The following is a 55,169-nucleotide window of genomic DNA, read 5'->3' as shown; positions in this document are numbered from 1 at the left end:
GACCTGACCGACCTCGCACAGTCGATCCGCGAACATGGCGTGGTGCAGCCGGTGGTGGCGCGGCCGTCGAAAACCCAAGCGGGCCGCTACGAGATCATCGCCGGCGAGCGTCGTTGGCGCGCGGCGCAACGCGCCGGGCTGACCGAAATCCCGATCATCGTACGCGACGTCAACGACCGCACGGCGCTCGAGTTGGCGATCATCGAAAACGTCCAGCGCACCGACCTCAACCCGGTCGAGGAAGCGTTGGGCTACCAGCAGCTGATCGACGACCACGGCTATACCCAGGCCGATCTCGGCCAGGTGATCGGCAAGAGCCGCAGCCATGTCGCCAACACGTTGAGACTGCTCAAGCTGCCCGACGTCATCCGCGACATGCTGGTCGACGGCGCGCTCTCGGCCGGCCACGCCCGTACCCTGGTGACGGCCGACGACCCGGCCGGGCTCGCCAAGCGGATCATCGATGAAGGGCTTTCGGTGCGCCAGGCCGAGGCGCTGGCGCAAATGCCGGTCGGCGCGCCGGCGGCAAAGCGCCAGCCCGCGCCCCCGCCGCAAAAGGATGCCGACACGCTGGCGCTGGAAAAATTGATGACCAATACGATCGGCATGATCGTCACGATCGAGCACAACCAGCGCGGCGGCGTGATCAGCGTCGCTTACCGGACGCTGGAGCAGCTTGACGAGCTTTGCCGAAGGCTGAAGCGGGAGTAGTGGGTTGCTAAGACATCGAGGCCTTTAGCCGGCAAACAAAGTGTGGCTGCCGCCGCGCCGGTGATTGGCTAAATCGTCGAAGTAGTTAATCTCCCCCCTTGAGGGGGAGATGGCCGGCAGGCCAGAGGGGGTCGTCTCACATCAAGCGCCCACGTCGTCTGTCGTCGCGGAAGGCGCTGGCGCTTTACGCTCGCCGACCCCTCTGTCGCCTTCGGCGACGTCTCCCCCTCGAAGAGGGAGATCAGGCTCGCTGCGCCAGCCTTGCGCTCTCCACGGCAATGCCGAGCAGGGCCTGGCGTGCCAGCGCGATCGACAGATCCGGCCGCCGGCGTGTCTGCAGGACCGCCGTCTGCAGGCGGTTGAGTGCGCGGCCGAGCGCTTCGCTGCTCCAGCGTTCGAGGGCTTTCTCCACCAGCTTGCGCCGGGAGAAAAAAACCGGCGGGCGCGCCGCGGCAACGACCGAAGCGGCATTGCGGCCGCCGGCATCCATCTGGCCGCGCATGGCCTGGATCGTCTGCAGCTGCCGCATCGCCGATGAAAGCACCAGAAAGGGCTGGCCGCCGGACTGGCAATGGCGGGTAAAGGCGGTGTCGAAGTCGGCGATCCTGCCTTCGAGCAGAGCGTCGACCGCCGCATCGAAGGAGAGGCCTGAGACGTCGCCAGACGTCGCCTTGACGTCGTCAAGGCCGATTTCGGCCTGGCCATGCGCATAAAGCACAAGCTTTTCGATCTCGCCGCGCGAGGCCAGCCGGTCCCCGCCGAGATTGCGGCGCAGCGCCTGCCGGGCCTCCAGCGTCATCGACATGCCGGCCTTGCGCAGTTCGTCGTCGATGACCGTATCGATATCCCTGGCTTCATCGGCATAGCAAGGCAATGCCATGGCATTATCCGCCGCCTCCACCACGGCGCGCAGGCCGACGCCCTTCTTCAGGTCGCCGGCCTCGATAAGGATGATGGCGTCCCGTGCGGGCTCCGACGTCAGCGCCTTGACGTCGTCGGCAAGCGCCTTCTGGGCGCCGGCATTGCGCACCCATAGCAGGCGCCGCTCCGAAAACATCGGCACGGTGCGGGCCTCGTCGAGCAGGCGGCCCTCGTCGCGGTCGACTTCCGATCCGTCCAGCCTGACCACTGAGAACGGATCGTCAAGCGGCAGGCCGGTCTTGCCGGCAAAGGCCTTTGCCCGCTCGGCAACCAGCCCGCGATCGGGACCGTAAAGCAGCACGATCGAGACGCGCGGATCCGGCTTCGCGAGCCATGCATCGACTTCGTATGCTTTCTTCTGTGCCATGGGCGCTGATTAGCACGAGGCGGGCGCAGGGTGAACGGAGGGTTGGCGGGATTGTATCGCGACGCCTATGGGACAGCGCCCCCCTCTATCCTGCCGGACAGAGGGGGGCGCGAAGGAACTCGACAGAGGGATCTTGCCAGCAGGAATCCCTTCTCATGCGCCAGATCAGGCCGGACCATTCGCCAAATTGCGCATGGCGGAGGAAGATCGACAAGAAATTTCGCGGACATATCTTCATCTTGACGAGTGCTGGCCGGCGCGGTCGTTGGCCCGAAGCCGCGCCCGACGAATTGGCACTGGTCCGGCGGTGTGCAACTATCCTGGCCGGGCAACAGTGGAGGACCGAGATCATGGCCGATGCCGGAATGTTGCGCTTCCATGTTCCGGAACCGGAAGTGCGGCCGGGCGGGACGCCGGATTTCTCCAATGTGAGCATTCCAAAAGCTGGCTCGGTGCCGCGCCCGAAGATCGACGTCGACCCGCGCGACATCCGCGATCTGGCCTTCTCGATCATCCGCGTGCTCAACCGCGCTGGCGAGGCGGTCGGGCCGTGGGCAGGGCTGCTTTCGGACGACGAGTTGCTGGAGGGGCTGCGCCATATGATGACGCTGCGCAGCTTCGATGCGCGCATGCAGATGGCGCAGCGCCAGGGCAAGACCTCTTTCTACATGCAGCATCTCGGCGAAGAGGCAGTGAGCTGCGCCTTCCGCAAGGCGCTGTCGCGGGGCGATATGAATTTTCCGACCTATCGGCAGGCCGGCCTGCTCATCGCCGACGGCTACCCGATGGTCACGATGATGAACCAGATCTATTCGAACGAGGCCGATCCGCTGAAAGGGCGGCAATTGCCGATCATGTATTCGTCGAAGGAGCACGGCTTCTTCTCGATCTCCGGCAATCTGGCGACGCAGTACATCCAGGCGGTCGGCTGGGCGATGGCCTCGGCAATCAGCAACGATTCAAAGATCGCCGCCGCCTGGATCGGCGACGGCTCGACCGCCGAGTCCGACTTCCATTCGGCGCTGGTGTTCGCCTCGACCTACAAGGCGCCGGTCGTGCTTAACGTCGTCAACAACCAGTGGGCGATTTCGACCTTCCAGGGCATCGCCCGCGGTGGCTCCGGTACTTTTGCCGCCCGTGGCCTCGGCTTCGGCATCCCGTCGCTGCGCGTCGACGGCAACGACTATCTCGCCGTCCATGCGGTGGCCAAATGGGCGGCGGAACGGGCGCGCAGCAATCTCGGGCCGACGCTGGTCGAATACGTCACCTACCGCGTCGGCGCGCATTCGAGCTCCGACGACCCGTCGGCCTACAGGCCGAAGGCCGAGTCCGACGCCTGGCCGCTCGGCGACCCGATCGTCAGGCTGAAGAACCACCTCATCCAGCGCGGCGTCTGGTCTGACGAACGCCACGCCCAGGCCGAGGCGGAAATCCTCGATACGGTGATTTCAGCGCAGCGGGAGGCCGAGCGCCACGGCACGCTGCATGCCGGCGGCAAGCCTTCGGCGCGCGATATGTTCGAGGGCGTCTATGCCGAGATGCCGCCGCATCTCAGGCGCCAGCGCCAACAGGCCGGGGTCTGACCATGCCGCGGCGGACCATGATCGAGGCGATCCGCGACGCCATGGACGTGTCGATGGCGCGCGACGAACGCGTCATCGTGTTCGGCGAGGATGTCGGCTTCTTCGGCGGCGTCTTCCGCTGCACGCAAGGCCTGCAGGCGAAATACGGCAAGAGCCGCTGCTTCGATGCGCCGATCAGCGAATCCGGGATTGTCGGCGCGGCCATCGGCATGGCGGCCTACGGGCTGAAGCCTTGTGTCGAGGTGCAGTTTGCCGACTATGTTTATCCGGCCTATGACCAGATCGTCTCGGAAGCGGCGCGGCTGCGCTACCGGTCGAACGGCGATTTCACCTGCCCGATCGTCGTGAGAATGCCGACCGGCGGCGGCATTTTCGGCGGCCAGACCCACAGCCAGAGCCCGGAGGCGCTGTTCACGCATGTCTCCGGCCTGAAAGTCGTGGTGCCGTCGAACCCGCACGACGCCAAGGGCCTGCTGATCGCAGCGATCGAGGATCCCGACCCGGTGATCTTCCTGGAGCCGAAGCGGCTGTATAACGGCCCCTTCGACGGTCATCACGAGCGGCCGGTGACGCCATGGTCGAAGCATCAGCTCGGCGAAGTCGCCGATGGCCACTACACGGTGCCGCTCGGCAAGGCGGTGATCCGGCGGCCTGGTGCGGCAGTTACCGTGCTTGCCTACGGCACGATGGTCTATGTCGCCCAAGCAGCAGCCGAGGAGACCGGCATCGATGCCGAGATCATCGATCTGAGGACACTGCTGCCGCTGGATCTCGAGACGATCGTCGCCTCGGTCAACAAGACCGGGCGCTGCGTGGTCGTGCATGAGGCGACGCTGACATCCGGCTTCGGCGCCGAACTTTCGGCGCTGGTTCAGGAGAACTGCTTCTACCATCTGGAAGCGCCGGTGGCGCGGGTCACCGGCTGGGACACGCCCTATCCGCATGCGCAGGAGTGGGACTATTTTCCCGGTCCCGCCCGGCTAGGCCGCGCGCTCGTCGAAACGATGGAAGCCTGAGGGGGAAGACGATGGGCGAATATGTCATCAAGCTGCCCGATGTCGGCGAAGGCGTCGCCGAGGCCGAGCTGGTCGAATGGCAGGTCAAGGTCGGCGATCTCGTGCGCGAGGACGCCGTGCTTGCCGCGGTCATGACCGACAAGGCGACGGTCGAAATTCCTTCGCCCGTCGATGGCGAGATCCTCTGGCTGGGTGCGGAGATCGGCGACACTGTGGCGATCGGCTCGCCGATTGTCAGGTTGAAAGTGGCGGGCGAGGGGAACGTCAGGGTTGGCGCGACGCTTGCAGACGTTACGGCGGAGGGTGCCCCTGACGATGCGCGGGCTCGCCCGTCCTCGGGCTTGGAGCCGTCATTACCCAATTTGGCGCCGTCATCCTCGGGCTTGTCCCGAGGATCTGCCGTCCCACACGGATATGACGCAATCAGTTCCGAGAGGTCGGTAGATTCTCGGGACAAGCCCGAGGATGACGGCGCCAGGTCCAAGGTCAACAGCGTGCCGCGTCCCGAGGGAGAAAAGCCACTGGCCTCGCCGGCCGTCCGCCTCAGGGCGAAAGAGGCCGGCATCGACCTTCGGCAGGTTTCGGGAACCGGCCCGGCCGGTCGCATCCGGCATGAGGACATCGACGCCTTCCTGGCGCGGGGGCCACAGCTGGCGAAGGCCCCTGGCCTCGCCCGCAACGAGACGGTCGAGGACATCAAGATAGTCGGGCTCAGGCGAAAGATCGCCGAGAAGATGACGCTGGCCAAGTCGCGCATCCCGCACATCACCTATGTCGAGGAGATCGACGTCACCGCACTCGAGGATTTGCGCGCCGCGCTTAACAAGGAGAAGCGGCCGGGCGCGGACAGGCCGAAGCTGACGCTGCTGCCGTTCCTGATGCGGGCGATGGTCAAGGCCATTGCCGACCAGCCGAACCTCAATGCGCTGTTCGACGACGAAGCCGGCATCGTCCACCAGCATGGCGGCGTCCATATCGGCATCGCGGCGCAGACGCCTGCGGGGCTGATGGTGCCGGTGGTCAAGTACGCCGAGGCGCGCGACATCTGGGACTGCGCCGCCGAGGTCAATAGGCTCGCCGAGGCGGCCAGGTCGGGCACGGCGACACGCGACGAGCTTTCGGGCTCGACCATCACCATCACTTCGCTCGGCGCCATGGGTGGCGTGGCGACGACGCCGGTGATCAATCATCCGGAAGTGGCGATCGTCGGCGTCAACAAGATGATGGTGCGGCCGGTATGGGACGGCAGCCAGTTCATCCCGCGCAAGATGATGAACCTGTCCTCCAGCTTCGACCACCGCGTCGTCGACGGCTGGGACGCTGCGGTGTTCATCCAGCGCATCAAGACGCTGCTAGAGACGCCGGCGTTGATTTTTGTGGATTAGGGGATGCGATTGATCGCGAAGTACGAGGAGAATCGTCGGAAAGTGCCGGCGTTGGAATGCGGGGTCCCTCTTCTCCCCTTGTGGGAGAAGGTGGATCGGCGCGATAGCGCCGAGACGGATGAGGGGTGTTCCAGGGAATGCCAACGTCTCGCTCCGCTGGAACACCCCTCATCCGTCGCCTTCGGCGACACCTTCTCCCACAAGGGGAGAAGGGGGAGCCGTGCCGGGGCCATCCCAGAAAGGATGCAGCTGACATGAAGGAAATCTCCTGCAAGCTGCTGGTCATCGGCGCCGGTCCGGGCGGCTATGTCTGCGCTATCCGTGCCGGGCAGCTCGGCATCGATACGGTTATCGTCGAGTTCGGCAGACCGGGCGGCACCTGTCTCAATGTCGGCTGCATTCCGTCCAAGGCGCTGATTCACGCGGCCGAGGAGTTCGAGAAGCTCTCGCACATGGCGGGTGGAAAAAGCCCGCTCGGCATTGCGATCGCCGCACCATCGCTTGATCTCGCCGCCACCATGGCCTGGAAAGACGGGATCGTTAGCCGGCTGAACAACGGTGTTGCCGGTCTGCTGAAGAAAGCTGGCGTGAAGACGGTGCATGGCTGGGCGACATTTCGCGACGGCAAGACCGTTGCCGTCGACACCGAGATCGGCATGCAGGTGATCCGCGCCGAAACGGTGGTGATTGCGACCGGCTCGGCGCCGGTCGAGTTGCTATCGCTGCCGTTCGGCGGACCGGTCATTTCGTCGACCGAGGCGCTGGCGCTGAGCGAAGTTCCGGAGAGGCTGGCGGTGGTCGGCGGCGGCTATATCGGGCTGGAACTCGGTATCGCCTTTGCCAAGCTGGGGGCCAAGGTGACCGTGGTCGAGGCGTTGCCGCGCGTGCTGGCGCAATATGATGCGGAACTGACCAGGCCGGTGGTGAAGCGGCTGGCCGAGCTCGGCATCGAGGTGCTCGTGAACGCCAAGGCCAAGGGGCTGTCCACTAAGCGCGACGCACTGCTGGTCGAGGCGAATGGCGGCAAGAACGGCAAGATCGCTGCCGACAAGGTCCTGGTCACGGTCGGTCGGAAGCCGGTGACCGAAGGCTGGGGGTTGGAGCAGATCGACCTCGACATGGCCGGACCCTTCATCCGCATCGACGACCAGTGCCGCAGCTCGATGCGCGGTATCTTTGCCATTGGCGATGTCACCGGCGAGCCGATGCTGGCGCACCGGGCGATGGCGCAAGGCGAAATGGTCGCCGAGATCGTCGCCGGCCACAAGCGCAGCTGGGACAGACGAGCAATCCCGGCTGTCTGCTTCACCGACCCGGAGCTGGTCGCCGCGGGCCTGTCGCCGGAAGAGGCCAAGACGCGTGGCGAGATCAAGGTCGGACTGTTTCCCTTCACCGCCAATGGCCGGGCAATGACGAAGTTGGGCGAGGACGGATTCGTTCGGGTCGTTGCCCGCGCCGACAACCATCTGGTGCTCGGCATCCAGGCCGTCGGCCAGGGCGTGTCGGAGCTGTCCACTGCGTTTGGGCTGGCGCTGGAGATGGGTGCGACGCTGGAGGATATCGCCGGAACGATCTATCCCCATCCAACACAGGGCGAGGGTTTTCAGGAAGCGGCGCTGAAGGCGCTTGGGCGGGCGGTGCATGTTTGAGGGCTCACACTCTCCCCCCTTGAGGGGGAGATGGCCGGCAGGCCAGAGGGGGTCGGTTCGACTGGATGCGACCTCCCTTGCGACAGATGGAGGTTGGCGCTCTTCGCGAGGCGACCCCCCTCTGTCGCCTTCGGCGACGTCTCCCCCTCGGGGGGAGATTACGCAGCTCACCCCGCAAGCCGGCTAACCATCTCGTGCTGCGCGTAGGCGCGGCCGAAGCGGTTGGCCAGAAAAGCGTCAAGCGCGATGTCCTCCTGCTTGATGAAACCTCTTGCCGGCAAGGTGCCGTCGGCGAGCATGTCGAGCACCGCGCAGATCGCCGATGCGGTGGTGATCTGGATGGCGCTGCGCACCATTTCGCCGTCGCGCCTGGCGTAGATCTTGTTGGCGTAGGTCTCCTGCAGCAGACGGCCGTTCTTGCGGCCGCTGACGGTGACGAAGACGACAACCACGTCCTGCAGCGTCGCCGGCAGGGCGCTTTCGAAAATGTCCTTCAGCACGTCGCGGCGGTGCCGCAGGCCGAGGTCGTTGAGCAGCGCCTTCATGATCGCGGCGTGGCCGGGATAGCGGATGGTGCGATAGTTCAGCGTCCGCACTCTGCCCTTCAGCGTTTCGGCCAGCGTGCCCAGTCCACCCGAGGTGTTGAACGCCTCGTAGGTGACGCCGTCGAGCGAGAATTCTTCACGCTCCTCCAGCGGCGGCACTTCGATCAGCTCGCCTTCGACGATCGCCTCGCAAGGCTGGCAATATTCGTTGATGACGCCGTCGGTGCTCCAGGTCAGATTGTAGTTCAGCGCATTCGACGGGTACTGCGGCAGCGCGCCGACCCGCATGCGCACGCTTTCCAGCGTGTCGAAGCGGCTGGCGAGATCGTTGGCAACGATCGAGATGAAGCCCGGCGCCAGACCGCATTGCGGAATGAAGGCGCTGCTGCCGGAACGAGCCAGTTCCTTGACCCGCCTGGTGCTGACGACGTCCTCGGTCAGATCGAGATAGTGCACGCCGGCGCTGGCCGCCGCCTCGGCGATGCGCGTGGTCAGATGGAAAGGCGCGGCGCTGAGCACCGCGAATTTGCCGGCCAAGGCCGCTTCGAGGGTGCCGGCGGCCTCGATGTCGAGTTCCAGCGTCTCGACCGTTTCAGGCAGTTCGGCCGCGCCGAGCTGCGCCGCCGATCGGTCGACGAGCGTGACGTGGTAGTCGCCCGTGGAAGCCAGCATCTCGGCAATGGTCGAGCCGATCTTGCCGGCGCCGACGACGATGATTTCCTTCATGACCGGTCCCTCGCACCAATGCTAAATTCACGGTTAGAATCGCAGCTTGCCTGTCGAAAGGAAGCGTGAGATTGTACGAAACGCAGCCTCTCTTTGGGCAATGTGCCGGTAAGGTTCGTCGAAATGCTCAGCGATGCCGACCAGGCTCTGCTTTCCCTGCTGCGCACCAATGCACGCGCCTCGACCGCCGAACTGGCGCGGCGGCTGGGCGTCTCACGAACCACGGTGCAGAGCCGGATCGAGCGGCTGGAACAGCGCGGCATCATCGCCGGCTACGGGGTCAGGCTGTCGCCGGATTACGAGCAGGGGCTGGTCAGGGCGCATGTCCTGCTCACCGTCACGCCCAAGCTGGCCGACAAAGTGGTGCGCAGCCTGCAGGCGCTGCCACCGGTTCGCACGCTGCACTCGGTCAGCGGCAATTTCGACATGATCGTCATCGTCGAGGCGCCGTCGATCAGGGATCTCGACACGCTTCTCGACCAGATCGGCGCCATGGACGGAGTCGAGCGCACGTCGTCGTCGATCATCCTGTCGACGCGGATCGACCGCTGAGCCAGGCTGGTGTCGCGGGTCCAGACGCTGGCGGGACAGCGCCCAGGACAGCGCCCCCCTCTGCCCTGCCGGGCATCTCCCCCTCCAGGGGGAGATTGGATGTCACCGCGGCTTTCGCAATCTCCAAGGTGGCTGAATGGATGCTATCGGAGAAGCTGCCGATCTCCCCACTAGAGGGGGAGATGCCAAGTGATCGCAAAGAGGGCAGGACAGAGGGGGGCGCGAAGGATCAGCAAGGGCGATGATCGTTCTGGCGTTACCGCAGCAAAGCGATATAGGCTTTCAAAATGTGGATCGATGGCGTGCAGCCGCCTCCTATCGCGCGTTCACCCAAAGAACCTAGACAGGAGGCCTCCTTGCCCAAGCAGTGTTTTGGAAAATCCCATGTGCCGTTGTCGCCAGCGGTCAGGGCCGGCGATTTCGTCTATGTCTCAGGCCAGGTGCCGGTCGGCACAGACGGGCTGGTGGTCAAGGGCGGCATCGCCGAACAGACCGAGCAGGTGCTGTCGAACGTCAAGGCGGCACTGGCGCTGGCCGGCTGTACCCTCGACGACGTAGTCAAGACGACGGTCTGGCTCGAAGACGCCCGCGATTTCGGCATTTTCAACACCGTCTATGCCAGGCATTTCCCGAAAGACCCGCCGGCGCGCACGACAGTGGAGTCGCGGCTGATGATCGACATCAAGATCGAGGTCGAGGCCGTTGCCTACAGGCCGGCCTGACGGGAAAGTGGAGACAGGCGCGATGCAATTCGATCTCCTGATAAAAGGCGGCCGCCTCATCGATCCGGCGTCCGGCCTCGACGCGCAGCGCGATCTGGCGATTGCCGACGGCCGTATCGCCGCGATCGACACCGAAATCCCCTTCGAACGTGCCGCCCGCGTCATCGATGCCACGGGCTCGATCGTCGCGCCGGGCCTGATCGACCTGCACAGCCATGTCTATTGGGGCGGCACGTCGCTCGGCGTCGATGCCGACCGGCTCGCCGCAAAGAGCGGCACCACCACCTTCATCGATGCCGGAAGTGCCGGCGCCGGCAATTTCCTCGGCTTTCGCCGCCACGTCATCGAGTGCTCGAAAGTCCGCATCCTGGCCTATGTCAACATTTCCTTTGCCGGCATATTCGGCTTCTCGCAGACCGTGGCGGTCGGCGAGTGTAGCGACCTCCGGCTCTGCGAACCGCGCGAGACGGTAGCGGCGGCTCGCGAGCACGCGGACGTGGTTGTCGGCGTCAAGGTCCGCTCGGGTCGCCATGCCGGCGGCACCAGCGGCATCGCGCCGGTCGATCTCGCGCTCGAAGCCGCCGACAAAGCCGGCCTGCCGCTGATGGCGCACATAGACGAGCCGCCGCCGGGCCGCTCGGAAGTGCTGCCGCGGCTGCGCAAGGGCGACATCCTCACCCACTGCTTCCGGCCGTTTCCCAACGCGCCGGTCTTCGCTTCGGGCGCGGTGCGGCCGGATATGCGGCTGGCGCGCGAGCGCGGCGTCATCTTCGATATCGGCCACGGCATGGGCTCGTTCGATTTCGAGGTGGCCAAGGCGATGCTGAGCGAGGGGCTGGCGCCGGACGTGATCAGCAGCGACGTGCATCTCTACTGCGTCGACGGGCCGGCCTTCGACATTCTGGTGTGCATGTCGAAGCTGCTGGTCCTCGGCATGCCGCTGGTCGAGGTGCTGCGCGCCGCGACACAGCGGCCGGCCGAAGCGATCGCCAGGCCCGATTTGGGCAGGCTTGCGGTTGGTGCGGTCGGCGACATCGCGGTGCTGCGGCTGCGTCCGGGCCGCTTCACCTTTGTCGACTCGGTCGGTGCCTCGCTGGTCGCCGAGCAAAGGCTGGTCTCGGACGGCATCGTGGTCGGCGGCACGTGGTGGCCGAACGAGGCGCTGGACGATCTCGGCGAAACCGAGCGCTTCGAAGCGCATGCGCACGACACGCATGTCGAGGTTGCCGCCCGGCATTTCGGGCGTGGGTGATCTCCCTCCTTGAGGGGAAATGGCCGGCAGGCCTGAGGGGTAGGTCCGACGGGGCTCGGCCTGCTGCTGCTTGTAGTGGAGGCTGGCGCTCGGCGCGCGGCGATCCCCTCTGTCGCCTTTGGCGACATCTCCCGCTCAAGGGGGGAGATCACAGCTTCACCGCGGCGTCCCATAAACCGGCGTCGCAACGCCTTCCATCCTCGCCTTGATCTGCAGCGCCACGAACTTCGAATAAAAGCGCGACAGTGCCAGATTGCCACCGTGGAACCACAGCGCTTCCTGCGCGGTCGGCTTCCACATGTTGCGCAATTCGCCTTGCCATGGACCTGGGTCGCCCTTCACGCCCGAGCCAATCCCCCAGCACGGCCCGACCTTGTCGGCGACTTCACGGGAGACGATCGCCGCCACCGTTTCGTTCATCGAGAGATAGCCGGTGCAGGCGATGATTGCGTCGGCCGCCAGTTCCGTGCCGTCGTCGAAGAGGATGCCTGTCGGCGTCAGCGACTTGATCCCGACGCCGCTGCGGATGCCGATCTCGCCGTCGATGATCAGATCGCAGGCGCCGACGTCGATGTAGAAGCCCGAGCCGGTGCGATAGGCCTTCATCAGGAGCCCGGTCTCGTCTTCGCCGAAATCGATGGCGAAGCCGGCGCCGCGCAAGCGGTCGTAGAAGGCCGCGTCGCGCGCCTTGATGATGTCGTAAAGCGCCCGCTGGCCTTGCGGCAGCAGCGCGAACGGCGTCGAGGCGACGATCATGTCGGCCTTCTCAGTGGTGATGCCGCGAGCCAGCGCCTTTTCCGAAAAGATCTCGAAACCGATCTCCATCAGCGTGTCCGACTTGACCACCGTCGTCGGCGAGCGCTGGACCATCGTCACCTCGGCGCCGCTCTCCCATAGATCGACGCTGACATCATGGCCAGAACTTGCGGCGCCGATAACGGCGACCTTTTTGCCGCGGAATTTCTCGCCGCTGGAATATTGGCTGGAGTGCAGGATCTCGCCCTGGAAGGCCTCGGCGCCCGGCAGGTCGATCTGCCTGGGCGGGCCATAAGCACCGGTTGCAAAGACGATGTGCTTCGGCTTTAGCGTGATGCGCTGGCCGGCGCGGTCAACCTCGACCGTCCAGACCTTTTCGGTGTCGTCGTAGGACGCGCTGATGCATCTTGTGGAGGTCCAGTAGTTGAGCTCCATGACGCGCGTGTACATTTCCAGCCAGTCGCCCATCTTGTCCTTGGGCGTGAACACCGGCCAGTTCTCGGGAAACGGGATGTAGGGCAGATGGTCGTACCAGACCGGGTCGTGCAGCACGAGCGAGCGATAGCGATTGCGCCAGGAATCGCCGGCCTGCGCATTCTTCTCGATGATGATGGCCGGCACGCCGAGTTGCCGGAGCCGTGCGCCCAGCATGATGCCGCCCTGGCCGCCGCCGATGACCAGGCAATAAGGCTGCTGGCCGGCGCCGAGTTCACGCGTCTCGCGCGCCCTCGCCTCCAGCCAGGTCTCGCGCTCCGGATCGGCCTTGTGGCGGACGCCCAGAGGCCGCGCCGGGCCCTTGCGCTCCTCAAACCCCTTGAGATCGCTCATCGCCGTAAACAGTGTCCGGCATTTGCCGTCCCTGAGGCGCATGATGCCTTGGCCCCACGCGGATGACGTCTCGAAAGAAAACCAGGCTTCGATAACGCCTTCGTCCGAAGTCGCTTCGCTGCTGAGCTGCCACCGGGCAGGCCTTGTCATTGCCAGCGTGGCTTCCAGCATGTCGCGGATCGCCGCGCGGCCTTCCATGGTCTTGATGTTCCAGGTGAAGGTCAGCAGATCGCGCCAGTAACAGTCCTCGACGAACAGGTTGATTGCGGCCGCGACGTCGCCCGCCTCGAGCGCTCGCGCAAAAGAACCGAGCCAGGTGGCCGCCTGTTTCGACGGTGATATGTCGAGCATCTGTCTTCCCTATCTCAAGCGACTTCGGCGCTGCCCTTTAACCTTATCCTCTCTCCCGAAGAGCGGGGAGAGGGTAGGTGAGGGGCAGCGCAAACAGTCCGGAAATTAAGGGCGCAGCGCAAGACCCCGCTATCAGGCGCGCGCGCGGGCCTGATCCGAACCGCTATCCAGCCATGCAAGATCGTCCGGCGAAAGTGAGATGTCGAGCGCCTGGAGGCTGTCTTCCAACTCGTCGAGCGTGCGCGGCCCGATCAGCGGGACGGACGGAAAGGGCTGCGCCAGGACATAGGCGAGCGCGACGTGGATCGGGCTTTTGCCCAGCCGTTTGGCGAGCTCGATGGCGCGGTCGCGACGGCCGAAGTTCCTCTCCGAGTACCAGACCCGGACCAGTTCCTCATTGTCGCGCCGGTCGCGGCCGGCGCGGTCGGTGAAGAAGCCGCGGCCCTGGCTCGACCAGGCGAAATTCGGCATCTGCCGGGCGGTGAGCCAGGCCTTCCATGCGTCGCTGGAGGAGGTGACGCAGCCCGCCCAGATCGGCTCCAGCATCTCGGCCAGCGAGAAATTGTTGGAAAGGGCGCCGGGCTTCTGCTTGCCGGTGCGCTCGGCATAGACAATCGCCTCGTCCATGCGTTCCATCGTCCAGTTCGAGCCGCCGAACGGACCGCGAATGCGGCCGGCCTTGACCTCGCGATCCATCGCATCGACGAACTCGTCGACCGGCACGTCCGGGTTGTCGCGATGCATGAAATAGACGTCGATATGGTCGGTCTGCAGCCGCTCAAGCGACTGGGTGAGCTGCTTGCCGATGACGTCGGGATAGCAGAGCGGCGAGTGCGCACCCTTGCCGATGACCACCGATTGCTCGCGCACGCCGCGGTTCTTCAGCCACTGGCCGAGCAGCGTCTCGGTATAGCCGGAACCGTAGACGAAGGCGGTGTCGAACAGATTGCCGCCCGCCTCAAAATAGGCGTCGAGCAGGATGGCGCCCGACGAAAACGTGCGGAAATCCTCGAAGCCGAGCGCCAGACACGAAGCCGGCCGCGGCAGGCCCGGAATGCCGCGCTTGGGGATGGCGGTCCCGCCGGAGCGCAGCTTCCGCCCGGAGATCGTGTGGACGCGCTTTGCCGGTTTCTCGATGTCGTATTCGAGCCCGATGGCGGCCCGCCATTTATCGAGCACGCGCAGATTGCCGAGACTGTCGGCCCAGCTCATGCCCGGCCAGGCGAACTCCTGCTTCCCGCCGAGAATGGCCTCGCCGGCAGCGTCGACCTCGAATGCGTAAAGCCAGCCGTCCTCCTTGACCTCGACCACCTCGGTGTCACCCGGACGGATGATGCGGATTTCGCCGGTGCCGCCTTGCTGGCCGCCGGCATACCAGAAATCCGCCACCTCGATGCGGCCCTTGCTGCCGAGAATACGCAATACGTTGTCCTGCGCGAGCGAAATGCTGCAGGAGACTTCCGCGACGATGCCGCCTGGAAAATGCAACAGCGCCGACGCCCATTCGTCGACGCCGGATTGGCCGAGATGCGCAGCGCCGACCACTTTGTCCGGCTCGGCGAAGGGCTTTCCCGCCGCGGCGCCGGCAATCAGCCGCGCCATCGAGACGGGATAGCCGCCGACATCGAGAATGCCGCCGCCGGCGAGATCCTTGGCGTAAAGCCGGTGCTCCGGCATGAAGCCCGGCATGGCGAAGCCGAAACTGGATTTGATCATCTTGATGTCGCCGATCGCGCCGGCCCTGACCAGCTCGACCAGCCTGGCCGTCTGCGGATGCAGCCGGTACATGAAGGCTTCGCCGAGAAAGGTGCCGGCCTTGCGCGCGGCATGGATCATGGCGTCGGCCTCGAAGGCGGTCAGGCCAAGCGGCTTTTCGCAAAGCACATGTTTTCCGGCCTCGGCTGCCTTGATCGCCCATTCGGCATGGCTTGGATGCGGCGTTGAAATATAGATCGCGTCGACATCCGGATCGCCAAGCAAAGCCTCGTAGCCATCGAGGATGCGGGCGCCGGGGAAAGCCTCAGTGAGCCCGGCCTTGCCGGGATTGCGCGCCCCTAAGGCGACCAATGTGCCGGTGCGCGAATGGGCGACGCCGCCGACAAACGCCTTGGCGATGTTGCCGGGCCCGAGAATGCCCCAGCGAATTTTTTCTGGTTTGGACGTCATGTCAAATCTCCGTGGGGTGGCCGCGAGCAATCGCGATCGGACAAAAGAAAGATGGGTTAGCGAATGCGTGCGCCGGTGGCGTCGAAGAGAAGCGAGCGGTCGGCCTTGATCGACACCACCAGATCGTCGCCATTCGCGCGATGCCGCGAGGCCTCGCGCTCGATGATCAGTTCCTCGCGCCCGCCCCCGGTTCCGGAATTGGCATAGACATAACTCACCGATCCCAAGTGCTCGGCGACGTCGGCCTTGAGGGTCAGGTCGCAATCGCCCTGGCCGGCGTCGAAGAAATGCTCCGGCCGCACGCCAAGCACGACATCGCCGCCTATCGCAGGCAGAGCATCCGAAAGCGGCTTGCGCAGTCGCGCGCCGCGATGATTGACCAGTTCGACGACCGCAGCGCCGTTGTCGGCCCCGACCATTTTCGCCGCCAGAAAGTTCATTTTCGGGGAGCCGACGAAGCCGGCAACGAAGCGGTTGGCGGGGTCGTCGTAGAGATCGAGCGGCGCGCCGATCTGCTCGATATTGCCGGCGTTGAGCACGACGATCCTGTCGGCCAGCGTCATCGCCTCGGTCTGGTCGTGCGTCACATAGACCATGGTAACGCCAAGCTCCTTGTGAAGGCGCGATATCTCGACGCGCATCTGCACCCTGAGCTCGGCATCGAGATTGCTGAGCGGTTCGTCGAACAGGAACACTTGCGGTTCGCGCACGATGGCACGGCCGATGGCGACGCGCTGGCGCTGGCCGCCCGACAATTGCCGCGGCCGCCGCTTCATCAGCTCGGCGATGCGCAGGATTTCGGAAGCCCGCTTCACCCGCCGCTCGGTATCTGCCTTGGGGTTGCCGGTCATTCTCAGGCCGAAGCTCAGATTCTGCTCGACCGTCATGTGCGGGTAGAGCGCATAGGACTGGAACACCATGGCGATGCCGCGATCGGCTGCCTCGACGTCGTTCACCACCTTGCCGCCAATGGCGATCTCGCCGTCGCTGATGTCCTCGAGCCCGGCGATCATCCGGAGCAGCGTGGACTTGCCGCAGCCGGAAGGGCCGACGAAGACGACGAATTCGCCGTCATCGATGTCGATATTGGCGCCGTGGACGATCTCGAAGACGCCGAAGCGCTTGATGACGTTTTTGAGTGTGACTGCCGCCATGCTGATCCTTACTTGATGGCGCCGGCGGCGATGCCGGCGACGAAATGGCGCTGCAGAAGCACGAACACGACGAGCATTGGCGCCGTCAGCATCACCGCGCCCGCCATGATGCCGCCCCAGGACACCTTGGTGAGACCGATCAGCGTGCCGAGCGCCACCGGCGCGGTCATTGCGCCCGGCTTGGAATTGATCAGCAGCGGCCACAGATAATTGTTCCAGGAAGCAAGGAAGAGAATGATGGCGAGCGCCGCCAGCATCGGCCGCGCCAGAGGCAATGCGACGAACAGGAATATCCGCCATTCCTTGACGCCCTCGACCTTGGCGGCGTCGAACAGCTCGTGCGGCATCATCGAAAAACTCTGCCGCATGAATAGCACGCCCAGCGAGTTGAACAGTGGCGGCACGATCAGCGCCACCCAGGTGTTGGCGAGCTTGAAGTCGCGCGCCACCATGATGAATTGCGGGATCAGCACGACCGCATAGGGCAGCGTGATGGTGCCGAAGATGATGGCGACGACCATGCCCTTGCCGAAGAAGTTGTAACGCGCCAGCGCCCAGCCGGCCATCGAGGTGAGCATCACCGACAGGAAGGTGTAGGTCACCGCCACCGAGACGGAGATGCCGATGGCGCCGATGAAATTGGTGCCGCGCTGCAGATTGCTGACATTGTCGAGGAAATTGCCGTGCGGCAAAAGCTCGATGTCGGGGCTGAAGATGCCATTGTCGGGCATCGTGGAAAAGACCACCATCATCCACAGCGGGAACAGCCAGACCAGCGCCAGCGGCGTCAGGAACAGATGCAGCGCGATGCTGCGGCCCAATCTGGCCTGGGAACGGCTGACCCGGGAATGGCTTATTGAGGAGCGCGAGGTCATTTCGGTTCCCTCGTCAGCCATATCTGCACCAGCGAAATGGCAATCGCCAGCCCGGCCATGGTGTAGGCGACGGCCGAAGCGTAGCCGAAATTGAGCGACCGGAAGCCCTGGCGGTAAAGCAGCAGCCCGAGCGTTTCGGTGCCGCCGCCCGGCCCGCCGCGCTCGGTGATCAGGAAGGGCTCGGTGAACAGCTGCATGGTGCCGATGATCGACAGCACGGCGCAGAACACGATGATCGGCTTGAGCAGCGGCAGCGTGATGTAAAAGAACTGTTTGACCTTGCTGACCCGGTCCAAGGTTGCCGCCTCGTAGACATCCTCGGGGATGGACTGCAGGCCCGCGAGCAGGATGATGGCGTTGTAGCCGGCCCAGCGCCAGGTCACCGCCATCATGATCACCGCCATCGCCGGGGTGACGTTGGTAAACCAGTCGACACTGGGCAGGCCGATGCTGTTCAGCAACTTGTTGATGATGCCGTAGTCGAGATTGAACATCAGCCGGAAAACCGCCGAATAGGCGACTTCGCCGACCACGACCGGCGCGAAGAAGGCAAAGCGGAAGAGGCCACGCGCCTTGAGCAGCGGCGAATTCAAAAGCACCGCCATCACAATCGCCAGCGAAATCATCACCGGCACCTGGATGACGAGGATCAGCAATGTGTTCTTCAAGGCATTGAAGAAGGCGGGATCGCCGATCAGCCGGCCCCAGTTGAAGGTCGGCGCGAACCGCCACGGCACGGTGCGCGTCGCCTGGAACGAGATCAGGAAGGAATCGATGATCGGCCACAGCCAGAAGATCGAGAAGATCAGCAGATAGGGCGCGAGAAAGCGATAAGCCGTGGCGTTCTGGTAGCGCATCGTTTTCCTCCTTTCTGCTTTCAAGTTCTTGCCTTCTCCCCTTGTGGAGAAGGTGGATCGGCGCATAGCGCCGAGACGGTTGAGGGGTGATGGCCGGAGTGCCGCCGGCGCCAAGCTGGAGCACCCCTCATCTGCCGCCTTCGGCGATACCTTCTCCCACAAGGGGAGAAGGGGAACCGTGCGCTCGGAGCCGCCTCGTCTAGATCACGACTTGACCGGTAGGCCGGTCGCCGCGGCGATCTGGCTTGCGGCATCGTCGAGCGCTGCCTTGGCGTCGGGATAGCCGCCGGCCAGATATTTGGTCTGCACCGCGCGGATGATGATTTCGGCGTCGCTCTGGAACGGCGTGCCGCGGCTGGGGACGACCTTGGGCAAGGTGCCGAGAATGTCCTTCCACACGGCTTGGCCACCCCAATAGGGCAGGCCTTCGGAGACATAAGGGTCGTTGAGCGCCGAGATCAGCGACGGCACCAGGCCGAAGCCTTTCAGCATGGTGATTTGGCCCTCATTCGTCCCTAGCGTGTATTTCAGATAGGCGTAGGCGGCTTCCTTGTTCTTCGACACCGAAGTGATGGCGAGCGAGGAGCCGCCGAGATTGGCGGCGCGCGGACCGTCGGCGGTCAGGCTCGGCATCAGATAGACGCCCCATTTGCCTGCGCCATCGGGCGACTCGGTGCGTATGGTGCCTTCATACCAGCCGCCATACATCTGGCTGGCGACCTTGCCGGCGGTGTTGTTGGTGATCTTGGTGCTCCAGTCGGCAGAGGAAATGATGCCGGCGTCCTTCATCTCCTTGATCTTGGTCATGGCATCGACGCATTTGGGCTGATTGACGGTGATCGATTGACCATCGGCGGAGAAATAGGCGCAGCCCTGCTCGTTGGAGATCATGCGGAAGAATTCGGAATCGCCGTTGAAATCGGCGTTGGTCATCGTCACGCCAGGATTGGCGGCCTGGATCTTCTTGGCGGCGGCGATGAAATCGTCCCAGGTCTTGATCGAAGACGGGTCGACGCCGGCCTTCTCATAGAAGTCGCGGCGGTAGAACATCGCTACTGGACCGGAATCCCAGGGCATCGCATAGGCCTTGTCGTCAACCTCGAGCTCGGTACGTTTGAAGTCGGGGAATTTTGCCTGGTCTTCTGCGGTGTAGCCGAGCGTGTGCAGGTCGACGAAGCAATCCGGGAACTGGCTCCAGTAGTTTTCCGCCTCGCCGTTCTCGATCGTCACGATGTCCGGCAGGCCCTCGCCGCCGGCGGCACAGCCGGCGATCGATTTGTCGTAGGTCGGCTGGTTGCCGAGGTCCTCGACCGTGACCTTGATGTCGGGATACTGCTTGTTGAAGCCCGCTATGGTGGCCTTCAGCGACGAAGCGGCGATGTTCCAGCTCCAGATCGTGATTTCACCGGACTGCGCAAAGGCTGGGCTGGAGCCCAGGGCAAGCGCGAGCGCGGCGCAGGTCAATTTTAAGCGCATTGAAATCCTCCCATTTCAGTTGCTCTCTGTTTGCGAGCGTGGCTAGACTAGGCTTCGGGAAAGCCTTGTCCGCGACAAAGGGAATAAGAAATGAGCGGAAAGTAAGATGCCGGAAAGGCCGTTTTACCAGCCTGGCGCCAGCAGCGTGGAGGGCCTGCCGCTGCTGCTGCAAATGTTCCACACCCAGCCCCTGGTGATGCTCAAGCCACATTGGCATGCCCAGGTCGAGGTGAATTTCATCGTGCGTGGCGCCGTGCATTACCGCATGGACGGGCACGGGCTTTCGCTTTCTGCGGGCGACATGTGCCTGTTCTGGGGCGGCCTGCCGCACCAGATGGACGAAGCCTCCGACGATGCCATCTACGCCGGCGCGCATCTGCCGCTGGTTCATTTCTTCCGGCTGCATTTGCCCGTCGACGTCCGCAACAGGCTGATGACCGGCGCGACGCTGGTGACCGACGCCACCGACCGGTCGGACGACCACAATTTCGAGCGCTGGAACCGCTATGCCCGCTCCGGCGACCCGGTCAAGGCGGAGCATGCCGTCAACGAGCTTTTGCTGCGGCTTGAGCGGGTGCGGTTCGAGCCCTACCGGCTGGTGCCGGAAACGCCGGTCGAACAGGAGCTAGGCAGCCCGTTCGATCAGCAATCGCTGCGCAATGTCGGGCGCATGTGCGACTTCATCGCCGAGAATTTCCTCTACGAGATCGATTGCGTCGACATCGCCGCGGCGGCCGACATCCATCCCAAATACGCCATGAGCATCTTCAAGAAATCGACCGGCATGACGCTCAATGAATATGTGAATCTGCTGCGCCTCAGCTACGCGCAGGCGCTGCTGATGCATCAGGATGCCAATGTGCTGCGCGTCGCCATGGAATCGGGCTTCGGCTCCCTCAGCGCGTTCAACAAGTCGTTCCGCAAGCTTTCCGGCATGTCGCCGTCGGATTTCCGCAGGGGCGTGGCCGGCGCCAGATAAGGGCGCCGGCTGGATTCAGCCGATAACCCCCAGACGTCTCGGCAGGCGGTTCATCGGCGACGGCCCGTTGGCGGTGATCAGGAACTGGTCCTCGAGATTGAAGCTGGCGAGACCGTCGATGTAGAGCGGAATCTCGAATGCCAGCACCATGCCGGGTTCGATCGCGACATCGCAGTCGGCCGAGATGAACGGCCATTGCTCGGAAAACACGGAATGGCCGACGCCGTGGCCGAAATGGCCGCGGCGATAGGAACGCAGGCCCTGGCGCGCCAGGCTGTCACTGGCGGCGCGATGCACGGCGGCCAGCGGCTTTCCGGGCATAAGCGCGGCAAGCCCGTCGGCGAAGGCGCGTTCGGCTATCGCATGCAATTCGGCCTGTTCGGGCGACGGCGGCCCGAAGGTGAAATTCCGCGACATATCCGAGGCATAGCCGTTCACGCTGCACACCATGTCGGCCTTCAGCGGATCGCCGGCGGCGGCGACCGCGTCGGCGCCTTTTGGGCGAGCGCCCAGCGTGACGTATTCCGCCGTCGAGATTTGCTGCGACGACCCGGCGGCTACATCCGCGACGCCTTGCCGGTAAAGCGCGACCAGCTCAGACTGACGCATGCCGGCCGCTGCATGCTGCTGCAGCCGCGACAGGCCGGCCTCCGACAGGACGATGCCCTGCTGCAACAGGTCGATCTCGCTCTGCGACTTGATCGCCCGCAGCCGGTCGAGGATCGGCGAACCGTTGACCAGGGCAGTGCCCGGCAACATCGCCTGCATCGCGGAAAAATCGCTGGCCGAGACGAAATCCAGCTCGATGCCGAGCGTCGCACGCTCCAGCCCGAATTCTGCGAGGATCGTCTTCAGCTCGCGGACGGAGCGGGCAAGCTCGAAGGTCGCCGGACGTGAAAAACCGGGGCCGCGGCCAACCAGGCCGGCCTCGATGCGCTGCGCAACAGGCCGGTCGGCAGTCGCCGGCTCGAGCGACGCCGATTCGATCCAGATCGGATGCGTGCGTACCATGGCGCCGGCCATCGCCGCCGGGAGCTGGGCAGCCTGGAAATCCGCCACCACGACGCCGATCGGCAGGTCGCCTCGCTTGGGAATAACGGCGAAACCGGCGCCGGCCCGCCGGAACAGGCCGGCCGGGCCGATCCAGGCACCGGTGGCATATTGGAACGCCTCGGGCTCGCAAAGCACCAGCGCCTCGATGCCGGCGCGCTGCATCAGGTCAGTCGCGCGCTCGCGGTCGACAAAGCCGGTCACGGACTTACTTTAACTCTCTCGGAGTTTGGTTAGCGTATCGAGGTCTGGGTCATGTTGGGCCTTCGAAATGACGGGGCGAACGTTGCCAAAATATTTGCGGTTTTCCGTGGCCGATTGATATCGGCTGGAGCTGGTCATTTCCATAAGCCGCGCCTGAACTAAGCGCCCCCCTACAACCAATTCGATAGGGTTATTCCCGTGATTGAACAGTTCCAACGGGATACACCCCCTGAAGCCGGGTTGTATCATTGTATTGTGGTGAATGCCTAGTCGGCTAAAGCTCGACCGGGAAATTATATCTGCGTAAACGTCGTCGGGTAATCCAACATACTCAAGTGTCGTGCCCAGCACGACTTGACTTGGATAGAGGACAAACTTATCTCCGAGCTCCCGTCGCGTGCTACGGAAGTATGAAGCGATACCACGCGACTGCTCCGGACGTTGAGCTGAGTCAATCGAAGGGCGCCTAGTAACTACTGAGACTAAGAAGTCCGTCCCCAGCCTTAGGTCAATCGTTACTTCACCTAGTTGGCTCTCCGACAACAGCGGATCAATGTACAGTCCCCTTGGGCCCTTGACCTTCATTCTGTCAGTTATAGCTTTACGGCGTAGCAGTTTCATTCCAAGCTACTCGCAATGCATAATTTCTGATGGATTTTTCGGTCAAGTCATTGACAACTGTTTCTATATCGGTTTCCCGCACGGGTGATAGCCCCCACGGATTTCGGCCCTGGTCGATTGCTTCGAACATATAATTCCATGCCGCTTCGAATATGCCGTAAACCTCTCCGATATTTGAGCCAGCAAAGGTCCGGAGATCATCGAAGTCGACAGCCAAATTTGCCTTGGACGATGCTATTCTGAGGTTTGGTAGACCTAATGCTGCCACCGCAGTGGTGAGCAGGTCCACAATCGGGTTGTTGATTGATCCTAGAAAATCTGAAACAACTTGTATTCTGTCTGCGGTAGCCGGATGAGTATATGTGGTAGGATGGTTCGGCGCTATGGTTTTTAGCGCTTCAATACCCGCGTAACCGACGAAGCAACTTGAAAATACGTCTGCAAAGAATTCCCGTCTGTGAGCTAACTCGTCAGCATCGACTGGCGCTATTGCCGCAGAATTTAGCAGGACGGTAACCTCGGAGAGCTTAGAAGTAACGTCAACGAAATGGCCGAGTTCGTGAAAAAGCGGGATACAAAAAACAGGCTTGTGTGAATACAATCGCGGAACGCCGATCATCACTAACAGGATGTTAAACCCGGCTGTATCGTACCCACTAATTGTCGTACGAATAAAGTTCCAAGGGTCAACGGGAAGGAGATGGAAATTATGACCTTCAGTCAAGCTGGTGACGATTATGGTTTCCCGCTTAACCCAAGGTGCTAACGCATTCGTCAAGCAATAAACGACTTCATATGGAATTTCGTTCGACGTACTGCCAGCTAAGTAGGACTGGACAAGGCGCATCTGGTCCGCAAATTGTCTCACAATCGCGCTATCGTACAGAGTTGGGGCTGCGAGAACGTGGTCGATCGCACCGATCAAATGCTCTGTGAAGTCATGTAATCTGCGATCGAAAAACGCGGAATCGTTCAGAAGTCGCAGGCTCTGCCGGACCAAGCTCAGGTCAATGCGAGGCCGCACGGTTCTGCTCTAGGGAGAGCAGGTTCCGGGCCTGCGCCGCTGTAAGACGATGAAGATCCGGATTAAAGGCCCTTCTCAACCGGTCAGATGACCGGAGCTGAAGAGCCAGCTGAATTGCCTCTGGGAGGGTATTCGCTGAAACCGTTGCTGGGTTCACAAGGACTTCCAGAGCCTGACGCGACACCAGTTCCATATGCCGAGAAAGCGGCTCAGGAAGCTCTTTGTTCATGCTAAGAAGTTCCAAAGCCAAATGGAAAAGAGATGGAAACTTTTCGCGTTCGGGGGAAGCGGCGGCCAACATCAAAGTCTCCCAAAGCCGTGAATCTGATGTATGAATCTGTGTGGCTCGGTAGTCAAGAGTCCAACACAGCAATTTGCCAGCTGAATAACTGGGAAAATTCTTGTGATGGTGACACGGCCGGCATAGCAAAACGGCCACCCTAGGGCAGCCGTCTTTTGTATGCTGATTCGGTCAAAGGTAACCGCCGCAGGTGAAGCGCAAATGGCCGAGCGGCAGGAAACCCACCAACCAGCATGGGTTCAGAGTCAATGAACCGATAGTGTTAGGACGAAGCAACAGCTTCGTCGCCTTCACTCAGCCGTGTCAGTGTCGTCGGCAGTGTCTGCCGCGTCATCCGCGGTCTGTCTTGCCAGCGCTGCCTGCAAGGCCAACGTGGCCTGTGGTGAGGCCGGTGTCGTCGCAACGACCGCCGCTGCGTGAGCAACTCCGTGCGTCGACTTGTCCCTGGCCGCGGCGGAAGTGGCGGCTCCGTGTCCCTGCGAGCCGGCCCCGGCCGAGTTTCCGCCGTTGCCGTTGCTGCCGCCATTGCCGTTGCCATTGCCATTGCCGCCGGGAGCAGCGAGGACCGGAGATGCGACAAGGGTGAGAGCGGCTACAGTCGCGAATAGACAGGTGCGGGTTTTCATAGTTCCTCCTTCGAGTCGCCCTCCCGCCAGGATGGGTTCCAGATGAAAAACGTCAGGACTTCCAATGTGAAAGCCGGCTGTTACTAGCTTTGTTCAAATACAGTATTCTGCAAGATGGACCTTGGTCCGAAACCGGCACGCAAAAGTCCTGAATTTTATCGACAGCGTACTTCGGACGACCGCAACGGCTGGATTTTTGCTGCCGTCAGATCCAGCGCCGCTACAGCGCATGTGCGTCGGCTGACATGAGGTTACAATCGAGGAAACCTCGGCGCTCGCCATCCGGCGAGATCATTTAAGGCGATTGAGGAACATTCCACACTTCGTGAAGTTGGGAGCGCAGGCCCGCTTTTGAGGTGCCAAAATGTTTGATGCCGGCGGGCTTTTGGGAGGAAGCCATGATCCGCGTCACGCCTGCATTTCGTGTTTCACGCCGCCGCGCATTGCAGTTTGGTCTGGGAGCCACGGTCGCTTCGGCCACCGGGCTTGCCCCGGTTTCCCGCGCCTATGCGCAGGATGAGGTCAAAGACGAAGACATTTTCCGGTTCGCCCTCAATCTCGAATATATGGAAGCCGAATATTACCTGCGCGGCACCACCGGAAAAGGGATCGATGACTCGGATGCCGGCCCGAAGGCCGGCGCTGTGGCTGGCGGCAAACAGGTTCGCTTTGACACGCCTGCAATCGGCGAGTTCATGCGGGAGGTCGCCGAAAACGAACTTGCCCATGTCAGGTTCTATCGCAAGACACTTGGAAGCGATGCCGTCGACCGGCCGGCAATCGATTTCGATGCGGGCTTTGCGGCGGTTGCCAAGGCGGCGGGGCTCGGAGCGGACTTCGATCCTTTCGGCAACCAGATGAACTTCGTGCTCGGCGGCATGCTGTTCGAGGATGTCGGCGTCACTGCCTATGCCGGCGCCGCGCCGCTTCTGAAAAACAAAGATTTCCAGGCCGCCGCCGCTGGCATTCTGGCCGTCGAGGCCTATCACATGGGGATGGCGCGATCGTCGCTTTACCGAATGGGCGAGGATGCCTGGAAGGCCGCCAATGCGGTTTCCGACGCCCGCGACAAGATCGATGGACCGGAAGACAAGGACCAGGGCATCCGAGTGGACGGCAAAGCCAATATCGTTCCATCGACCCCGGATGCAATCGCCTTCACGAGGACGCCGCAAGAAGTGCTTCGGATCGTCTATCTGACCGACCAGAAAGGCGTCAGCAAGGGCGGCTTCTACCCGAACGGAATGAACGGAACGCTCAAAAGCACCTGAGCGGTCTGCGGATGAATCTCGTGGCAAATGAACTTGCGCGCGCGGCCAGCCGATTCGGCGCGCTGCGCCCTGTTGGCGCGCAGAAACGAAAATGCCGCGGCGGACCGCGGCTTTTCGATGCTTGATTTCCCTTGAGAGAAATGGAGCGGGTGAAGCGATTCGAACGCTCGACCCCAACCTTGGCAAGGTTGTGCTCTACCCCTGAGCTACACCCGCTCGCGCGGCTTTTGGGCCGCAAGCCGCGCCTATATGGCTGAAGAGCGCGGCGATTGCAACAGGGAATTCGCAGGCTTTTTGCTTCGCCGGCAATGCGGAGAAGCGCTCCTTCGGGACGTCGCAAGGCAATCACCCCCCGCGTTGCGCGACGGACTTGTCTTGGCCGCATCATTGGCCGTAAACGGCGTTAGCCGAACAAGCCGTTGAAAGCGGGCCACCAGAAGAAAGACCGATGCCGAAGACCGAAGCCGAACTTTTCGCCTTTCTTGCCGGACTTGGGATCGAGGTATCGACGCGGCGGCATCCGCCGCTGTTCACGGTCGCCGATTCGCAGGCGCTGCGCGGCGAGATTGCCGGCGGCCACACCAAGAACCTGTTCCTCAAGGACAAGAAGGACAATTTCTTCCTGGTCAGCGTCGACGAGGAGGCGGTGGTCGATCTCAAGCAGATCCACCATCTGATCGGCGCTGCGGGGCGCGTGTCTTTCGGCCGGCCGGAGATGCTGATGGAGCTTCTCGGCGTCGTCCCGGGCGCGGTCACGGTGTTCGGGCTGATCAACGACACCGAGCGAAGGGTCAAGGTCGTTTTGGACGAGAAGCTGATGAGCCATGCGGTGGTCAATGCCCACCCGCTGACCAATGAAGCGACGACTTCCATCGCTGCCGCGGACCTGGTCAAATTCGTCGAGGCAACCGGACATGATGCTGTTATCTTGAAAGTCTCGGCATGATCGCCACATGGGTGACTAAGACCGGGGTGACTGAAACCGGGTTCTAAAGAAGGATGTTGCGCCCGTCCCTTGGCCGGCGGCGCGACCGAAAGGCGACGAGATGAGCGATAGCAACCCCTTTGGCGGCCCATTTGGCAGCAATGGCGGCCAGTATGCCACCACCGTGCAATATGGCGGCACCGACGCCGCGCGTGAGAAGGTCGCACTTGCGGAGGCGCCGGCCGATGTCATCAAGGACACAACGACCGCTGGATTTGCTGCAGACGTCATCCAGGAATCGCGTCGCCAGCCGGTGCTGGTCGATTTCTGGGCGCCGTGGTGCGGTCCCTGCAAGCAATTGACGCCGCTGCTGGAGAAGGCGGTGAAAGCCGCCGGTGGCAAGGTCAAGCTGGTCAAGATGAATATCGACGATCATCCATCGATCGCCGGCCAGCTCGGCATCCAGTCGATACCGGCGGTCATTGCCTTCAAGGACGGCCAGCCGGTCGACGGCTTCATGGGCGCCATTCCCGAGAGCCAGATCACGCAATTCATTCAGAAGGTCGGCGGCAAGAACGGTGGCGCGCCGCAAGTGGCCGAGGCACTGGCCGCCGCTGCCGAGGCGCGCGACGCCGGTGACGTGCAGACCGCTGCCGACATTTATGATGCCATCCTGGAACAGGCGCCGGAGACGATCGAGGCGATCGCCGGCTTGGGCGATCTGCTGTTCGAGGCCGGCGATACCGAAGGTGCCGAGGCGGTGTTGGCGCGGGCGCCGGAAGCGAAGAAGGATGCGCCCCAGCTCGCCGCGCTGCGCGCCAAGATGGCGCTCGCCGCGCAGGCAGCAGTGCTCGGCAATCCGGCGGAACTGGAACGGCGGCTGGCCGAAAATCCCGGGGATCACCAGGCACGGTTCGAGCTCGCCATGATCCAGAACGCTAAGGGTGATCGCATGGCGGCGGCCGACAATCTGCTGGCGATCATCAAGGCCGACCGCTCGTGGAACGACGACGGCGCCAGAACCCAGTTGCTGCAGCTCTTCGAGGCATGGGGCATGACCGACGAAGCAACGCTGTCGGCACGGCGCAAATTGTCGTCGCTGCTGTTTTCCTGAGCCGGCGCAGACTGTTTTGTCGTGCGGGCTTGCGGTGGGCGGCAGCTGCGCCAGATTAGGTTTTCGGACGGCGTTCGATTTCAGGTTTCCGGTGTTGCGCCTTGTGCCGGCCGGGAGGAGACGGATTTGGTGCGCTTCCTGACAAAGCGATCGGAGGATTGAGGTGCAGGCGGGAAACGCGCATTACCGGCTCGCTGCGGACTTACCGTCGACCATGCCGATCTTTCCGCTCGAGGGCGCATTGCTGCTGCCGGGAGGCCGCATGCCGCTCAACATCTTCGAGCCGCGCTATCTGCAGATGGTCGACGAAGCGATCGCCGGGCCGCGGCTGATCGGCATGATCCAGCCCAGCCTCGACGGTGCACTGCGTCCAGACGGCGAGCCGGAGCTCTGCAATGTCGGCTGTGCCGGGCGCATCATTGCGCTGTCCGAGAGCGGCGACGGCCGTTACCTGATTTCGCTGCAGGGCGTGTGCCGGTTCCGCATTGTCCAGGAACTCACGGTCAAGACGCCGTTCCGCCAGTGCCGGCTGGCACCTTTTCTCGCCGATCTCGACGAGGAGCAGGCAGACGCCGAGATCGACCGGCCGGCGCTGCTCAAAGCGTTTCGCGCCTATCTGCAGGCCAACGATCTGGAGGCCGACTGGGAGAGCGTCAGTCGCGCCGAAAACGCCATGCTGGTCAACGCACTGTCGATGATGGCGCCCTACGGGCCGGCCGAGAAACAGGCGCTGCTCGAAGCGGCCGATCTGAAGACACGCGCCGAGACCCTGATCGCCATCACCGAAATGGCGCTGGCGCGCGACAATGAGGATTTCGGTTCGAGTTTGCAGTAGGTTGGCCCTCCTTCTCCCACAAGGGAGAAGGAGAGGCCGCGCGCAAAACCTGAAGCGGTCGCCTTGTGGAAAGGATGGATCGAATGGCGGATGGACGTGACGGGAACAGGACTGTCGATCCCAAGCTGCTGGAACTCTTGGCCTGCCCGCTGACCAAGGGACCGCTTGCCTGGGATCCGGAGCGCGGCGAGCTTATCTCGCGGGTCGCAAAGCTTGCCTATCCGGTGCGGGACGGCATTCCGATCATGCTGCCATCGGAAGCGCGTGTCATCACCATAGATGATGCCATGCCACCGCCGCCGCGCCTGGGTGGAACGCCCTGAGTGCTGCGGTTCAGAGCCGCTCCGTCGCGATCTTTCGCGCCTCTATTGAAAATTGCGCCCTTTGGGCATGACCTTCTCTGCCTTTCCCAATAGTTCCGTTTGCGCGATGCTGCCGTCTGCACTGCTCGACAGTCTGTCCGCAGGCCTTGCCTGCTCAAGCAGCACCGACAGCCACGGCGTCAGATCCTCGACCTTCTCGGCGACGATATGGATGACGTCCGATTCCGATTGCAGCTTGCCGGTGACGCGGATGAGACGCGCGCCCATGACGATGGGGCGGAAGCGGTCAAAAGTCCTTTCCCAGAAAATGATGTTGGCGACCGCATTCTCGTCTTCCAGCGTCAGGAAAATCGCCTTGCCATTGCCCGGCCGCTGCCGCACCAGCACGAGGCCGGCGACCGAAACGCGCCGGCCGTCCCGCACCTGGCCGAGCCGCACATTGGGCGTGACGCCGGAACGATCCAGCCTTTGACGCAGGAAGGCGACCGGGTGCGCCTTCAGCGACAGGCCAAGCGAGCGGTAGTCGTGGACGACGTGCTCGCCGAGCGGCATTGTCGGGAGCCTGGTTGCAGGCTCCAGATCGCGCAAGCGGATCGCCGGCTGATCGAACAGCGGCAGCTTTTCGGCGGCACTCTTGCCGTCGAGCGCGCGGACCGCCCATAGAGCGTCGCGGCGGTTCAATTCAAGCGAGCGGAAAGCGTCGGCCTGTGCCAGTTTTTCGATCTCGTCGACGTTGAGGCCCGAGCGCAGCCAGACATCGCGCACGGATGCGTAGCCGTCGCCGCGTCGCAGCACAAAGGTCTCCATGCGCTCCTTCGACAGGCCCTTGACCTGGCGAAAACCAAGCCGGACGGCATGGCTGGTCCGGATGACGCCGCGCATCTGGGTATGGCGGTCAAGGATACGATCCGGATCGAAAGCCGATTTCTCCAAGGCGCAATCCCAGCCGGAAAAATTGACGTCGACCTCGCGGATCTCGACGCCGTGGTCATGCGCGTCGCGGACAAGCTGAGCCGGCTGGTAAAACCCCATCGGCTGGGAATTCAGGATCGCGGCGCAGAACACGTCGGGATAGAAGGTCTTGAACCAGCAGGAGGCATAGACCAGCAGGGCGAAGGAGGCGGCGTGGCTTTCGGGAAAGCCGTATTCGCCAAAGCCTTCGATCTGTTTGAAGCAGCGCTCGGCGAAGTCTTTTTCGTAGCCCTTGGCGACCATGCCGTCGACCATTCTCTTGCGGTAATTGCCGATCGTGCCGGTGCGCTTGAACGTCGCCATGGCGCGGCGCAGTTCATCGGCCTCGCCCGGCCTGAAGCCGCCGGCGACGATGGCGATCTTCATCGCCTGCTCCTGGAACAACGGCACGCCCAGCGTCCTGCCGAGGATTTTTTCCAGTTCCGGCTTGGGGTATTCGGGTTTTTCCTTGCCTTGCCGGCGGCGCAGATAGGGATGGACCATGTCGCCCTGGATCGGGCCGGGCCGCACGATCGCCACCTCGATGACGAGGTCGTAAAAGCTTTTTGGCCGCAGCCGCGGCAGCATCGACATCTGCGCGCGGGATTCGATCTGGAAGACGCCGATCGTGTCGGCACGGCAGATCATGTCGTAGACATGCTTGTCCTCGGCAGGCAGAGTGGCCAGCACATAGGGTTGGCCGTAATCGTCCCGCGCCTCCGGATAATGATCCCGGAGCAGGGTGAAGGCGCGCTGCAGGCAGGTCAGCATGCCGAGCGCCAGCACGTCCACTTTAAGGATTTTCACCGCGTCGAGGTCGTCCTTGTCCCACTCGACCATCTTGCGCTCGTCCATCGCCGTCTTGACGATGGGCACGATCTCGTCGAGCCGGTCCCTGGTGATGACAAAACCGCCGACATGCTGCGACAAATGACGGGGAAAGCCCATGATCTCGTTGGCGCATTCGATCACGTGCCTTGTCGATGGATCGGTCTGATCGAGGCCGCCGGCTTTTGTCTCCTTTTCGCCGAGCTCCGAGGTCGACCAGCCCCAGATCGAACTGGACAGCGCGCTGCGGACGTCATCCGACAGGCCCATCGCCTTAGCCACTTCGCGCATCGCCGAGCGGCCCCGGTAGCTGACGACGGCAGCGGCCAGCGCGGTGCGCTTGGTACTGTATTTGGAATAGATGTACTGGATGACCTCCTCGCGCTTTTCATGCTCGAAATCGACGTCGATGTCGGGCGGTTCGTTTCTTTCCTCGGAAATGAAGCGCTCGAAAAGCGTGTCGATCTTGTCCGGGCCAACTTCGGTGATGCCGATGCAGAAGCAGACGATCGAGTTGGCGGCGGAGCCGCGCCCCTGGCAGAGAATGTTCTGGCTGCGGGCGAATTTGACGATGTCGTGGACAGTCAGGAAATAGCGCGCGTAGTTCAGGCGCTCGATCAGGGCGAGCTCCTCCTCGATGCGTTGCGTCACAAAAGCGGGCACGCCCGAGGGGTAGCGGATGGCGGCCCCCTCCTTGGCCAGCCTTTCCAGCTCGGCCTGCGGCCCGAGGCCCGATTCCGTCGGCTCGTCGGGATAGTTGTATTGCAGATCACTGAGCGAGAAGGTCAGCTCGCCGGCAAAACGCAGCGTTTCCGCCAGCGCTTGCGGATGCCTGCGGAAAAGCCGTGCCATCTCCAGCGGCGGCTTTAAGTGGCGCTCGGCATTGGCCGCCAGCTCCAGCCCCACCTCGGCGACGGGCACATTGAGGCGGATCGCCGTCAGCACGTCCTGCAGCGGGCGCCGTTCCGACGTATGGTAGAGAACGTCGTTGGTGGCCATCAGCGGGATGCCGGCCAGCTCGGCCATCGCCGCCGCCTGGTCGATACGGAAGCGGTCGTTACCGCGGTAATCCGGCGAAACCGCCAGCCTCAGGTTTTCGCCGAAGCGATCCCTGAGCCGGCTAATCAGTGCGAGGCCAGCTTCCGCGTCCGCCGACAGATCCGGCAATATGGCCAGCGACAGGAGATCGCCCCATTCAAGAAGATCGCTCTGTTTGAGAAGCGTTGCGCCCTTTTCGTTCTCGTCGCGCAGATTGGCCTGTGTCAGCATGCGGCATAGATGCCCCCAGCCCTTGCGGTCCTGCGGGTAGGCGAGGATGTCCGGCGTGCCGTCGCAAAAAACCAGGCGGCAGCCGGGATGATAGGAAACACCCTCCACCTTGGCCTGCTGCCAGGCGCGTACCACGCCCGCCACCGTGTTTCGGTCGGCGAGACCGATCGCCGAAAACCCCAGGAATTTTGCCGCGACCACCAGCTCCTCCGGTTTCGAGGCACCGCGCAGGAACGAGAAGTTCGACTGGATGCCGAATTCGGCATAGGGGATGGCCGTCAGCGCATTCATGCGAAGATCCCATGCATGAACCAGCGCGGCGGGACTTGAGAGGCGCCGTAAAGGCCCTGGCGATAGAGCCAGTAACGGCGGCCGTCGGCATCCTCGATGCGGAAATAATCCCGGGTCGGGGCATCTTCTCGTCCCGCCGCCTCTCGCCACCATTCCGGCGCGATGCGCTCCGGCCCTTCGGCGCGCGCGACCCGGTAGAGCGCGCGCCGCCAGCGGAAGTTCAAAGGCGGGCCTTCCGGCATTTCGGTGGCTGGCACTTCGATCGGCTCGGGCGAACGGAAAAGCCGGATCGGTCGCTCAGGCTGGAAGACGGTCGTGGGAGCGTCCTTCGCCTTGTCCGGCTGCTTCGGCGGCGAGCTTCTCTGCGGCGCCTCCGTGAAGGGGATAGTGGCGACGGCGCGCTCCGGCAAATGGCTCTCGACGGCAACCGGCTTCAAGACCGCGCCTTCGCCGAGCCGGGCGCGAATGCGGTCGGCAAAAAGCGCGATATCGGCACCGTCGTCGCTCGTCTCGCCGGCAAGGTCTGCCTGCTGCATGTCGAAGGCGGCGGCGGTCAGCACCGAAAGGCGCACGAGATCGAAGCCATAGCCGGCGTCGATATCCCGTTCGAGCGCAGCAAGCCTTTCGTGGAACAATTTCTGGATCAGCCGCGGCTCGCGCAGAGGCCGCGAGGTGCCGACGGCGATGCGGCTGACGCCGCCATCGACGCGGAAAAGCAGCAGCGCCAGCCGCCTTGCGCCCTCGCCGCGACGCTCGAGGTCGCTCTTCAAGGTGGTCGCCAGCATGCCGGTCAGCCGCTCGATGTCCTCGGTCAGCATGATCGGCTCGGCAAGATGACGCTCGACCGAAAGCGGTGCCACCGGCAGGCGCGGCGACACGGCTTCGTCGAGGCGGCCGAGCGCCTGGTCGAGGCGCAAGAGCAGCGATGCGCCGAAGCGGCGGGCCAGCGGCGCGCGCGGTGCCGCCATGACGGCGCCCGCCGTGCGCAGGCCGACGCTTTCGAGGCTGGCGCGTACCTCCGGGTCGATGCGCAGCGCCGCCAGCGGCAAGGGCGCGAGAAGCGCTTCCTCCTTACCATCGGGCACGATGCGGTCGCCAGCAAACCGCGCCGCCGCCCAGGCAGCCCCAGGCGTGGCGGCAAGCCCGGCGCGGACATCGAAGCCCTGATGGAAAAAACGCGACAGGATATCGTCCAGCATCGAGCGTTCGCCGCCGAAAAGATGGGTGCAGCCGGTGACGTCGAGATAGAGGCCGTCGGTCCCGTCAAGCGCCACCAGCGGGGTATAGCGGTCGCACCAGTCGGCGAGGCCTTCGAGCAGGCGCCGGTCGGCCTCCGGATCGGCCTCCACGATGTCGATCGAGGGATGCATGGCGCGTGCGTCGGCTATGCCCATGCCGCGCTTCAGATTAAGCGCCTCGGCCCGCTCGTCGAGGGCGGCGATGCGCTGGGCGTTCCGGTCGCGGTGACTGATCACCAGCGGCAGGTGATCCGACGGCCGGGAACGCCAGGACCGCCCCAGACGCTGCCGCAGGATTCTCTCGGCGGCGAGATGCGGAAACCACAGGGATAGGATTCTTTGGCCGTTCTGGGGCCCATTCCTGAGACCTTCCTTGCTCGCCCCGTCTTTCTTCGAATATGCGTTCATCGGGGTTCCACTCCAGTGTGAATTTTCCGGGCAAGGCCGTGCGGCTCTTGCCGATGGCGACGGTGAAGGCGGGCCGGCCGATCGAGCCGGCGAGCGGCCCGGCAAGCGTCTTACGCGTTGCCGCCGGTGCCGCCGACAGGATGAGGCGGACGGGCGCTGCCGTCGGTTCGGGCTCGCCGGCCTGGCGCAGCAGGAACAGCGGCCGGCCCGCACTCTGCGCGCGGGCGTGCAGCCGCCGCGTCGCGGTGAGGTCAAGCCGCTGCGGGCTGCCGCGGATTTCGAGGATGACGGCGGCCAGCGCCGTCATCCGGGCAGCCTCCTCGGCGATCCACAGCGCATCGAGCAGCCTTGGCGCCTCGGAAAACAGCAATTGCTCCGGCTCGATGCCGAAGAAGGCGTGAAGCCCCCTGGCATAGGGAAAGCCGGCCTCGCGGAAAACCTCTGATGTGCCGATCCACAGCACCGGCAATCGCGGCCCCTGGCTTAGGATCAGGCTGACGAGCGACAAGGCAAAACCGGCAACGACCCCGGCATCGCGGGTCGCGGCGCCATGAAACTCGCTCACCGCCGCCTTCGGCAGGCCGCCGCTCAGCGCAGCATCGAGGCGCTCGGCGCCGGTGCGCAAAAACGCATCGGGCGGCGCCACGGCGAGGCCGCGCCGGACAATGGTCAGATTCCGAGCGGGTGTCGGATGCCGAGAGGGTGTCAGACTCTGACGAGGGACATCCGCGTCAAACGACGAACTGGCCGGCGCCTCCAGGCGCTCGGGCAAGGTCCCTTCGATCTTCGCGATCTGGCGGCGCAGGGCAAAAACAGTCTCCCGCGCCACGGCGCTTGTCGCCATGACGGTCAGCTTCCACTCACAATTGTTCCCGTTATGTTCCTATAGATTCCAGAGGCCGCCCGAAGAGTCAAGCGGAGTCATGGGGAATTTATTCCCAGAAAGAGCAATCCGAGCTTTTCAAGGAAACCGCTCGGGAGCCTGGGGTTGATAAAAAGGGGGCGGCTTTTGACTCTAGCCTGAAGCCAATTCTGAAGCGACGCGTCTCAAATATTGGGCGGTAAAGTCGGCGATTTGATCGACTTCTTCATCGTCATATTTGCGAAAGCTAAAGCGGCTGAAGCTAGGGTCGATAGCTTGGAGGGTTTTTCGTAGGGGACCGCGAAAATTCCTCATTTGATGGTTCCCCTCATATGCCAATACGTCTGCGCATTGAAGCGGTGGGTGCCTAGTTTTTGAGCCGAAATTGAAAGTCGCCGATTTTCCCGGAAAATGCCGCTGGACTTGCTGGAACGCCTCAGTCGCCGCCGCGCTGTACTGGTTGGCTTCATGGACGAATGCGATGTTATCGTGGCCTTCCGATGCGAGTTTCTCCCACGTGCTGCGAAGGGCCCATTGCAGGCAGATGTAGTACCAGCCGCGTACCATGTCTTCCGGCTTGATGGCTAAGCTATGTTTGTGAGCCAAGACCTCGCTCAGTTTCCGCCTGTCGACGGCGGCGATAATGCCCCGAATGTAGTGGTTTTTGACTACCGGCAGGATGCGCTTGACGTGTCTATCTCGCTCTTCACGGGTCCACCCTTCGTACTCCCCATGCCTGTTATGGCAATCGACCGAGTGGTGAATTTTTATCGGCGCCTTCGCCACGATCCACTCGAGGGTCCAGATCTGCCAGTCTTCTTTTGAAGCCCAAACGGCGGATACGGAAAGAATTTGCGAGTCATGGTCAGTGCCAGATTCGTCTAGGTAGACCTCAATCACGACCACCAAACCTTCCCGAGGGGCAAGAAAGGTGTCGCGGAACTCTAGGACGCGCCTTCCACCATTTCCGTCGACTCATCGGCTCGAAATTTGTTCAGCACGGTACCACCTCCTCAGTGCGTACGCGAATTACGACACGCTGAATTTATTCCTGCTTATGATCCTGGGGCAAAGGCGGCAGCCCGACCATTTGCCGAGTTCGGCCTGAAAGCCTATATGCCGGGATCAAAGGACAAAGCATGGCTCGCATCTACCAAACACGCATCTGGCACGACCAGCTTTCGCCAACGATGGAGGAAATCGAGCTCCTGGCGCTGGAGGCCTATGCCCATCTGCCGGAGGACTTTCGCAAGTTGACCGGCGAGATCGTCATTCAGATCGCCGAATTCCCGACCGACGAGATCATGGACGACCTTTCGCTGGAAACGCCCTTCGACCTGCTCGGCCTGTTCGAGGGGCGCGGCATCGCCGAGCGCTGGAATCCGCAGACCGGCGAGGGGCCGAACCGCATCACCCTCTATCGTCGCGCCATCCTCGACTACTGGGCCGAGAACGAGGAAACGCTGGGCGACATCGTCACCCATGTGCTGATCCACGAGATCGGCCACCATTTCGGCCTGTCGGACGACGATATGGAGAAGATCGAAGAGGCAGCGGAGTGAGCGACCCCGCTCCTCGTCATCCTGGGGCGGAGCAAGGAGCGAAGCGACGCGGCGCAGACCCCAGGATCCATGCCGTGATAGTGATGCAGTGCGCCGGCGGTGCAGAACCGAACGCTCATCATCCCGTTCTGGGTAACGGGGCTATCCCGATCGGTGGTAGATCACACTAGACTAATCCTGATCCGCCGTGCCCTTCGGCAGAGGTAACGGCATGGATCCTAGGGTACTCCGCGACGTCGCTTCGCGACTGCTACGCCCTAGGATGACGAAGGACGAGCGCTTCAGCGAACCTCCCTACCAATCGCTGAGCTTGGTGTCGGGGCCGTATTCCTGGCCCTCGATGTCCTTCACCACGGCCTGGCCGCAGCGCATGGTCTTGGCTTCCTGGTCATAGGCATAGGTCGGCGAGCCGAACAGGTGCCAGCCCTTGTTCAACGCCGCCGTCACCTTGTGGCAGAAGCTGGAATCGTCCGGACCGGACAGAAAACGGTAGAGTTTCATTCTTCAATCCTGTCGTCAGTTGCGTTAGTCATGCGCGAACAGCGGCGGCCTTCGCCAGCAGTTTTTCGGCCTGCGCCAGATGCAGCCGCTCGACCATCTTGCCGTTCAGCGCAACTACCGCCCTACCGGTATTTTGGGCGAGCGCGAAGGCATCCTTGACCGCGCGCGCTTCGGCTATTGCTTCGGGCGACGGTGCAAAGGCGCGGTTCGCGGCTTCGATCTGAGCCGGATGGATCAGCGACTTGCCGTCAAAACCCATGGCGGCCGCTTCCGTGCACTCGCGCGCAAACCCGTCCATATCGCGAAAATCATTGAAGACGCCATCGAGCAGGTCGAGGCCGCCGGCACGCGCCGCGAGCACCATTTGCATCAGCCATGGCACGAGATAGCGCCGATCGGGCGTGGCGAGAATGCCGGTGTCTTTGACCAGGTCGTTCGTTCCGGCAACGAAACAAACCAGGCGCGAGGCCGGGTCGCGGCCGAGCTCGGCAATCGGCCCGATATTGAGCAGCGCCTTGGGCGTCTCGATCATCGCCCATAATTTGACCTCGTCCGCGATAAAATTGTCGTCTAGCACGTCGCCGGCCTCGAGGATGTCGCGCGGAGTGTCGACCTTGGACAGCAGGATGGCGTCGGGCGTGCATTTTGCCGCGGCCAGCAGATCGTCGGCGCCCCATTCGCTCGACAGCGCATTGATGCGCACCACCATTTCGCAGCGCCGGTTGGAACGGCCGGCGAAAATCGCCGCCAGTTTTTCGCGCGCGGAAAGCTTGTCGACCGGGGCGACGGCGTCCTCGAGATCGATGACGACGGCATCGCAGGTCAGCGGCGGAATCTTGGCCAGCGCCTTGTCGTTCGAGGCCGGAACGTAAAGCACCGAGCGGCGCGGGCGGTAGCTTTCGGTGATCATGTTCGATCTATGCCGCCTGCAGCCAGCCGAGGCAAGCCGTGCATAAAAACTGCACGTAATTTCGGAAAATCTCCTCGTCTGCGCCCCGCTTGCCACCCGGCAGAATGCGACAAGGGCGGCATGCAAGAGCAAACGAACTCCCGTTGGTCCGTGCCGTACCGGCTTCGCCGCGAAAGCTGGTGGCTCGTCGATCCGCCCCAGACTTTGGCAACCCTCCTCCCTTTCGTCCGCAAATCCCTGCCCACCGGCCGCATCAAAGCCGCCGAGAAAGCCCGATCATGACAGTATTCCTCTCGGCGGCGCCGAGCTATTGCAGCCGCTTCGGCGTTGCCGTCCTGCTCGTCGCGTTGGCCGATTTCTTCTTCTATGGCCAACCGGCGGGCATCACGCTTTTCCTGTTCGGCGTTGCGATTGCCGCGGCGAGCATGGCTCTCCGTCCTCTCGGCGTCTTCAACGATGGCAAGTTCTTGTTCAAGCCGGTTGCGCTGCTTGTGGGGCTGCTGCCGCTTGTGGAAAATGTCAGCGCACTGTCCGTCTCCATTGCGCTGGCGGCGATGGCCGTCTTCGTGCTTTCGCTGGGAGGGCGATTGCGACACGGGCTTGCCCGCGTTGCCGGCCAGCTTTTGACCTTCCTGCTCGCAGCGCCTTTTCGGTTCATCCGCGATTTCTTCCGCTGGCGCAAGGCGGCGCGGCGGCTTGGCCGACGACGCATGCGCCTTGCGGCGATCGCCGTCTGGGTCATGCCGCTGAGCCTCGGCGCAGTGTTTCTCGCGCTGTTCGGCGCCGCCAATCCGGTCATTGAATATTGGTTCTCGCTGATCGACCTGATGGCACTGCTCGACCTCGTCCAGCTGCCACGTCTCGCCTTCTGGCTGTTCGTGCTTGCCTGCGTCTGGGCATTTCTGCAGCCGCGCCTGCCGCGCTTTCTCCGCCGCCGCAGGGTGTCGCCAGCCAGCGCACCGGCGACGCCGGCCACCAGGACCACCATCGAGGACATCGTCTTCGGCAAGGCCGCTATCCTCCGCGCGCTCGTCGTCTTCAACATCCTGTTCGCGGTGCAGAGCGCACTCGACGCCACCTATCTGTGGGGCGGCATCGCGCTTCCAGACCGGCTGACCTATGCCGCCTACGCGCATCGCGGCGCCTATCCGCTGATCGTCACGGCGCTGCTGGCCGCCGGCTTCGTGCTGGCGGCGCTGCGGCCGGGAAGTGCGACCTCCGGCGATCCGCTCATCCGCCGGCTGGTTTATGCCTGGGTGGCGCAGAACATCCTCCTGGTGGTCTCGTCGATCCTGCGGCTCGATCTCTATGTCGGTATCTATGCGCTGACCTATTGGCGTGTCGCTGCGTTCGTCTGGATGGGGCTGGTGGCGGCGGGCCTTGTCCTGATCATAGCCCGCATCGCGCGCGAAAAGTCCAACGAATGGCTGTTTGCCGCCAATCTTCTGACGCTATCGGCGACGCTCTATGCCTGCTCGTTCATCAACTTTGCCGCGCTGATCGCCAACTACAATGTCGACCATTGCTTCGAAATGACCGGCCAAGGCACCCAGCTCGACGTCTGGTACCTGCGCTCGCTCGGGCCCGGCGCCTTGCCAGCGCTCGATCGCTTCGTCCAGCACCAGAGCAGGACGGTTTCCGCGGAGGATGCCTCCATCCGCGAACTCGCCGGCTGGTATGCACAGGACGAAGCACGCTTCCGCGCCGGCCAGGAAAACTGGCGGGGCTGGAGCTTTCGTGACTGGCGGCTCAACCGCGCCCTCGACAGGCGTGGCCCGTTCGTGGTTCCTCCGATGTCCGAACCCTTCATGCCGGGCCGCTGATTTGATGCCGAACCACATACTGGTCGCCGACGACGACCCGCACATTCGCGAAATCATCTGCTTCGCGCTGGAAAAGGCCGGCATGAAAACGCTGGCGGTGCCGGACGGCGCGGCTGCCCTGCAGGCGATAGAGCGCCATGCGCCCGATCTCGTCGTGCTCGACATCGGCATGCCGGAAATGGACGGGCTGGAAGTGTGCCGGCGGCTGCGCCACACATCCGACCTGCCGGTGCTGTTCCTGTCCGCGCGGGATGAAGAGATCGACCGCGTGCTCGGGCTGGAGATGGGCGGCGATGATTATGTCACCAAGCCGTTCAGCCCGCGCGAGCTGGTCGCCCGCGTCAACGTCATCCTGCGCCGCTCCCGGCCCACGCCGGAACCAGCCGACGACCGGCAATTCTCGCATGGCAGACTGTTGCTGGTTCCGGCAAGCCATACAGCCAGCTTCGACGGCAAGCCGCTGGCGCTGACGTCGATCGAATTCGCGATTCTGAAAGGCTTTTTGGCGCGGCCGGCGCATGTGCTTGGCCGCGACATGGTGATGGCCAACGCCTATGCGGCCAATATCCATGTCGCAGACCGCACCGTCGACAGCCATATCCGCAATATCCGCGCCAAGCTGGCGGCCGTCGGCTGCGTCGACGCGATCGAGACCGTGCACGGCGTCGGTTTTCGGCTGGGCGGATGCGGCGCGTGAGCGCCCAAGAACTGATTGGCAGCAAATGGCGGCCTCGCCTCGCCACGGTCGTCATCGCCATCCTGATCATGGTGATGGCGCTGCCGCTGGCCGGCCTGTTTTTCTTCCGGCTCTACGAGAACCAGCTGATCAGGCAGACCGAGGCCGAGCTGATCGCCCAAGGCGCCGCCCTTGGCGCGATCTATGCGCAAGAGGTTCGCGAGGCCGGCCTTGCCCCGGAAAAGCTAGGCGCACCCGTGCCTTCACCCAACACCAGCGATCGGGCCTCTCCCTACCAGCCGATCGAACCGGGCCTCGATCTTGCGTCCGACGGGATCCTGCCGACCCGGCCCGCGGCCACCGCGGCCAGCGCCGAGCCCGCCTGCGCGGCAAGCGGCGCACGCCTGTCGGGCATTCTTGCCGAGACGCAGAAGACCACGCTCGCCGGCTTCCGGCTGCTCGATCCCAGAGGCGTGGTCATCGCCGGCCGTGAGGAGGCCGGCCTGTCGCTCGCGGCTGTCGAAGAGGTTCGCGCAGCGCTTGCCGGCCGCTACGCCAGCGCGCTCAGGCTGCGGGTTCCCGACCAGCCGTCGCCGCCGCTCTATTCGGTCAGCCGCGGCACCAAGGTTCGCGTCTTCGTGGCCATGCCGGTTGCGGTCTCCGGCAAGGTCGCCGGCGTCGTCTATCTGTCGCGGACGCCGAACAACATCGTCAAGCATCTCTATGGCGAGCGCGGCAAGGTGGCGCTGGCGGCAATCGCCATCCTCGGCGGCGCGCTGCTGATCGGGCTGGTCTTCCTGCGCGCCGTCAGCCGTCCGATCTATGCGCTGATGGAACGCACGAAACGCATCGCCGCCGGCGACCGCGCGGCGATCAGGCCGCTCGATCACCACGGCACGCGCGAAATGGGTGAACTCTCTGCTGCTTTCCTCGACATGGCCGAAAAGCTGCACGCACGCTCCGACGGCATCCAGACCTTTGCCACCCACGTCTCGCACGAGCTCAAATCGCCGCTGACGGCGATCCAGGGGGCCGCCGAACTGCTGCGCGATTCGGGCAGCGCGATGGACGAGGCCGAGCGGCGGCGGTTTTCGGACAATATCGTCACCGATGCCGGCCGGCTCAACCTTCTGGTGCGCCGCCTGCTCGACCTGGCGCGCGCCGAAAATCTCGAGCCGAGCGGCGAAAGCACGTCGCTCGGTGCTGCGCTGGCGCTGCTGCCGGCCGAGGACAGGCTGGCGATGCGCCTCGAGGCCGGCAGCGATATCGGCCTGCGCATCTCGGCCGAGAACGCGGCAATCGTGCTGGCCAATCTCATCGACAATTCGGCGCGGCATGGCGCAACGCTCGTTTCCGTTGCGGCGGCGAGCGCGGACGGCAAGGCGACGATCCAGGTGAGCGACGACGGCGCCGGCATTTCGCCCAGCAACCAGGCTCGCATCTTCGAGCCGTTTTTCACCACGCGCCGCGATTCAGGCGGCACCGGTATGGGCCTCGGCATCGTGCTGGCCCTCCTGAAAGCGCATGATGGCACGATCCGGCTGGTTGACTCAGCGAGCGGCACGCGCTTCGAGATCATCCTGCCGGCGGCGTGACTCGGCGGTTCAGATCGGAAGGGCCAAAAGGTGCATTATGACATCGTCATCATCGGCGGAGCCATCGTCGGCTCCTCGGTCGCCTATTATCTGCGCGAGGAAGGGTTTTCGGGCTCGATCGCGCTTGTCGAGCGCGACCCGCAATTTTCCCGCGCCGCGACCACGCTGTCCTGCGCCTCCATCCGCCAGCAGTTCTCGATCCCGGAAAACATCCGGCTGTCGCAATTCACGCTGAAACTGTTCCGGCGGCTCAGGGAAGAGTTTGGCGCGGACGCCGATATCGGCTTTCGCGAAGGCGGCTATCTTATCCTTGCCGGCGAAAACGGGCTGCCGATCCTCAAGGCCAACCACGAGGCGCAGATGGCCGAGGGCGCCGACATCGTGCTTGAGGATGCGGAGGCGCTTGTCCGCCGGTTTCCATGGCTGTCGGCCGAGGGCATCACCGCCGGCGCCTATGGCCGCAGCGGCGAAGGCTGGTTCGATGCGCATGCGATGCTGATGCTGTTCCGCAAGGCGCTGCGGGGCGAAAACATCGATTTCATCACCGCCGATGTGACCGGCATCGAGCGCCAGGGCGACCGCGTCGCCAGCGTCAGCCTCGACAATGGCGAGCGGCTCGAGGCCGGCACCGTTATCAACGCCGCCGGGCCGAATGCCGGCAAGGTGGCTGATATGGCCGGGCTGGCGCTGCCGGTGGAGCCGCGCAAGCGCAACGTCTTCGTCTTCGAGGCACGCGAAAAATACGCCGACATGCCGCTGCTGGTCGATCCCTCAGGCATCTATGTCCGGCCGGAGGGCTCGGTCTACATCACCGGCGGTGCCGAGCCGGAAGAGGGCGACGGTCCTGCCGACCCCGGTGATTTCGAGCCCGACTGGCCGCTGTTCGAAGAGGTGATCTGGCCGGTGCTGGCCACCCGCATTCCCGCCTTCGAGGCGATCAAGCCGACACGTGCCTGGGCCGGCCATTACGACTACAACACGCTCGACCAGAATGCGGTGATCGGCCCGCATCCTGAGGTGAAGAATTTCCTCTTCGCCAACGGCTTTTCCGGCCACGGCCTGCAGCAGGCGCCGGCCGTCGGCAAGGCGCTGGCCGAACTGATCGTGCATGGCGGCTATCGCACGGTGGATTGCTCGGCGTTCGGGTATAGCCGGATCGCCGATGGGCGGCCGTTTCGGGAATTGAATGTAATTTAACGCTAGCCCGAAGGGATGCTACCGTTGCTTGGTGGATTAAGCCGCCGCCAAGCCGTCCGTACCAAGATACGCCTGAAGCCAGCCCAGCACCTGGGCCCAGCCTTCGGCATGCTTCGTCGCGGCAGCAGCGAGGCCGGCGAAGCCGCCATGGCAGATGGTGACGCGTGTGCCGCCGGCGATCGGCTCCAGCAGCCAGGCGACTTTGGTTTGGCGGCGGCCAAGCGTCGGATGGTCCCAGCCGTATCTCCGCGTCTGCACGATTCGGCGCGGCTCTTCGATCTCCAGGAATTCGCCGCTGGCGGGCAGGTGTCTGCCGGCCGCCGTCTCGACGGTGACGCTCCAGCGGCCGCCGACGTGGAGGTCGGCCGTCCATCCGGTCATCCGGTAGGTCGTGGCGGACCCCCACCAGCGCTCGACCTCGCGTGTAACGAGCGCGTCAAAGATCCGCTCGGGCGGCGCGCAAACATCGGCGCTCGCCATAACGGCCTTGCCATTCGTCATGCTGTGCACCGCGGCACTGTACATCGCTGTCTCCAGAAACGTTTCGCTATCGAAACAACCTCAAGCCTTCGACGCCGGGCGCGACAGGCCTTTGCCGGTTTCGAGCAGGCTCTTCAGGCTGGACAGGATGAGCGGCCAGCCGTTCGCCACATGGCCAAGCAGCTTGTGCGGTCCATCGGCTTCGTGTGTGATGGCGAGCTTCACCATCTCGCCCTCCTGCTCGATGGCGAAGGTGCAGCGTGTGTAGCCGTCCGCCTTGATCTCGGGCATGAACTCGTTGCGCCATTTGAGCACGATGCGCTTGGGTGGATCGATCTCGAGGACCTCGCCGTTGTCGGTGACGCGGCCGTCGGTGTAAACCATCTTCCACGCCGAACCTTGTTTCCAGTCGCTTAGCATCTGGGCGCCGAGGAAATATTGCCGCTGGAACTCCGGCTCGGTCAGCGCTTGCCAGAGTTTTTCGGGCGAGGTGCGGATGTAGGTGACATAAACGAAAATGTTGCTCATCAGTCTTCCCTTTCGAGGCGTTTCTTCAAATCGCTGAGGGCGCCCAGTCGCCCCCGCTCGAATTTGCCGATCCAGCGTTCGGCGATCTCGTTGATGGGAACCGGATTCAGATAATGTTGCTTCTCGCGTCCCTGGCGGATGGTGGTGACGAGGTTTGCTTCTTCCAGGATCGCCAGATGCTTGGTCACCGCCTGGCGCGTCATGTCCATCTCACCGCACAGCGCGTTCAGCGTCTGCCCGTTCCTTGCATGAAGGCTGTCCAGTAATCGCCGACGTGTCGGGTCGGCCAAGGCGCGAAAGACGGCATCCATGCTCATGACCCTAATATGCAACCATATGGTTGCATGTCAAGAGGCAGAACCTTGGCCGAGGATGCGCAGGTTGAGGTCGCTGAAAGTGGATTTCAGCGCTTGCGGCCGAACCAGAATGCGTTGGGCATGCGCTCCATGCCGATACGCTCATAGAAGCCGACGGCGTCGGGCATGGAGATCAGGCTGATGGCGACGGACGGTCCGAGTTGCCGGCGTGCCTCATCCATCAGGCCCTTGCCGATACCCAGCCCTTGCGCCGATGCAGAAACAGCGAGCTCGGAGATATAGCAGACCCAGGAAAAGTCGGTGATGCCGCGAGCGACACCGACCAGCGGCTTGCCTTCTGTGTCGAGACGCGCGGTGAGCACCAAATTGGCCGCTGACAACATCGCCTTCAATCGAGTGTTGTCATCGACGGGCCGTGTCTCGCCGAGGCCGGATTCCACCAGCACGCGGCGGAACTCGGCGGTGCCGAGGTCCGGTTCGCTGGCGTAGAGGACCGTGGATCGCGTTGTCATGTCGATAAAAGTGCACCATGGGCCGGTGGTTTTGAAGCGTTTTGTGTTTCGATCGACGACGGAAGTCCAGAAACAGCCGCCTTTTATTTGCCCGCGGCTTTGTGTAAACCGGGCGCCAGCAATTCCCCGCAACGAGAAGAAGACGGGCAAGAACCATGGAAAAATTCACCAAGCTCACCGGCGTCGCCGCGCCGATGCCGATCGTCAATGTCGACACCGACATGATCATCCCCAAGGATTATCTCAAGACGATCAAGCGCACCGGGCTCGGCACCGGCTTGTTCGCCGAAATGCGCTACAAGGACGACGATTCGGAAAACCCGGACTTCGTGCTCAACAAGCCGGCCTACCGCAAGGCGCAGATCCTGGTCGCCGGCGACAATTTCGGCTGCGGTTCGAGCCGGGAACATGCACCGTGGGCGCTGCTCGATTTCGGCATCCGCTGCGTCATCTCGACCTCGTTCGCCGACATTTTCTACAACAACTGCTTCAAGAACGGCATCCTGCCGATCACCGTCAGCGCTGAAGACCTGGAGAAGCTGATGGACGATGCGTCGCGCGGTTCCAACGCGACGCTGTCGGTCGATCTCGAGACCAAGGAAATCCGCGGGCCGGACGGCGGCGTGGTCAAGTTCGACCTCGACGAGTTCAAGCGCCACTGCCTGCTCAACGGGCTCGACGATATCGGTCTGACCATGGAGAAGGCTGGCGCCATCGCTTCGTTCGAGAAGAAGAATGCTGCTGAGCGCCCCTGGGCCTGAGCGGTACGATGACCTGGCCGCGACAGACCGGATTCGTGGCGGCTGAACGGAGGGGACAGTCATGACACGTTCGCTTCTTGCAGGGGCCTGCGCGCTGGCGTGGATTCTGATGCCAGTGGCAGGCGCGCATGCACAGACCGATATGGTGCTCGTGCCGGCTGACGATGCGTCCGGCGGGGCCGACCAGGGCGCGTTGAGCAATGCGGCCCTAGCCGACAATGACAAACAGGCGCCGATCCCGTTCGAGGGTGGCCAGCTGACCATCACCCAGGAGGAAGAGTACGGGGAACGGGTGCTCGCCTTCGACGGCAAGGAACTGGCGCGCAATTACGACGTCTTCTTCGACAAGGTCGTCGAGGTCGGCGGTGTCAAGGTGGCGCTGGTCGATGTCGGCGACGGCGGCAATCAATGCGGCCCGGCCAAGGTGATCGTGTGGAAGCCGGAAGGCGGCACGATCCAGACGACCACGGTCGAGCAGGATGAATGCGGCGCACCACCGGCCGCGATCTCCGACAGCGCCATCTATTTCGTACCCTATCTTTTGCCGGGCGATTCCAAGCCGGCGCTGCAATGGTCGCCGACGGACGGGCTGACGACGTCCGGTAATCTGACCTACATGCCGGAGCCGGGCACGGAGTGGAAAGACGTCGATCCGTCGAAATACGATAACATCATTGATGCCTTTCACAACGAGGCCGTCTACAGGCTAGCCGAGACGCTGCTCGGCAAGGACATGCCCGACATGGCGACCAGCCTGCTGGTCGGCGGCGGTACTGAGGAGACCGCTTCGGGCGCCTTTTTTGCCAGCGGCTGCGTGCCGCATGATTGCGGCGGCAATGACGGTTTCATGGCCGTCGACCCGGTCAACCATAAGCTCTATTTCGCCCGCCGCGGCGACAAGCCCGAGCCGGACGCGTGGCCGGCGGTGAGTACATGGCCGGCCGACGTCAAGGAAGCGCTGGACAAGGCGCTGGGGTCGGCCAATTAAGGTTTCGACAAGGGGTCGCAACTGCGCATTCGTCATCCTCGGGCTTGACCCGAGGATCCTTGCTGCGACCGTTGTCGGAAGGCGGCTGAGCAGAAATTCTGCACCGTGGCAAAGCCCGTGATGTCTCGGCATGGATCCTATGGTCTACGCTGCGTCGATACGCTCCTTGCTCCGCCATAGGATGACGACGGGATAGATGCTCCGGCCAATCTCCGAGGTTTTCGTCTTGCCGCCTCGTGACAACAATTTGCCTAGCTTGGCTCATGACCCGCCCGGCCCCCCTCTGCTAGACGACGCTCAGCAACCCAGCGAGGCCGCCCCATGCGAAAACTGATCTCCACCGGTTCGCCCTTCGAGAAGACCGCCGGCTATTCGCGTGCCGTGGTGCAGGGCGACTGGTGTTTCGTCTCCGGAACGACCGGTTACGACTATGCCACTATGACGATGCCGGAGACGGTCGAGGCGCAGACCCGTAATTGCCTCGCTACCATCGCCAAGGCATTGCAAGACGGCGGCTTCGAAATGGCCGATGTGGTGCGGGCACATTACTATATCACCGATGCGGCTTTCGTGGATGTGGTGTTCCCGATCCTCGGCGAGGCCTTTGGCGAGATCAGGCCGGCGGCAACGATGATCGTGTGCCAGCTCAACAAGCCGGAGATGAAGATCGAGATCGAGGTGACGGCGCTGCGGCGCACAGCCTGATGCCTGTCACGGTTGCGACAACGACACGGTTAGCACGAGGATCGGCCCATGGTGAAGGTCAGGCGCATCGTTGCAAACATAGACACGCAGGATATCGCGGCGGCAAAACCCTTCTATCAGGATGTGCTCGGCCTCGATCTCAAGATGGATATGGGCTGGATCGCTACCTACGGCTCGCAAGAGACGATGTCCGTGCAGGTCAGTTTCATGGCCGAAGGAGGGTCAGGAACGCCGGTGCCGGACATCTCTATCGAAATCGACGACGTCGATGCCGCGCTTGAAAGCATGAGGACGGCCGGCTTTGCCATCGAATACGGTCCGGCGGACGAACCCTGGGGCGTGCGGCGCTTCTTCGTACGCGACCCGTTCGGCAGGCTGGTCAATATCCTTTCGCATCTGTAGGCGTTTTGGCTTGAGCATCGGATTCTCCCAAAACCGGTTTCCACTTTTGGGTCCGATGCTCTGAACCGCAGGCTTGCGCGCCGGCTGCTTGGCGTTTAGCAAGGCCGCGTTCATGCGCTAAACAATCGGGACGGTTCTCATGGCTTCGAAAAATCTTCTCCTGCTTGCCGGCGACGGCATCGGCCCCGAGGCGATGGCCGAGTTGAAGAAGCTGATCGCCGCCATGAACGACAGGCTTGGCAGCGATTTCGTCACCGATGAGGGCCTTGTCGGCGGCTGCGCCTATGACGCGCATGGCGCGGCGATCTCCGATGCCGACATGGCCAAGGCTATGGCCGCGGACGCAGTGCTGTTCGGCGCCGTCGGCGGACCGAAATGGGATGCGGTGCCTTACGAGGTGCGCCCGGAGGCGGGTCTGCTGCGGCTCCGCAAGGACATGGAGCTGTTTGCCAATCTAAGGCCGGCAATCTGCTATCCGGCGCTGGCGGCGTCCTCCTCGCTCAAGCAGGAGGTGGTCGAAGGGCTCGATATCCTCATCGTGCGCGAGCTCACCGGCGGCGTCTATTTCGGCGAGCCGAAGCAGATCATCGATCTCGGCAACGGCCAGAAGCGCGGCATCGATACTCAAGTTTACGACACGTTCGAGATCGAGCGCATTTCGGGCGTTGCCTTCGAGTTGGCACGCACGCGCAAGAACCACGTCACCTCGATGGAAAAGCGCAATGTGATGAAATCTGGCGTGCTGTGGAACGAGGTCGTCACCCAGACGCACAAGGCGCGCTATGCCGACGTCAAGCTCGATCACATGTTGGCCGATGCCGGCGGAATGCAGCTGGTGCGCTGGCCGAAGCAGTTCGACGTCATCGTCACCGACAATCTGTTCGGCGACATGCTGTCCGACATCGCCGCCATGCTGACCGGCTCGATCGGCATGCTGCCGTCGGCTTCGCTCGGCGCGCCGGATGCGAAGACAAAACAGCGCAAGGCGCTCTACGAGCCGGTGCACGGCTCGGCGCCCGACATCGCCGGCAAGGGCATCGCCAATCCGATCGCCATGATCGCCTCATTCGCCATGTGCATGCGCTATTCCTTCGGCATGGTTGAAGAGGCCGACCGGCTGGAAGGCGCGATCGCCGCCGTTCTCGACCAGGGCTTGCGCACCAGGGATATTCATTCGCCGGGGATGACCGAGGTCGGCACCGCTGAGATGGGCGACGCGATCATCGCCAAGTTCCTGGGCTGATCCTGTGTCGGTCGACGTCCGCTGGGCGACGACCGGGGATGCCGCGGCACTCGCCGCCATGCTTTGCGAAATGGCGGTGCATTACCGGCAGCCGCCACTCGACGCCAGCCAAGCTTTGTCGGCGGCGCAGAAATGGCTTGGCGACGAAAGTCCGGCCTATCCGCATTTTGCGCTCGCCTTTGTCGATGGTGAAGTTTGCGGGCTGGCCTCGGTTGCGATCGCGCATCCCGGCATCGATCTCGAGCGGCTGCTGTTCCTCAAGGACCTATTCGTACGCGATGATGCCCGCAATGGCGGTGTCGGTCGAGCGCTGATGGCATTCCTTGCCGGCCATTGCCTGCGCGAAGGCATCGGCCGCATCGACCTGACCACCGAGGACTGGAACGAGCGTGCGCTGCGCTTCTACGTCGGACTCGGCGCGGAGCGCCAGGGTCGGAAGGTCTTCCTCAGGCTTTCGAGCGAGACGCTGAAGGCGATCGCTAAACCCTGACGCCCGCCGGCACCGGCCCCCAAGGGTTTTCACTGACCTTGGATGGGATAAGCCCAAGCGCCAACAGACCCAGCGTGTTGAAGCCGGGAACGAAGTACAGCAAAACGAACCAGCCGCTCAGGCCGATGTCATGCAGGCGTCGTACCATAAGGGCAAACCACGGCAGGACAGTCAATAGCAGGAACACGAAGGCTGGCGCATAACCCAAAGCTCCAAATTCCAGGTCGCCTCTGACAGCTGTGATCGCTGCATTGATGAGGACGCCGAACGCAAGAAGCGCGAAGAACACGATCAGCGTGAGCAGAAAAAAGCCCCAAAATTCCTTGCGGCGGGCGCGGCCGGTGAAGCTGACATGTCTCACTTTGAATGCGCGCCAGAAATAAGCCCATAATCCGGTGGATTGGGCAGGTTCAACGCCGTTGGGAATGAGGCTGCGGGATTCGGCAGCCCTTGGCCTTCCTGCAATGACGGCGCGCGCAGTCCCATCGTCCGGCTGGAACTCGACGGGTGCGCCTCTGACCAACGCCACGCCGGGACTCAGATCCTCATGCCCGACGATGTAACGCTTGCCGTCGGCTCCATTGATGTATCCGAAACCCTGATCCTGGTCATAATGATAAATCGCGCCGCGCATTGCTTGCCCCCAAATACTGTGCCGTACGGATACTATCCAAGGTTGTTTCCAATTGCAATATGCACGCATCACATGTGCGAATGGAGCGGCTGCTAGGCACGGCGCCGGCTAAACCCTGACGCCTGCCGGCACCGGACCCCACTGGTTTTCACGCGGCTGGGTCGGGATCAGCGCAAAGATCAGGATGATCACGATGCCGAAGGTCGGGATCAGGAAAAGCAGGAAGAGCCAGCCGGTCAGGCCGATGTCGTGCAGGCGACGCACGTTCAGCCCGAACCATGGCAGGGCTGTCGCCAGCAGGAAGAGGCCGAAAAGGCCGACCGTTACTGCCGGCAGTTCACTGTTGTCGAGATTGCCCATGGCGTCATCGATGAAGACGCCGAGTCCTATGACCACGATCAGCGCGATCGTCCAGAACAGGCAATAGCCCCAATATTCCTTGCGGCGGGCACGGCCGGCGAAGTTGAAGTAATTCTCGGTCAGACCCAGCCAGAAATAGTTCCACAGGCCGGCGGATTCGGCCGGACTTTGTTCAGCGGAACGGCCGAAATGTTGCGGCTGACGTGCCGCTGGCGCATTGCCGGCCTGAGATGGCACGGCGGTTGCAGTGGAGGCGTCGGCAGGCGCACTGCGAGGTTGGACGCGGATCGAAAAAACATCGCGTGCCCGTCCGCCAGCCGGCTGGAATTCGACGGTCGTACCTCCGGCAACCGATGCTTCGCGGCGCAAATCTTCGCGCGCCAAAGTGTAGCGGTTGCCGTCGGCTCCGGTGATGAAACCAAAACCCTGGTCTTCGTCGTAATGAAGAACTTCGCCGCGCATGTCCTGCCCACCCCCATTTCCCCGCCCCAGACTGTGCAAAGTTCCGGCAGACCGCAAGGGGCGTGCGGAAATGGAGAGTGCTGGCTATTTACCCCGGCCGTTTCTTCGATTTCTTGTGTTTCGCAGGTCCGCCTTCGAACTTCGCCTTGGCCGGTTTCCCGGCCCAGGGCTTCGCCTCGAATGCCGGGCGCTGGTCGGCCGGTGCGCGCTTCTCGAATTTGGGCGCGTGCTGATCGAAGGTGCGCTTGCCGCGATGCGGCTTCTTGTCGGGCCGCGGTTCCTGATAGCCGGCTCGCGACAAATCCGGCGTAGCGTCCAGCCGCTTGACCGCAATGTTGCCCTGCAGCTTGCGGTCGGGACCGATCGCAGCGAGGAAGCGCTCGGCCCAGTCCGCCGCGATCTGCACGAAGGTTTCCTCCGGCTGCATCTTGATCGCGCCTATCTCGCGCTTGGAAATGCCGCCTGTCCGGCACAGCATCGGGATCAGCCAGCGCGGCTCGGCGTTCTGCCGGCGTCCGACCGACAGCGAGAACCAGACGCTGTCGCCGAAATCGTCGCGGCGGCTCGCTGCCTCGTCGCGGCGGGCGGCTCTGTCGCCAGCGGGTCTGTCGCCGGACGGCGTGAACGGAGCGACGTCCAAGAGATCCTCGGGCGCCGAGCGGCTGGAGCGGCAGAGACGCACGAAGGCCGCCGCCACCAGTTCGGCGCCACGTTGGTCGAGAAGCGCGTTGACGAAGCCGCGCTCATCGTCCGTCACCGGCTCGCTGAAGACCGGGGCGGCGAGGATGCGTTCGTCGTCGCGGCGCAAGACGTCGTCGGCCGAAGGCGGGCTCGCCCACGTCGCCGCAAGGCCGGCGCTTTGCAGCAGGCGTTCGGTGCGCCTGCGGGCATTGTTGGGCACGATCAGCGCGCTGACGCCCTTGCGTCCTGCCCGTCCCGTCCGCCCGCTTCGGTGCAGGAGCGTCTCCGGGTTGGTCGGCAAGTCGGCGTGGATGACCAGCTCGAGGTTGGGCAGGTCGATGCCGCGTGCCGCGACGTCGGTGGCGATGCAGACTTTTGCGCGGCCGTCGCGCATCGCCTGCAGCGCGTGGCTGCGCTCGTTCTGGCTAAGCTCGCCGGACAGCGCCACGACGGAAAAGTTGCGGTTGTTGAAGCGCGCCGTCAGATGGTTGACGGCGGCGCGGGTGTTGCAGAACACCAGCGCGTTCTTGGCTTCGTAAAAGCGCAGCACGTTGATGATGGCGTTTTCGCGATCCGCCTGGGCGACGCTCAGCGCGCGGTATTCGATGTCGAGATGTTGTTTCTCCTCGCCACCAGCCGAGATGCGTACCGCATCGCGCTGGTAGCCCTTGGCCAGCGTGGCGATGGAGCGCGGCACAGTGGCGGAAAACATCAGCGTGCGGCGATCGGCAGGGGCAGCATCGAGGATGAATTCCAGATCCTCGCGAAAGCCGAGGTCGAGCATCTCGTCGGCTTCGTCGAGCACCACTGCCTTAAGCGCCGACATGTCGAGCGAGTTGCGGGTGATGTGGTCGCGCAGGCGGCCGGGCGTGCCGACGACGATGTGGGCACCGCGTTCCAGCGTGCGCCGCTCGGTGCGCATGTCCATGCCGCCGACGCAGGAGGCTATCGCTGCCCCGGTCAGTTCGTAAAGCCATTCCAACTCGCGCGTCACCTGCAGGGCCAGCTCCCGCGTCGGCGCCACGGCAAGCGCCAAGGGTGCCGCCGCGTGGGAAAAGCGCTCCGCGCCATCGAGAAGGGTCGGCGCCAAAGCCAGACCGAAGGCGACGGTCTTGCCGGAGCCGGTCTGGGCCGAAACCAGCGCATCGGCCTGGCCAAGCTCGAGAACCGCTTTCTGCACCGGCGTCAGCTCGACATAGCCGCGTTTTTCCAGCGCCTTTGCCAGCGCGGGAACAATAGCTTCGAAATTGGACATCTTGCTCTTTCGAAATTCGGATTCTTAAATACCCGGCGACGGGTAAATGTCGGCAAGCGCCACGGACGGGCGCCACGAGCCAGACGATACCCGTTCGTACTTGGTGCCGATGTCATTGTACAGGGCGGGCGGGTCGGCCTGGTTGCGATTGACTCTGAACGCAAACCGCGTAAAAGCCGGCACCGAACGGGATAGTTTCGATGCGCGGCCTTCTGATGGCGCTCCTTGCATTCGACATCCCCGGCCCCAATGCGAACCATTGGGCCGGGTGCGTCGGTGCGTCTCCTCGTTCCAGCAAACCCACGTTGTTGCTCAAAAAAACCGGCAAAACGACCACCAAAACGGTCTGATTCCCTTGGCCTAACCACCCTCTCCCGGGTCCGGCCCGGGGGTTGAAACCCGCATCGGCCGGCGGGTTTTCTCCAGAAACCGAGCGGAGAGGGACAGGAGATTTCGATGAGTTTCAAGGTTGCGATCGTCGGCGCCACGGGCAATGTGGGCCGGGAAATGCTCAACATACTGGAGGAACGCGGCTTTCCGGTGAGCGAGGTGGTGGCGCTGGCCTCGCGGCGCAGCCAGGGCACGGAAGTGTCGTTCGGCGACCGCACGCTGAAGGTCAGGGCGCTCGACCAATATGATTTTTCAGACACCGACATCTGCATCATGTCGGCTGGCGGCAACGTCTCGAAGGAATGGTCGCCGAAGATCGGCAAGCAGGGCTGCGTCGTCATCGACAATTCGTCGGCCTTCCGTTACGACCAGGACGTGCCGCTGATCGTTCCGGAAGTGAACCCGGATGCGATCTCGCTGTTCACGCGCAAGAACATCATCGCCAACCCGAACTGCTCGACGGCGCAGCTGGTCGTGGCGCTGAAGCCGCTGCATGACGCTGCCACCATCAAGCGCGTCGTCGTCGCCACCTACCAGTCGGTCTCCGGCGCCGGCAAGGAAGGCATGGACGAATTGTTCACGCAGACTCGCGCGGTGTTCGTCGCCGACACCGTCGACGTCAAGAAGTTCACCAAGCGTATCGCCTTCAACGTAATCCCGCATATCGACGTCTTCCTCGACGACGGCTTCACCAAGGAAGAGTGGAAGATGGTGGCCGAGACCAAGAAGATGCTCGACCCCAAGATCAAGCTGACGGCGACCTGCGTGCGGGTGCCGGTGTTCATCGGTCATTCGGAAGCGGTCAACATCGAGTTCGAAAAGCCGATCACCGCCGATGAGGCGCGCGAGATCCTGCGCGAGGCGCCGGGCTGCCAGGTCATCGACAAGCGCGAGGACGGAGGCTACATCACGCCACTGGAATCGGCCGGCGAGGACGCCACCTTCATCTCGCGCATCCGCGAGGATTCGACCATCGACAACGGCCTGTCGATGTGGATCGTCTCCGACAATCTGCGCAAGGGCGCGGCACTCAATGCGGTTCAGATCGCCGAGCTGCTGGTCGAGCGCGGGCTGATCCAGCCAAAGAAGAAGGCGGCGTAGTTTCGCTCACGGCCGTATCGCCGCTAACGCGGCTGGCCTCCGCGGGGCGCCGGACGACCGGCGGCCTGCGGTCGCAGGCACGGCCTTCGCGATCTCTGCTCAGCTTGCTTTTCGCTCACGGGCCGTATCGCCGCTAACGCGGCTGGCCTCCGCGGGGGCGCCGGACGACCGGCGGCCTGCGGTCGCAGGCACGGCCTTCGGCCGCGATTTTTGCTCAGCCTGCTTTTCGCTCACGGCCGTATCGCCGCTAACGCGGCTGGCCTCCGCGGGGGCGCCGGACGACCGGCAGCCTGCGGTCGCAGGCTCGGCCTTCGGCCGCGATTTTTGCTCAGCTTGCTTTTCGCTCACGTGCCGTATCGCCGCTATCGCGGCTGGCCCTCCGCGGGGGCGCCGGAAGGCCGGCGGCCGCAGTCGCGGGCTCGGCCTTCGGCCGTTAGCGCCCTTCTCCCCGCTCACGGGGAAAAGGTTCCGGCAGGAGGATGAGGGGCAGCGCAGGCGTCTCAAATGGCCAGCAAGGTGCCGGCGTCACAGCCGGTTCTCCTCCGCTAGGTCCAACAGCAACTCCAGCGCCTCCTCCGCCCGGT

General features: G+C 63.3%; 54 protein-coding genes and 1 tRNA gene (2 of these 55 cut by a window edge). 27 read left to right on the top strand and 28 right to left on the bottom strand.

What is annotated here, in order from left to right; genetic code table 11:
* Nucleotides 1-711, top strand: partial view of a ParB/RepB/Spo0J family partition protein gene (locus tag NKH80_RS22705; protein ID WP_352701184.1) — the 3' portion only. Its footprint begins 171 nt before the window's first position; 711 of the gene's 882 nt are visible here — the last part of the coding sequence; the start codon falls outside the window, past its left edge; its stop codon occupies nt 709-711.
* A 241-nt stretch (nt 712-952) separates the two neighbouring features.
* Here NKH80_RS22705 and holA read toward each other — a convergent pair whose 3' ends face one another.
* Nucleotides 953-1,999 (bottom strand): DNA polymerase III subunit delta, encoded by a 1,047-nt coding sequence (gene holA, locus NKH80_RS22700; RefSeq protein WP_352701185.1) that lies wholly within the window; start codon nt 1,997-1,999, stop codon nt 953-955.
* Between the two features lie 350 nt (nt 2,000-2,349).
* On the opposite strand from holA, the gene NKH80_RS22695 reads away from it, so the two are divergent.
* The 4 genes from NKH80_RS22695 to lpdA all read left to right on the top strand — a co-directional run bounded on the left by NKH80_RS22695 (nt 2,350) and on the right by lpdA (nt 7,632).
* A complete protein-coding gene (locus NKH80_RS22695; protein ID WP_254817940.1) occupies nt 2,350-3,582 on the top strand; it encodes a 3-methyl-2-oxobutanoate dehydrogenase (2-methylpropanoyl-transferring) subunit alpha in 1,233 nt (410 codons plus the stop codon).
* A gap of 2 nt (nt 3,583-3,584) precedes the next feature.
* Nucleotides 3,585-4,598: an alpha-ketoacid dehydrogenase subunit beta gene (locus NKH80_RS22690; RefSeq protein ID WP_352701186.1), complete on the top strand. Its 1,014-nt coding sequence runs from the start codon at nt 3,585-3,587 to the stop codon at nt 4,596-4,598.
* An 11-nt stretch (nt 4,599-4,609) separates the two neighbouring features.
* Entirely contained in the window at nt 4,610-5,983 is a 1,374-nt protein-coding gene (locus NKH80_RS22685; RefSeq protein ID WP_352993567.1) for a dihydrolipoamide acetyltransferase family protein, read from the top strand.
* A 254-nt stretch (nt 5,984-6,237) separates the two neighbouring features.
* Nucleotides 6,238-7,632 (top strand): dihydrolipoyl dehydrogenase, encoded by a 1,395-nt coding sequence (lpdA, locus tag NKH80_RS22680; protein WP_352993566.1) that lies wholly within the window; start codon nt 6,238-6,240, stop codon nt 7,630-7,632.
* Nucleotides 7,633-7,799: 167 nt separating this feature from the next.
* Here lpdA and NKH80_RS22675 read toward each other — a convergent pair whose 3' ends face one another.
* Nucleotides 7,800-8,903: a saccharopine dehydrogenase family protein gene (locus NKH80_RS22675; RefSeq protein WP_352993564.1), complete on the bottom strand. Its 1,104-nt coding sequence runs from the start codon at nt 8,901-8,903 to the stop codon at nt 7,800-7,802.
* 123 nt (nt 8,904-9,026) lie between these two features.
* On the opposite strand from NKH80_RS22675, the gene NKH80_RS22670 reads away from it, so the two are divergent.
* From NKH80_RS22670 to NKH80_RS22660, 3 genes are all read left to right on the top strand, one after another.
* Nucleotides 9,027-9,455 carry an Lrp/AsnC family transcriptional regulator gene (locus NKH80_RS22670; RefSeq protein WP_352993562.1) on the top strand — a complete coding sequence of 143 codons (429 nt, stop codon included), beginning with the start codon at nt 9,027-9,029 and terminating at the stop codon, nt 9,453-9,455.
* 356 nt (nt 9,456-9,811) lie between these two features.
* Nucleotides 9,812-10,177 (top strand): RidA family protein, encoded by a 366-nt coding sequence (locus tag NKH80_RS22665; RefSeq protein WP_023675940.1) that lies wholly within the window; start codon nt 9,812-9,814, stop codon nt 10,175-10,177.
* Nucleotides 10,178-10,199: 22 nt separating this feature from the next.
* Nucleotides 10,200-11,429 (top strand): amidohydrolase/deacetylase family metallohydrolase, encoded by a 1,230-nt coding sequence (locus NKH80_RS22660; RefSeq protein WP_352993560.1) that lies wholly within the window; start codon nt 10,200-10,202, stop codon nt 11,427-11,429.
* Between the two features lie 156 nt (nt 11,430-11,585).
* Here NKH80_RS22660 and NKH80_RS22655 read toward each other — a convergent pair whose 3' ends face one another.
* From NKH80_RS22655 to NKH80_RS22630, 6 genes are all read right to left on the bottom strand, one after another.
* Entirely contained in the window at nt 11,586-13,364 is a 1,779-nt protein-coding gene (locus NKH80_RS22655) for an NAD(P)-binding domain-containing protein (RefSeq protein ID WP_352993558.1), read from the bottom strand.
* Between the two features lie 132 nt (nt 13,365-13,496).
* The gene (locus NKH80_RS22650; protein ID WP_352993556.1) at nt 13,497-15,530 is read right to left on the bottom strand and encodes an aldo/keto reductase; all 2,034 of its coding nucleotides are present in this window, start codon (nt 15,528-15,530) and stop codon (nt 13,497-13,499) included.
* A gap of 56 nt (nt 15,531-15,586) precedes the next feature.
* Nucleotides 15,587-16,684 (bottom strand): ABC transporter ATP-binding protein, encoded by a 1,098-nt coding sequence (locus NKH80_RS22645; RefSeq protein ID WP_352479725.1) that lies wholly within the window; start codon nt 16,682-16,684, stop codon nt 15,587-15,589.
* Between the two features lie 8 nt (nt 16,685-16,692).
* Nucleotides 16,693-17,559 (bottom strand): carbohydrate ABC transporter permease, encoded by an 867-nt coding sequence (locus NKH80_RS22640; protein WP_352751471.1) that lies wholly within the window; start codon nt 17,557-17,559, stop codon nt 16,693-16,695.
* A complete protein-coding gene (locus tag NKH80_RS22635) occupies nt 17,556-18,416 on the bottom strand; it encodes a carbohydrate ABC transporter permease (RefSeq protein WP_254817930.1) in 861 nt (286 codons plus the stop codon). Before NKH80_RS22635 ends, NKH80_RS22640 begins: the two co-directional genes overlap by 4 nt.
* A gap of 204 nt (nt 18,417-18,620) precedes the next feature.
* Nucleotides 18,621-19,892, bottom strand: a complete 1,272-nt coding sequence (locus NKH80_RS22630) for an extracellular solute-binding protein (RefSeq protein WP_254817929.1) — start codon at nt 19,890-19,892, stop codon at nt 18,621-18,623.
* 106 nt (nt 19,893-19,998) lie between these two features.
* On the opposite strand from NKH80_RS22630, the gene NKH80_RS22625 reads away from it, so the two are divergent.
* Nucleotides 19,999-20,871, top strand: coding sequence for a helix-turn-helix domain-containing protein (locus NKH80_RS22625; RefSeq protein ID WP_352507383.1), 873 nt, complete (start codon nt 19,999-20,001; stop codon nt 20,869-20,871).
* Nucleotides 20,872-20,886: 15 nt separating this feature from the next.
* On the opposite strand, the gene NKH80_RS22620 is transcribed toward NKH80_RS22625, so the two are convergent.
* The 5 genes from NKH80_RS22620 to NKH80_RS22600 form a co-directional block, all read right to left on the bottom strand.
* Nucleotides 20,887-22,125 (bottom strand): M24 family metallopeptidase, encoded by a 1,239-nt coding sequence (locus NKH80_RS22620; RefSeq protein ID WP_352993554.1) that lies wholly within the window; start codon nt 22,123-22,125, stop codon nt 20,887-20,889.
* A gap of 9 nt (nt 22,126-22,134) precedes the next feature.
* A complete protein-coding gene (dcd, locus tag NKH80_RS22615) occupies nt 22,135-22,710 on the bottom strand; it encodes a dCTP deaminase (RefSeq protein WP_352993589.1) in 576 nt (191 codons plus the stop codon).
* 16 nt (nt 22,711-22,726) lie between these two features.
* Nucleotides 22,727-23,746 carry a M48 family metalloprotease gene (locus NKH80_RS22610; RefSeq protein ID WP_352993553.1) on the bottom strand — a complete coding sequence of 340 codons (1,020 nt, stop codon included), beginning with the start codon at nt 23,744-23,746 and terminating at the stop codon, nt 22,727-22,729.
* A 7-nt stretch (nt 23,747-23,753) separates the two neighbouring features.
* The gene (locus NKH80_RS22605) at nt 23,754-24,071 is read right to left on the bottom strand and encodes a hypothetical protein (protein WP_352993552.1); all 318 of its coding nucleotides are present in this window, start codon (nt 24,069-24,071) and stop codon (nt 23,754-23,756) included.
* Nucleotides 24,072-24,361: 290 nt separating this feature from the next.
* Nucleotides 24,362-24,697: a hypothetical protein gene (locus NKH80_RS22600; protein ID WP_352993550.1), complete on the bottom strand. Its 336-nt coding sequence runs from the start codon at nt 24,695-24,697 to the stop codon at nt 24,362-24,364.
* Between the two features lie 398 nt (nt 24,698-25,095).
* Between NKH80_RS22600 and NKH80_RS22595 the strand changes: the two genes are divergently transcribed.
* Nucleotides 25,096-25,968 carry a ferritin-like domain-containing protein gene (locus NKH80_RS22595; RefSeq protein ID WP_352993548.1) on the top strand — a complete coding sequence of 291 codons (873 nt, stop codon included), beginning with the start codon at nt 25,096-25,098 and terminating at the stop codon, nt 25,966-25,968.
* A 141-nt stretch (nt 25,969-26,109) separates the two neighbouring features.
* On the opposite strand, the gene NKH80_RS22590 is transcribed toward NKH80_RS22595, so the two are convergent.
* Nucleotides 26,110-26,184 (bottom strand) — tRNA-Gly (locus tag NKH80_RS22590).
* 232 nt (nt 26,185-26,416) lie between these two features.
* On the opposite strand from NKH80_RS22590, the gene NKH80_RS22585 reads away from it, so the two are divergent.
* The 4 genes from NKH80_RS22585 (at nt 26,417) to NKH80_RS22570 (ending at nt 29,165) form a co-directional block, all read left to right on the top strand.
* A complete protein-coding gene (locus NKH80_RS22585) occupies nt 26,417-26,914 on the top strand; it encodes a prolyl-tRNA synthetase associated domain-containing protein (RefSeq protein ID WP_254817917.1) in 498 nt (165 codons plus the stop codon).
* Between the two features lie 100 nt (nt 26,915-27,014).
* Nucleotides 27,015-28,007, top strand: coding sequence for a thioredoxin (gene trxA / locus NKH80_RS22580; protein WP_352479721.1), 993 nt, complete (start codon nt 27,015-27,017; stop codon nt 28,005-28,007).
* Nucleotides 28,008-28,170: 163 nt separating this feature from the next.
* Nucleotides 28,171-28,842 carry an LON peptidase substrate-binding domain-containing protein gene (locus tag NKH80_RS22575; RefSeq protein WP_023675985.1) on the top strand — a complete coding sequence of 224 codons (672 nt, stop codon included), beginning with the start codon at nt 28,171-28,173 and terminating at the stop codon, nt 28,840-28,842.
* Between the two features lie 83 nt (nt 28,843-28,925).
* On the top strand, nt 28,926-29,165 hold the full coding sequence (locus NKH80_RS22570) for a Trm112 family protein (RefSeq protein ID WP_023675986.1): 240 nt from the start codon (nt 28,926-28,928) through the stop codon (nt 29,163-29,165).
* A 42-nt stretch (nt 29,166-29,207) separates the two neighbouring features.
* Here NKH80_RS22570 and NKH80_RS22565 read toward each other — a convergent pair whose 3' ends face one another.
* From NKH80_RS22565 to NKH80_RS22550, 4 genes are all read right to left on the bottom strand, one after another.
* Nucleotides 29,208-32,504, bottom strand: a complete 3,297-nt coding sequence (locus NKH80_RS22565) for an error-prone DNA polymerase (RefSeq protein WP_352993546.1) — start codon at nt 32,502-32,504, stop codon at nt 29,208-29,210.
* Nucleotides 32,501-33,979 carry a DUF6504 family protein gene (locus NKH80_RS22560; RefSeq protein WP_352993544.1) on the bottom strand — a complete coding sequence of 493 codons (1,479 nt, stop codon included), beginning with the start codon at nt 33,977-33,979 and terminating at the stop codon, nt 32,501-32,503. The genes NKH80_RS22565 and NKH80_RS22560 overlap by 4 nt, the downstream gene beginning before the upstream one ends.
* Nucleotides 33,912-34,994 carry an ImuA family protein gene (locus tag NKH80_RS22555; protein WP_352507377.1) on the bottom strand — a complete coding sequence of 361 codons (1,083 nt, stop codon included), beginning with the start codon at nt 34,992-34,994 and terminating at the stop codon, nt 33,912-33,914. The genes NKH80_RS22560 and NKH80_RS22555 overlap by 68 nt, the downstream gene beginning before the upstream one ends.
* Nucleotides 34,995-35,165: 171 nt before the next feature.
* The gene (locus NKH80_RS22550) at nt 35,166-35,918 is read right to left on the bottom strand and encodes a DUF3800 domain-containing protein (protein WP_352507376.1); all 753 of its coding nucleotides are present in this window, start codon (nt 35,916-35,918) and stop codon (nt 35,166-35,168) included.
* A 233-nt stretch (nt 35,919-36,151) separates the two neighbouring features.
* On the opposite strand from NKH80_RS22550, the gene NKH80_RS22545 reads away from it, so the two are divergent.
* Nucleotides 36,152-36,574 (top strand): metallopeptidase family protein, encoded by a 423-nt coding sequence (locus NKH80_RS22545; RefSeq protein WP_023680515.1) that lies wholly within the window; start codon nt 36,152-36,154, stop codon nt 36,572-36,574.
* Between the two features lie 294 nt (nt 36,575-36,868).
* Here NKH80_RS22545 and NKH80_RS22540 read toward each other — a convergent pair whose 3' ends face one another.
* Together NKH80_RS22540 and NKH80_RS22535 are read right to left on the bottom strand one after the other, a co-directional pair.
* Nucleotides 36,869-37,075 (bottom strand): DUF1737 domain-containing protein, encoded by a 207-nt coding sequence (locus NKH80_RS22540; RefSeq protein WP_352470863.1) that lies wholly within the window; start codon nt 37,073-37,075, stop codon nt 36,869-36,871.
* 28 nt (nt 37,076-37,103) lie between these two features.
* Complete coding sequence (locus NKH80_RS22535; RefSeq protein WP_352823273.1) at nt 37,104-37,982, bottom strand: HpcH/HpaI aldolase/citrate lyase family protein; 879 nt, start codon at nt 37,980-37,982, stop codon at nt 37,104-37,106.
* 281 nt (nt 37,983-38,263) lie between these two features.
* On the opposite strand from NKH80_RS22535, the gene NKH80_RS22530 reads away from it, so the two are divergent.
* From NKH80_RS22530 to NKH80_RS22515, 4 genes are read left to right on the top strand one after another with little or no spacing between them, the layout of a single operon-like run.
* Nucleotides 38,264-39,808 carry a DUF4153 domain-containing protein gene (locus tag NKH80_RS22530; protein ID WP_352823252.1) on the top strand — a complete coding sequence of 515 codons (1,545 nt, stop codon included), beginning with the start codon at nt 38,264-38,266 and terminating at the stop codon, nt 39,806-39,808.
* A gap of 4 nt (nt 39,809-39,812) precedes the next feature.
* A complete protein-coding gene (locus tag NKH80_RS22525) occupies nt 39,813-40,505 on the top strand; it encodes a response regulator transcription factor (protein ID WP_352507373.1) in 693 nt (230 codons plus the stop codon).
* The gene (locus NKH80_RS22520; protein WP_352993541.1) at nt 40,493-42,079 is read left to right on the top strand and encodes an ATP-binding protein; all 1,587 of its coding nucleotides are present in this window, start codon (nt 40,493-40,495) and stop codon (nt 42,077-42,079) included. Before NKH80_RS22525 ends, NKH80_RS22520 begins: the two co-directional genes overlap by 13 nt.
* Nucleotides 42,080-42,109: 30 nt before the next feature.
* Nucleotides 42,110-43,276, top strand: coding sequence for an NAD(P)/FAD-dependent oxidoreductase (locus NKH80_RS22515; protein WP_352507371.1), 1,167 nt, complete (start codon nt 42,110-42,112; stop codon nt 43,274-43,276).
* A 36-nt stretch (nt 43,277-43,312) separates the two neighbouring features.
* Here NKH80_RS22515 and NKH80_RS22510 read toward each other — a convergent pair whose 3' ends face one another.
* From NKH80_RS22510 to NKH80_RS22495, 4 genes are all read right to left on the bottom strand, one after another.
* Nucleotides 43,313-43,801, bottom strand: coding sequence for an SRPBCC family protein (locus NKH80_RS22510; protein ID WP_352507370.1), 489 nt, complete (start codon nt 43,799-43,801; stop codon nt 43,313-43,315).
* Nucleotides 43,802-43,837: 36 nt separating this feature from the next.
* A complete protein-coding gene (locus NKH80_RS22505; RefSeq protein ID WP_352823248.1) occupies nt 43,838-44,284 on the bottom strand; it encodes an SRPBCC family protein in 447 nt (148 codons plus the stop codon).
* Entirely contained in the window at nt 44,284-44,595 is a 312-nt protein-coding gene (locus tag NKH80_RS22500) for an ArsR/SmtB family transcription factor (protein WP_352690939.1), read from the bottom strand. Before NKH80_RS22500 ends, NKH80_RS22505 begins: the two co-directional genes overlap by 1 nt.
* 92 nt (nt 44,596-44,687) lie before the next feature.
* Nucleotides 44,688-45,113 carry a GNAT family N-acetyltransferase gene (locus tag NKH80_RS22495; protein WP_352690938.1) on the bottom strand — a complete coding sequence of 142 codons (426 nt, stop codon included), beginning with the start codon at nt 45,111-45,113 and terminating at the stop codon, nt 44,688-44,690.
* Nucleotides 45,114-45,268: 155 nt separating this feature from the next.
* Here NKH80_RS22495 and leuD point away from each other — a divergent pair, with 155 nt between their 5' ends.
* The 6 genes from leuD (at nt 45,269) to NKH80_RS22465 (ending at nt 49,702) form a co-directional block, all read left to right on the top strand.
* The gene (gene leuD, locus NKH80_RS22490; RefSeq protein ID WP_352823244.1) at nt 45,269-45,874 is read left to right on the top strand and encodes a 3-isopropylmalate dehydratase small subunit; all 606 of its coding nucleotides are present in this window, start codon (nt 45,269-45,271) and stop codon (nt 45,872-45,874) included.
* Nucleotides 45,875-45,935: 61 nt separating this feature from the next.
* A complete protein-coding gene (locus NKH80_RS22485; protein WP_352690936.1) occupies nt 45,936-46,862 on the top strand; it encodes an Ivy family c-type lysozyme inhibitor in 927 nt (308 codons plus the stop codon).
* Between the two features lie 321 nt (nt 46,863-47,183).
* Entirely contained in the window at nt 47,184-47,567 is a 384-nt protein-coding gene (locus NKH80_RS22480) for a RidA family protein (RefSeq protein ID WP_254817900.1), read from the top strand.
* A 51-nt stretch (nt 47,568-47,618) separates the two neighbouring features.
* Nucleotides 47,619-47,969 carry a VOC family protein gene (locus NKH80_RS22475; RefSeq protein WP_352690956.1) on the top strand — a complete coding sequence of 117 codons (351 nt, stop codon included), beginning with the start codon at nt 47,619-47,621 and terminating at the stop codon, nt 47,967-47,969.
* 139 nt (nt 47,970-48,108) lie between these two features.
* A complete protein-coding gene (gene leuB / locus NKH80_RS22470; RefSeq protein ID WP_352751430.1) occupies nt 48,109-49,212 on the top strand; it encodes a 3-isopropylmalate dehydrogenase in 1,104 nt (367 codons plus the stop codon).
* 4 nt (nt 49,213-49,216) lie between these two features.
* The gene (locus NKH80_RS22465) at nt 49,217-49,702 is read left to right on the top strand and encodes a GNAT family N-acetyltransferase (RefSeq protein WP_352690932.1); all 486 of its coding nucleotides are present in this window, start codon (nt 49,217-49,219) and stop codon (nt 49,700-49,702) included.
* On the opposite strand, the gene NKH80_RS22460 is transcribed toward NKH80_RS22465, so the two are convergent.
* From NKH80_RS22460 to NKH80_RS22450, 3 genes are all read right to left on the bottom strand, one after another.
* Nucleotides 49,692-50,336 (bottom strand): DUF805 domain-containing protein, encoded by a 645-nt coding sequence (locus tag NKH80_RS22460; protein WP_352690931.1) that lies wholly within the window; start codon nt 50,334-50,336, stop codon nt 49,692-49,694. The genes NKH80_RS22465 and NKH80_RS22460 overlap by 11 nt on opposite strands.
* A gap of 108 nt (nt 50,337-50,444) precedes the next feature.
* Complete coding sequence (locus tag NKH80_RS22455; RefSeq protein ID WP_352690929.1) at nt 50,445-51,158, bottom strand: DUF805 domain-containing protein; 714 nt, start codon at nt 51,156-51,158, stop codon at nt 50,445-50,447.
* 88 nt (nt 51,159-51,246) lie between these two features.
* Nucleotides 51,247-53,094 carry a DEAD/DEAH box helicase gene (locus tag NKH80_RS22450; RefSeq protein WP_352751433.1) on the bottom strand — a complete coding sequence of 616 codons (1,848 nt, stop codon included), beginning with the start codon at nt 53,092-53,094 and terminating at the stop codon, nt 51,247-51,249.
* A 200-nt stretch (nt 53,095-53,294) separates the two neighbouring features.
* Here NKH80_RS22450 and NKH80_RS22445 point away from each other — a divergent pair, with 200 nt between their 5' ends.
* Nucleotides 53,295-53,444 (top strand): hypothetical protein, encoded by a 150-nt coding sequence (locus tag NKH80_RS22445; protein ID WP_352650252.1) that lies wholly within the window; start codon nt 53,295-53,297, stop codon nt 53,442-53,444.
* A gap of 106 nt (nt 53,445-53,550) precedes the next feature.
* The gene (locus NKH80_RS22440; protein WP_352479700.1) at nt 53,551-54,585 is read left to right on the top strand and encodes an aspartate-semialdehyde dehydrogenase; all 1,035 of its coding nucleotides are present in this window, start codon (nt 53,551-53,553) and stop codon (nt 54,583-54,585) included.
* Nucleotides 54,586-55,110: 525 nt separating this feature from the next.
* Here NKH80_RS22440 and NKH80_RS22435 read toward each other — a convergent pair.
* Nucleotides 55,111-55,169, bottom strand: partial view of an ACT domain-containing protein gene (locus NKH80_RS22435; protein WP_352479699.1) — the 3' end only. It continues 349 nt past the right edge of the window; 59 of the gene's 408 nt are visible here — the last part of the coding sequence; the start codon falls outside the window, past its right edge; it ends in the stop codon at nt 55,111-55,113.

The sequence above is a fragment of the Mesorhizobium sp. M0904 genome (assembly GCF_040319475.1).
GTDB lineage: Bacteria > Pseudomonadota > Alphaproteobacteria > Rhizobiales > Rhizobiaceae > Mesorhizobium.
Note: the sequence above shows the minus strand (reverse complement) of the source record. Positions and strands in the feature narration are given on the sequence as shown.

What these genes read in the sequence shown, in the direction of transcription:
- NKH80_RS22605 (WP_352993552.1), bottom strand. Translation starts at nt 24,071, where the DNA reads ATGTTGGCCGCCGCTTCCCCCGAACGCGAAAAGTTTCCATCTCTTTTC.
- NKH80_RS22625 (WP_352507383.1), top strand. Translation starts at nt 19,999, where the DNA reads ATGCCGGAAAGGCCGTTTTACCAGCCTGGCGCCAGCAGCGTGGAGGGC.
- NKH80_RS22485 (WP_352690936.1), top strand. Translation starts at nt 45,936, where the DNA reads ATGACACGTTCGCTTCTTGCAGGGGCCTGCGCGCTGGCGTGGATTCTG.
- NKH80_RS22565 (WP_352993546.1), bottom strand. Translation starts at nt 32,504, where the DNA reads ATGAATGCGCTGACGGCCATCCCCTATGCCGAATTCGGCATCCAGTCG.
- trxA (WP_352479721.1), top strand. Translation starts at nt 27,015, where the DNA reads ATGAGCGATAGCAACCCCTTTGGCGGCCCATTTGGCAGCAATGGCGGC.
- NKH80_RS22585 (WP_254817917.1), top strand. Translation starts at nt 26,417, where the DNA reads ATGCCGAAGACCGAAGCCGAACTTTTCGCCTTTCTTGCCGGACTTGGG.
- NKH80_RS22655 (WP_352993558.1), bottom strand. Translation starts at nt 13,364, where the DNA reads ATGCTCGACATATCACCGTCGAAACAGGCGGCCACCTGGCTCGGTTCT.
- NKH80_RS22450 (WP_352751433.1), bottom strand. Translation starts at nt 53,094, where the DNA reads ATGTCCAATTTCGAAGCTATTGTTCCCGCGCTGGCAAAGGCGCTGGAA.
- NKH80_RS22645 (WP_352479725.1), bottom strand. Translation starts at nt 16,684, where the DNA reads ATGGCGGCAGTCACACTCAAAAACGTCATCAAGCGCTTCGGCGTCTTC.
- NKH80_RS22445 (WP_352650252.1), top strand. Translation starts at nt 53,295, where the DNA reads ATGCGCGGCCTTCTGATGGCGCTCCTTGCATTCGACATCCCCGGCCCC.
- NKH80_RS22495 (WP_352690938.1), bottom strand. Translation starts at nt 45,113, where the DNA reads ATGACAACGCGATCCACGGTCCTCTACGCCAGCGAACCGGACCTCGGC.
- leuD (WP_352823244.1), top strand. Translation starts at nt 45,269, where the DNA reads ATGGAAAAATTCACCAAGCTCACCGGCGTCGCCGCGCCGATGCCGATC.
- NKH80_RS22555 (WP_352507377.1), bottom strand. Translation starts at nt 34,994, where the DNA reads ATGGCGACAAGCGCCGTGGCGCGGGAGACTGTTTTTGCCCTGCGCCGC.
- lpdA (WP_352993566.1), top strand. Translation starts at nt 6,238, where the DNA reads ATGAAGGAAATCTCCTGCAAGCTGCTGGTCATCGGCGCCGGTCCGGGC.
- leuB (WP_352751430.1), top strand. Translation starts at nt 48,109, where the DNA reads ATGGCTTCGAAAAATCTTCTCCTGCTTGCCGGCGACGGCATCGGCCCC.
- NKH80_RS22455 (WP_352690929.1), bottom strand. Translation starts at nt 51,158, where the DNA reads ATGCGCGGCGAAGTTCTTCATTACGACGAAGACCAGGGTTTTGGTTTC.
- NKH80_RS22695 (WP_254817940.1), top strand. Translation starts at nt 2,350, where the DNA reads ATGGCCGATGCCGGAATGTTGCGCTTCCATGTTCCGGAACCGGAAGTG.
- NKH80_RS22525 (WP_352507373.1), top strand. Translation starts at nt 39,813, where the DNA reads ATGCCGAACCACATACTGGTCGCCGACGACGACCCGCACATTCGCGAA.
- NKH80_RS22600 (WP_352993550.1), bottom strand. Translation starts at nt 24,697, where the DNA reads ATGAAAACCCGCACCTGTCTATTCGCGACTGTAGCCGCTCTCACCCTT.
- NKH80_RS22640 (WP_352751471.1), bottom strand. Translation starts at nt 17,559, where the DNA reads ATGACCTCGCGCTCCTCAATAAGCCATTCCCGGGTCAGCCGTTCCCAG.
- NKH80_RS22635 (WP_254817930.1), bottom strand. Translation starts at nt 18,416, where the DNA reads ATGCGCTACCAGAACGCCACGGCTTATCGCTTTCTCGCGCCCTATCTG.
- holA (WP_352701185.1), bottom strand. Translation starts at nt 1,999, where the DNA reads ATGGCACAGAAGAAAGCATACGAAGTCGATGCATGGCTCGCGAAGCCG.
- NKH80_RS22540 (WP_352470863.1), bottom strand. Translation starts at nt 37,075, where the DNA reads ATGAAACTCTACCGTTTTCTGTCCGGTCCGGACGATTCCAGCTTCTGC.
- NKH80_RS22505 (WP_352823248.1), bottom strand. Translation starts at nt 44,284, where the DNA reads ATGAGCAACATTTTCGTTTATGTCACCTACATCCGCACCTCGCCCGAA.
- NKH80_RS22500 (WP_352690939.1), bottom strand. Translation starts at nt 44,595, where the DNA reads ATGGATGCCGTCTTTCGCGCCTTGGCCGACCCGACACGTCGGCGATTA.
- NKH80_RS22440 (WP_352479700.1), top strand. Translation starts at nt 53,551, where the DNA reads ATGAGTTTCAAGGTTGCGATCGTCGGCGCCACGGGCAATGTGGGCCGG.
- NKH80_RS22685 (WP_352993567.1), top strand. Translation starts at nt 4,610, where the DNA reads ATGGGCGAATATGTCATCAAGCTGCCCGATGTCGGCGAAGGCGTCGCC.
- NKH80_RS22650 (WP_352993556.1), bottom strand. Translation starts at nt 15,530, where the DNA reads ATGACGTCCAAACCAGAAAAAATTCGCTGGGGCATTCTCGGGCCCGGC.
- NKH80_RS22595 (WP_352993548.1), top strand. Translation starts at nt 25,096, where the DNA reads ATGATCCGCGTCACGCCTGCATTTCGTGTTTCACGCCGCCGCGCATTG.
- NKH80_RS22530 (WP_352823252.1), top strand. Translation starts at nt 38,264, where the DNA reads ATGACAGTATTCCTCTCGGCGGCGCCGAGCTATTGCAGCCGCTTCGGC.
- NKH80_RS22675 (WP_352993564.1), bottom strand. Translation starts at nt 8,903, where the DNA reads ATGAAGGAAATCATCGTCGTCGGCGCCGGCAAGATCGGCTCGACCATT.
- NKH80_RS22520 (WP_352993541.1), top strand. Translation starts at nt 40,493, where the DNA reads ATGCGGCGCGTGAGCGCCCAAGAACTGATTGGCAGCAAATGGCGGCCT.
- NKH80_RS22670 (WP_352993562.1), top strand. Translation starts at nt 9,027, where the DNA reads ATGCTCAGCGATGCCGACCAGGCTCTGCTTTCCCTGCTGCGCACCAAT.
- NKH80_RS22480 (WP_254817900.1), top strand. Translation starts at nt 47,184, where the DNA reads ATGCGAAAACTGATCTCCACCGGTTCGCCCTTCGAGAAGACCGCCGGC.
- NKH80_RS22660 (WP_352993560.1), top strand. Translation starts at nt 10,200, where the DNA reads ATGCAATTCGATCTCCTGATAAAAGGCGGCCGCCTCATCGATCCGGCG.
- NKH80_RS22460 (WP_352690931.1), bottom strand. Translation starts at nt 50,336, where the DNA reads ATGCGCGGCGCGATTTATCATTATGACCAGGATCAGGGTTTCGGATAC.
- NKH80_RS22545 (WP_023680515.1), top strand. Translation starts at nt 36,152, where the DNA reads ATGGCTCGCATCTACCAAACACGCATCTGGCACGACCAGCTTTCGCCA.
- NKH80_RS22690 (WP_352701186.1), top strand. Translation starts at nt 3,585, where the DNA reads ATGCCGCGGCGGACCATGATCGAGGCGATCCGCGACGCCATGGACGTG.
- NKH80_RS22570 (WP_023675986.1), top strand. Translation starts at nt 28,926, where the DNA reads ATGGCGGATGGACGTGACGGGAACAGGACTGTCGATCCCAAGCTGCTG.
- NKH80_RS22510 (WP_352507370.1), bottom strand. Translation starts at nt 43,801, where the DNA reads ATGTACAGTGCCGCGGTGCACAGCATGACGAATGGCAAGGCCGTTATG.
- NKH80_RS22630 (WP_254817929.1), bottom strand. Translation starts at nt 19,892, where the DNA reads ATGCGCTTAAAATTGACCTGCGCCGCGCTCGCGCTTGCCCTGGGCTCC.
- dcd (WP_352993589.1), bottom strand. Translation starts at nt 22,710, where the DNA reads ATGAAGGTCAAGGGCCCAAGGGGACTGTACATTGATCCGCTGTTGTCG.